Genomic DNA, 44203 nt, shown 5'->3' on the forward strand with positions numbered 1-44203 from the left:
CTTGATTTTGATATCTTTATAGCAGAGCATTTGTTTTCCTCCTTGAATTTTGTGTCTAACTTAATTATAAGGGAAACAGATGCTTTTTTGTTATATAAAGAAAAAGGGTGTTCTTACCAATTTCTTAGTAACAACACCAAATATTATAGACCCCAAATTTTGTCTTAGCCTATTCTAATGCCTTCAAGAAGCGGTTTTTCGGTGTGAAATGAAATGAAGATTGGTAAGGGACGACCACTTTCTTTCATTATAGAAAGCAACGCTTCAAATAATCAGAAAAAAACAGATTCTGATGGGGAATTCCCCGAAAATACAAGCGATGAATAAACAAAAAAGTGTTTATTCAATCACCCTTAGGAGGATTTATTTGAAATTTAAAGAATTAAACTTATCACCCGAACTACTTGCGTCAATTGAAAGAGCTGGTTTTGAAGAAGCAACACCCATCCAAAGCGAGACGATTCCTTTAGCTTTAGAAGGAAAAGACGTGATTGGTCAAGCACAAACAGGAACCGGTAAAACAGCCGCATTTGGTTTACCAATGTTAGAAAAAATCGATCCGAATCGTCATGAGTTACAAGGTTTAGTCATTGCGCCAACTCGTGAATTAGCGATTCAAACCCAAGAAGAACTTTACCGTTTAGGTCGCGACAAAAAAATTCGCGTTCAAGCCGTTTACGGTGGTGCCGATATCGGTCGCCAAATCCGTCAATTAAAAGATCGTCCCCAAATCGTGGTAGGTACACCTGGTCGAATGTTAGACCATATCAACCGCAACACCTTGAAATTAGGAACCGTTGAAACGTTAGTCTTAGACGAAGCCGATGAAATGTTAAATATGGGCTTTTTAGAAGATATTGAAGCCATCATTTCAAAAGTACCTGAGCAACGCCAAACATTACTATTTTCAGCAACGATGCCACCAGCGATTAAAAACATTGGCGTGAAGTTCATGAAAGCGCCAGAACACGTTAAAATTAAAGCCAAAGAAATGACCGCTGACTTAATTGAACAATACTACATTCGTTCAAAAGACTTCGAAAAATTCGATATGATGACTCGTTTATTAGATGTCCAAACACCAGAATTAACGATTGTTTTTGGTCGTACAAAACGTCGTGTAGATGAATTAGCTCGTGGTTTAGAAGCACGTGGTTATAAAGCAGAAGGAATTCACGGTGATTTAACCCAACAAAAACGAATGAGTGTTTTACGTAACTTTAAATCAGGTAATCTTGATATTTTAGTAGCAACCGATGTGGCGGCTCGTGGTTTAGATATTTCTGGTGTGACACACGTTTATAACTATGATATTCCACAAGATCCAGAAAGTTATGTTCACCGAATTGGTCGAACAGGCCGTGCGGGTAAAGAAGGAATTTCAGTTACTTTTGTGACACCAAATGAAATGAGTTATTTACACGTTATTGAAAACTTAACGAAAAAACGCATGACACCATTACGTCCACCTTCAGAAAAAGAAGCGTTTAAAGGGCAATTAGCGGCTGCAATGGAGCAAATTGAAGAAAAATTAGACGAAAATGGTTTAGATCGTTACTTACAAAATGCGGAACAATTGTTAGAAAATTACAATGCACAAGACTTAGTCGCATTATTATTAAAAACCTTAGCAAAAGACCCATCTGATATGGTTCCAGTGAATATCACACCAGAGCGCCCATTACCACAAGGGAAGAAAAACTTCGGTAAAGGTGGCGGCGGTGGTAACCGTCGTGGTGGTAGCGGGAATTACCGTGGCCGTCGTGATGGTGGCCGTGAAGGAAACCGTAGTCGTGATGACCGTCGCTCACGTGGCGAAGGCGGCGACCGCAACCGTGATGATCGCCGTTCTTCAAGCGAAGGTAATCGTCGTCGTGAAGACAACCGTAGCAATTCACGTCGTAACAACGATAAAAAACGTAGCTTCGTAATTCGCAATAACCAAGACTAAGCAATCAACGATTTTAATTGAATGTAAAATAAAGGAAAACACCCAAATCAAAATGCGTTTTGATCTGGGTGTTTTTTTAAGTTATCCTAAATCTCGGTGCTTTTTTTTTATGAATTTGGTAAAATGTGAGGTAAGCGAAAATTCTAGGAGTAAAGGGTGAAAGAAAATGATTCACGGAATTGGTATTGACGCGGTAGAACTTTCGCGGATGGAAAAAATTATTAAAGAAAAACCAAAATTGATTACGCGAATTTTAACACCAGCAGAATTGAAACGATTTGAACAATTACCGTTTAAACGTCAAGTTGAATTTTTAGGTGGGCGTTTTGCCTGTAAAGAAGCTTTTTCTAAAGCTTGGGGAACAGGGATTGGAGCGGTTACTTTTCAAGATATTGAGATATTAACGAATGAACGAGGCGCACCAATCGTGACAAAATCACCATTTGAAGCAGGTGCGGTTTTTGTTAGTATCACGCATACGCAAGAGATGGCTTTTGCTCAAATTATTTTAGAAGAAAGAAAGGGATGAGAGAATGGTTGTTTCCTACCATCGCCCAACGAAAGTTATTGTTGATTTAGCTGCAATTAAAGAAAACGTTTCAATAGAAGTAAAAAAACAAGCTGGCAAGCGCGATGTTTTTGCCGTTGTAAAAGCCAATGGATATGGCCACGGTGCTGTTCCAGCAGCAAAAGCCGCTTTAGTTGGTGGTGCCAGTGGCTTTTGTGTGGCCACCTTAGATGAAGGAATTGCCTTAAGAGAAAGTGGGATTACAGCGCCGATTATAGTTTTAGGAATTGTAGAAGTCGCTTGGTTACCATTAATTTTAGAGTATCATTTAGCTGTACCGGTGGCGACGCTGTCTTGGTTAGAAGAGGCAGCTCTGTACATGGCTACACAAGCTTTAACGGGTCAACTATTGCTTCATTTGACTGTTGATACCGGCATGGGACGAATTGGATTTCGTGACGAAGCAGAGATTTTAGTTGCAATTGAAAAAATTAAAGAAAATGTGAATTGGGTCTTTGAAGGGATTTTTACCCATTTTGCGACAGCAGATGAAGCCGACCAAACGTATTGGCATAAACAAAATCAGCGTTTTAAAAAAGTGGTGGCTTCTTTACCCGAAAAACCTCGTTACATACATGCAAGTAATAGTGCGACGGCGTTGTGGCAAGAAGATTGTGGCAACTTGGTCCGTTTGGGCATTGCAATGTACGGTCAAAACCCATCTGGCGGACAATTGGAAGCACCGTATTTACTCCGACCAGCGATGAGTCTAGAATCGGCACTTGTTCAAGTCAAAGCAGTCCCAGCTGGTGAAGGCATTGGCTATGGCAAGACTTATGAAACGCCGGCAACCGAGTGGGTTGGGACCGTCCCAATTGGGTATGCGGATGGCTTTGTACGTAAAATGCAAGGATTTAAGGTGCTAGTGGAAGGGCAGCCTTGCGAAATTATCGGTCGCATTTGTATGGACCAGCTAATGATTCGTTTGCCACAAGCTTACCCGGTAGGTACGAAAGTCACTTTTTTTGGCCAAAACCAAGACAAAGAAATTACCGTGCAAGAAGTTGCCGATTATTTAGGTACCATTCATTATGAAGTGATTTGTTTATTGTCTGACCGTATTCCGCGTGAATATTTAAATACAGAAGGAATTTTATCATGAGGCGTGGCGAAGTTTTTTTTGCTGATTTATCTCCGGTTAGAGGTTCCGAGCAGGGGGGCGTTCGCCCAGTTTTAATTGTCCAAAACAATCGCGGCAATCGCTATAGCCAAACCATCATTGTCGCGGCCATTACGTCAAAGAAGATGACACAATTGCTACCGACACAACTTTTTTTAGGCAAAGAAGAAAGTGGTTTGCAACGCGATTCGATTATTTTAGTCGAGCAACTTCGTACGATTGATAAAAGTCGCCTGCAAGAAAAAGTTTGTTACTTAACGCAAACAAAGATGCAAGAAGTCGATCAAGCTTTAAAAGTTAGCTTGGGACTCTTGGTCAAAGGAGGGAAATAGTGGGGAAACTAGTTCTATCAATAACGGTTTTACTTTTTGTCTTTTTTGTTATGCGAGGGGTACGTCAGTGGAAGCAACAATTTAAAAGAGAAAATGTAGGTTATTGTTTACTTGTCAAGCAATACGAAGAAAATGGCCAATACTATGGTATTTTTCAACAAGGAGACAAAGAGTGGTGCATAAGTTATCCAGTTGAGACATTTCTAGCTTTAACCCCTCTGACACGCGGAGAGCTCATTTTAGAAGCGGGTCAATTTTATGCCTTTGTCGTTTAAAAATAAAGAAAAAACTACCTGGAAGCAAGATAACATCTGGTTTCAAGTAGTTTTTTTGTTATTCACTTTTAGTCAGCCGGTAAAACTAAATAACGTTGCTCGCCATAAGGCCGTACTTCAACGGTTTGCTTATAAAAGTCAGAGAGAATTTCGGGTTGTAAAACTTGTGTCCGTTTGCCTTGTTGCACAAATTCGCCATCCCTTAATAGCGCCACATGTGTGATAAAAGGTAAGATTTCTTCGGTATGATGGGTGACGAGTAAAATGGTTGGTGCATCTGGTGTGTGCGTGAGTTGTTCGATTTTCTTCAGTAACTCTTCACGAGCAAATAAATCGAGTCCTGTACAAGGCTCATCTAAAATTAGTAATTCAGGATTTGCCATTAAAGCGCGCGCAATTAAGACGATTTGGCGTTCGCCTTGGGAAAGTTGTGGGTATTTTTTTCCAATTAGACTACTGGAATCGAGCGTCGTTAAAAGGTCTCTAGCCACTTGTAAGTCTGCCTCTTCATACGTTTGATATAAACCAATACTGGCGAATTTTCCTGACAAAACAATTTTTTCAGCGACTTCATTTTTTAAGCGAACTTGTAAAGCTAAACTAACCCAGCCAATGCGTTTGTTGATTTCAGGAATGGAAGTTTGCCCAAAAGTTTCACCAAAAACTTGGACTTGGCCACTGGAAGCCCATAAATTTCCGGTAATCAATTGTAAAAGTAACGATTTTCCTGCGCCATTTAAGCCCAACAGTGCCCAGTGTTGGCCTTTTTTGACAGACCATTGAATTTCCTTTAGTAAATAATTTTCTTTCCGAATAAAATTTACTTGTTCTAAATTTAAAACATCCATCTGAACACCCCATCTATTTTTTATTTAAGTTTAACGAAAAAATGCGAAAGTAGCAAAAGATATGATGAAGATAGAATTAAGAAAAACATAACCTTTTTTAGACGAAAATCAACTTTTGTCTAAAAAAAACAGCAGAAATGAAACAAAGTAATGGAAAAGTCATGAAAATCATGGTAAATTAACCAACGAAATCGAAGGAAAGGGGACGAAAAGTGATGAGAAAAATTAAAAACATTTTTTCTTTGTATCGCTTAGACTGGCGACGGATTTTTAGTAATCCGATTTCAATCTTTTTAGTTGTGGCACTGATGATTTTACCTTCGCTTTATGCATGGTTTAACATCAAGGCGTTATGGGATCCATACGGGAATACGAAAGAGTTGCCAATTGCTTTTTATAGTGCCGATAGTGGGACAACTTTAGGGGACAAACAATTGAATATCGGAGAAGAAGTTGAAAAAAAACTTGAAGAAAACGATCAACTTGGTTGGAAATTTGTAACTTCTAAAGAAGCAGTAACAAAAGGGGTTAAATCTGGGAAGTATTATGCAGGGATTTATTTACCAAGCGAATTTTCTGAAGACCTATTGAGTTTTATTAATGGTGAAATTCAAAAACCAACCATTGAGTATTATTTTAATGCCAAAATTAATGCCATTGCACCTAAAATTACGGATAAAGGTGCTACCGCTTTGCAAGAACAAATCACGAAAGACTTTATTGAAACGGCTAGCTCAACCTTATTTGATGTTTTTCAAGAAGTCGGTTATACGGTAGAAGATAATTTAGTTTCAATTAATAAAATAAAGCATTTGATTTTATCAACCAATAATCATTTAGATCAAATTGATACGTATGCCAACGAAATTTTGGCGTTAAAGGCGCAATTACCTGAGTTGAAAACGAAATTAGAGAAAGCCAATGAATTGACTGATTATTTACCAGAAGTCGATCACTTAGCCGAAAAATTGATTGCTTTAAACACTAAATTTCCTGAGGTAAAACAACAAGCGAGTGTCATTTTAACATTGCAAGAAAAAATTCCAGAAATTCAAAAAGCTGGTGAACAAGTGGCGATGGTGGACGAAGATTTTGCTCAAATTGTGGCAACAATGACTCAAGGAATTGACGAAGCCCAAGCTGCTTTAACGATTATTCAACAAGTGCAAGATTTACTTCCAAACGTGCGACAACTTGGCAATGATGCAAGTAATTTTACCGAAAAAACACAAGAAGCAGCCAAAGAATTGCAAACCGCTTTGCCAACGATTCAAAAAATAATTCACTTTAATTTAGAAGCTTTAGGCGGCGTATCTGCCCGTGTGAATAGCATTGCGACCGATTTACGCTTGTACTTATCGAATCCGGATACGTCATTGACAGAAGAAGAAAAAGCGGCTATTACGGCTATTTTGACGAAAGCTTCGACGACTTTAACCCAACAAATTCAATTAGTCGATGGATTAATCAATTGGTTAAACCAAGTAAATATGAATCAAAGTTTTGATGGTGTGATTGCTTCTTTAAATCAAACCAAAGACGCATTATCAGGTTTGAAAAAAGCGAATGATGCGTTACTAGCAGTAATCAATCAAATCTCAAAAGAAGAATTATTAGCCTATATTACGCGTGTTGAACAAATGAGTGCGACCGTGAATGATTTGGTTACAAACCTCTTAAATCAAGACATTACTGGCCAAATTGATCAAGTAATCACGAATGATTTACTACCAGCACTTGATAATGTGAAGACATTACTTGATAAAAGTAGCCAAATTGATTTTGAAAGCTTGTTAACTGCGACCAGTGGAACCATTACAAGTGCGATTACTTTACTTGAAAAATACCAAGCTGAAATGCCAGCAATTGGTCAAGAAATCCATGATGCCAATACGCTATTAAACGGCCATATGACCGAAATCGTCAACGGGATTAACCGTGGGGCGGAATTGTATCAAAATGAACTACCTGTTTTAGAAACAAAACTGCAAACGGCTGCTACCTTTGCTCAAAATGATTGGCCAAAGGTACGAGAAGAAATAACGACCACTTTAGCGACCGTGAATGACAAAGTTCCAACGGTGGAATCAGCCATAAATATGGCAGCTACACTCGTTCAAGAAGATTGGCCAACCTTAAAACAAGGGATTGAAAAAGCCGCTGAGGCCATTAAAAAAGGAGAAGAAGTCGTTGATTTAAGTGATATTATCAAACTGTTAAAATCAGATGTTGCAGCAGAAAGTGATTTTATTACCAATCCAGTTGAACTTAAAACCCATGAGATGTATCCAATGGACAATAATGGTTCCGCGAGTACCCCTTTTTATACGGCACTTTGTTTATGGGTAGGGGGCTTATTGCTATCAAGTGTTGCGGCAACTGAATTTTATTTAAGTCAAGAAGACAAAGCGAAATACACGAAAAGAGAAACCTTTGTGGCGCGGATGTTGACTTTCTTAACGATTGCCATCCCGCAAGCGTTAATTGTTACTTTTGGTAATTATTTCGCATTAGGTGTAGATGTTCAAAATCCCGTGTTAAGTGTCGTTTTTGCCTTACTCGTTGCTTTAAGTTTTATGATGATTATTTATGTCTTGGCTGGATTATTTGGCAATATCGGTAAAGGGATTGCGATCATTTTACTAGTCTTGTCGATTTCTGGTGGGGGCGGAAATTATCCAATTCAAGTTTCTGGCAAATTTTTCCAAATGATTCATCCACTACTACCATTTACTTATGCGGTCAATTTATTGCGTGAGTCTGCCGGCGGGGTCTATTGGCCAAATGCAATCGGATATATCGCCGTCCTTGTTGCTTTATTCTTTGCTTTTGCGCTAATTGGGATTTGGGCGTATCCGCATGTGGAAGGTTTGAACAAAAAAATAAGTGCGTTAACGAAAGAAAGCCACTTTTTCCATTAAGTTTTTTCTGTTTTTTTAAAGACCATGCCTAGATAAATGGCATGGTCTTTTCATTTATTTGATTTTATTGATTAAAATAAAAAATAGTAAAATCAACAAGAAAATGAAAACGAGTGGGACAAAGCTTAAGATGGCAGTGGCGACGCGTTGTCCGATTTTCCTTTCTGCTTCGTTGATTGGCTTGTCACGATCACGAAGAAAATTTTGCGGTGGACGTGCCCAAAATAAGCCATTTGTCTGTTTTAAAATAAATGCTAAACCAATTAAAACAAAACTAAAAAAAAGTAAAATAACGATGATACCAGTTTTTAAGTCAATCATAAGCCTACTCTCCTTTTATTTTCTATAAAGGAAACTAATCTTTTTCCATATTGATACGGAAAAAGATACCATTTCAAAATGAAAGCGTTTTAATGTATATTAAGTATACCAAATATAATACAGGAGGAAAAGATTATGAAAAAAGCGTTAATTATCTGTGCTGGAGGAATGTCTTCATCAGTTATTGCTAAAAAAACAACGGAATTTTTCCAAAAAAAAGGAGTGGAAATTGAGCTTGATGCGACATCCGCTACGCAAGGTGCTGCTGAAATCGCCAAAGATCAATATGACTTGTATTTAGTTAGCCCACAAACAAAAATGTATTTTGCTAACTTGGAAAAAGCGGCAATCAAGCAAAATAAACCGATTGTGAATATTCCACCACAAGCTTATGTTCCAATTCCAATGGGGATTGAGAAAATGGCTAAAGTGGTAAATGAATGACATTTATGATCGTTATCAAAAACCGCTATTTATTGTGGAAAATGGGCTAGGAGTCATCGATGAACCAGATGAAAATGGCTATGTCGCAGATGATTATCGTATTCAATATTTAGCAGAACATATTCAAGCGATGAAAGATGCCGTGGAATTAGATGGTGTTGATTTATTAGGGTACACTACTTGGGGTTGTATTGATTTAGTTTCTGCTACTACCGGGGAAATGTCCAAACGTTACGGTTTTATTTACGTAGATTTAGATAATGAAGGTCAAGGAACGTTGAAACGTACGAAGAAAAAATCTTTTGATTGGTACAAAAAAGTCATTGCCACCAATGGCGAAGATTTAACGAATTGATTTTAGAGAAAACGAAAAAGACCACCACGAATAAAAACGTGGTGGTCTTTCTTTTAAGATGATGGAACTTTATTTTTTACGACTCGTGGGGTCAAGCTTGCGTTCAATCGTTCCTAAAAACCAATCGGCAAAAATCGACATGACAGCCGTTGGTAAGGCACCAGCTAAAATAATAGCCGCACCATCTGTGGCGTTTGTCCCTCGAACGATAATGTCCCCTAAGCCTCCAGCACCGACAAACGTACCAATCGCCGTAATTCCAATCGCTAAAACGAGAGCGTTACGAACACCAGCCATAATAACTGAAATGGAAAGCGGCAGTTCAACAAGATAAAGGCGTTGCCAAGGGGTCATCCCCATGCCTTTTCCAACATCTAAGACACCATCATCAACTTGTCGCATACCTGTATAAGTATTTTTGATAATGGGTAAAAGCGAGTATAAAAAGACCGTCACGATGACCACATTTACGCCTAAACCGAGGCCAAGCATTAAAACAGAAACCATCGCTAAAGCCGGAATCGTCTGAATGATATTGGCTAAACGCATCACCCAATCGGCTAAATTTAATCGTCTTGAAATAAAAATCCCAATTGGAATACCAACAATAGAAGCAAAGAGGACGCCATAAAAAGAGATTAAGAAGTGACGAATAAACTGAGTAAAGACGTAACCGCCATTTTCATTGTAGTAGTGAAACAATTGTTGAATTAAATTTAAGTCACTCATTTGGTTGTTCCTCCTTCAAAATAATCATGGACTTCTAAAAACTGTTTGGCAACAATCGATGGTTCTAGCAGTTCGTTGTCGGCTTTTGCGTTTAATTGTTGCATGGTCGTTGTATCGATTGTTTTTTCCAAACGAGCAAATATCTCTGTTAATTCGGGCACTTGCTCAAGAATCGCATTGGTTGCAACAGGCGAAGCGTCGTAAGGAGGGAAGAAGTGACGATCATCTTCTAGCATTACTAATTGGTTGCTCGTGATCCGACCATCTGTTGAATAACCTAAAACGACATCCATGTGTCCTGTAGCCACGGCATCATAAACCAAACCAATTTGCATCGGTAAAATAGAGGCAAAACTAAAACCATACGCTTTGGTGAAACCTGGATAACCATCCCCTTCACGTGTCATCCAAGCACGATCGGCACCGATAACGAGTTGATCGGCAACATCTGCTAAATCACTGACTGTTTTTAAATTAAATTTTTTTGCAGTATCTTCACGGACTAAAAAAACATAGGAGTTTTCAAAGCCGTAAGAAGGGAACCAAGTCTGGTCAAAGCGACTAGCAAATTCTCTTTTTACGGTGTCAAACGCTGCTTTAGGGTCCGTAATCGGATCGAGTTGTAGTGTTGATGCAACGTCAGTTCCTGTGTAACGTGCCGCTGAAATTTGGGCATCCCCATTTAACATTGCTTGATGGTTAATGTTGGTGGTACCTAAATTATTAATAATGGTCGTTTCTTTGTCTGTATAATGTTCAATCATTTCAGCTACAATACTACCTAATATTTGTGCTTCCGTCGTAATGCCACCAGTAATTGCGATGGTATTGGCATTTCGGCTTGTTTTTAGGCCAGGTAGGGAACAAGCGCTTAAAAAGAAGAGCGTCCCTAAAACAATTAAACTCGTTTTTATTTTACGCATTATTTGCCCTCCTTTTGGAGCGTTTGAGGGGTTAGCTTACTTTCTAGTCGACCTAAAAGATAATCAGCCCCCAAAGCAAGCAAAGTGATTGGAATCGTTCCGGCAAAAATTAATGCGGGTTGGTAGTTATCTAATCCGCTAAAAATCAAAACACCTAACCCGCCTGCACCAATATAAGAAGCGAGACTGGCCCAAGCAATGACATAAACTGCCGCCAAACGTAAACCAGCCATAATGGTAGGGAAAGCAAGCGGTAATTCTACTTGGAAGATGGATTGTCTATTCGTCATTCCCATTCCTTTTGCCGCATCTAAGTAATTTTTATCCACATTTTTTAAACCGATATAAGTATTACGTAAGATCGGTAACAATGAATAAATAAATAATGCCACAATCGCAGGCAAACGTCCCACGCCTAAAAAAGGAATCATTAAAGTTAATAAGGCTAGAGAAGGAATGGTTTGTAGGGCACTTGTTATCCCCAAAACAATATTAGCGATTTTAGGTGTGCGCGTTAAGACGATCCCAAGAGGAATGGCAATCAAAGCGCCAAGAAATAACGCAATGAGTGAAATATAAAGGTGCTCGAGGGTCGTTGTTAAAATTTGCCCACCATATTCTTGTAAAAATTGCATTGGCTAGACCTCCTTAATTTCATCAGGATTAAAGGCTTCAACGGCATCGGTCAACGTTTCTTCCTCACCAAAAACCACATCGTAAACAATATCAACCAAAGAAGCTCGCGTAATGATGCCGACAACTTTTTTATTGATATCAACGACAGGAACGTATTTCAACCCACGTTTTAAAATTCGTTGTAAAGTATTTCGTAAGAAGGCACTTTCTTGTACATAAAAGACGTCGGTTTGTAAAATATCCCCGACACTGCTTGTTAAACCGCGATTTTTATTAATCGCTTCAATATCAACGAAGCCTTTTAAGATATTTTGATTGTCGGTAACGAGGAGTGTATCGACCCGTTTTTCTCGCATCAAACGCAATGCTTCTTGTAAAGATTTTTCGGTTGTAATGGTAATCGCCGTGTTTAACATGACTTCATTGACACGTGTCGTATCAGGTTTGGCTTGTAACAAGCGATCTTCGCCAAGTAATTCTTCGACAAATTGATTGGCTGGATGTTTTAAAATATTTTCTGGTGTATCAAATTGTACGACTTTTCCTTCACTCATAATGGCAATTCTACTCGCTAGTTTTAATGCTTCATCCATGTCGTGTGTCACAAAGACAATCGTTTTGCCTAAACGCTCTTGTAAATCTTTCACTAAATCTTGTAAAGAGTCACGCGTAATAGGGTCAAGAGCGCCAAAAGGTTCATCCATTAAAATAATATCTTGATCCGCTGCTAAAGCACGCACAACGCCAATTCGTTGTTGTTGCCCACCGGAAAGCTCGCTTGGGTAGCGATCAAGCATTTCACGTGGTAACTCGACCAAATCAATCATTTTTTCGGCTGTTTGATTCCGTTTTTCTTGGTCAATCTTTAATAATTTTTGGACAAGCGTGATATTTTCACGAATCGTCATGTGCGGCATAAGCCCGATACTTTGAATGACGTAGCCAATTTTTCGTCGTAATTCGACGGCGTTCATTTTTTGAATATCTTGGCCGTCAATTAAAATTTTACCTTTTGTTGGTTCAGTCATACGATTAATCATCCGCATCGAAGTTGTTTTTCCACTTCCACTAGTTCCGATGAAGCAGATAAATTCCCCTTTTTCAAAAGACAAATGGATATCGTCGACTGCGACTTTTCCGCCTTTGTAAATTTTTGAAACGTGTTGAAATTCAATCATCATTTCCACCTCTGTTTTGTTTTTTTTATCTAAAAAATGAACATGCCTTTTTAACAAGTGTGCCAAAAAAATGACTATTTGACAAATGATTTGAGTGAGAAAAGGGCTTAAAATCAACAAAAAAGGCTTAAAATACCCTCTTTTAAGTAAGAAGGAAAAGCTAAGGGAAGCCTTTGCTTATAGGGGATTGCTCGTTTTTCTGAAAAAATAAAATTAAAATTTCATTAGAATTTCAAAGAGTTCGTGAAATTGGCTGTTTTTCACAAAAGAATCGACCAAGCGGCAATGGTTTCACAATGGCTAAAAAAATGATAGAATAGTTGTCGAACTGATAAAGAGGAAGAGTGAAAAGACATGTTAACAACCGAAGATTTTGATTTTGATTTACCTGAAGAATTGATTGCTCAAACACCACTAAGTGACCGGACAAGTTCTCGTTTACTCGTCTTGGATTCAAAAACAGGCGAGATAGAAGATAAACACTTTTATGAAATTATTGATGAGTTGAACCCAGGCGATGCGTTAGTAATGAATGATACACGGGTGTTACCCGCTCGTTTATATGGTGAAAAACCTTCAACCGGTGGGCATTTAGAAGTCTTACTTCTAACGAACATTGAAGGAGATACTTGGGAAACGTTGATTAAACCTGCTAAACGTGCGAAAGTTGGTACAGAAATTCATTTTGGTGATGGGCGTCTAAAAGCGATTGTTGAAGAAGAACTTGATCATGGCGGTCGGATTATCCGCTTTGAATACGAAGGGATCTTTTTAGAAAACTTAGAATCACTAGGAGAAATGCCCTTACCACCATATATTAAAGAGCGTTTAGAAGACCCAGAACGTTATCAAACGGTTTATGCCAAAGAAAATGGCTCAGCTGCTGCCCCAACAGCCGGTTTACATTTTACTCAGGCTTTGCTTGATAAAATTGCAGCAAAAGGAATTCGCTTGGCTTATGTGACTTTACACGTGGGATTAGGCACGTTTCGCCCAGTGAGTGTTGAGAATATTGCAGAACACGAAATGCATAGTGAGTTTTACCGTCTAACCCCAGAAAATGCACAAATTATCCAAGAAGTAAAAGCAAATGGTGGGAAAATTGTGGCCGTTGGAACAACTTCGATTCGAACGCTTGAGACAATTGGTACCAAATTTAACGGAAAAGTTCAAGCAGATAGTGGTTGGACAAGTATTTTTATTACTCCAGGTTATGATTTTAAAGTAGTTGACGCTTTTTCGACTAATTTCCATTTGCCAAAATCAACGTTAGTCATGTTAGTTAGCGCGTTTGCTGGCAGAAAAAAGACTTTAACTGCTTATCACCATGCGATTGAAGCGCGCTACCGATTCTTTAGTTTTGGTGACGCAATGTTTGTCAAATAGTAAAAAAAAGCAACTGTTCAAATTTCGAACAGCTGCTTTTTTCAATCGGAAGGTATTTGTTGGTTTTATTACGAGTGATGCAAAGTACAGTATCACGGTTTAACAAAAATCTTGTTGCATTTGAAGATTCGAAACTAAAATTCTTTTGCAAATCATGTTGCTTTAAAACAGGTAATGTAAAATTAACTCTTATTACACGTGGCCTCTTTTGATACTTTGCACAGTGTATACTAGGTGAAGCTTGTTACTGGAACAACTTTTTGTTACTTTTTTTCTAATGAAACTAGAAAAACCAACCAACAAATATTTGTCCTTCCTTACACTCTTATAATAACATGTAATGATAGCGTTTACAAAAGATATGCTTAGAAAAAGTAGCCAAAAGTTTGACTACTTAATGAATTCTTAATTATTTTGCGCAAGATCTGCATAAAAAGCTGCTTTAGTGGCTGAGATATAAGGCATCAACCATAAATAGCCGATTCCTAAAGTTAGTAAAGCAACAAAATGCCAACCAATAAAACTTAAGTCAAGTAAGAAAAGTCGCCCTTTATTGCCATCCATTAAGCGACGACTTTTTGTAATACTATCTAAGTATCGTGGTGGCACACCTGTTTGGCGATATTCATCGTAATAAATGAAATACGCTTGCGAATAAGAATAACTTTTAATGATTCCTGGAATAACGAATAATAAAGACCAGAAGAAAGTAAAAATAGAAGATAAGAGATAAATGACTAAAATTCCAATACCATAGGGGGCTTGAAAACCTCTTAAAGCATCTTTTAAAGGGGTAATACTAGTTTTACTTCCTCTAAGTAAGTCTAAAAAGGTCCAAGAAATGCCGACAGCAAAGAAAGTCCCAATAATTCCCCCGAATAAACCTGAGCCACCTTGGCTACCTAAGTTTAAATCGATATTTTGGGTGACCTCACCATTTTGGATAACATTTTGTACGGTGTTGGTATTCCATAAGAAAAAGGCTGGAATCGCAATAACTAAAAAAATGACCAAAATAGCTAAAATTTGAATCGCAGCTGGAATTAAGTTCATTAAGACGGCATCCTTCCAGCGACCAGCCAAGACCTCTTTGGCTTCTTGTTTCAATTGTGCATTTGTTTTCAATTTTTTTCACTCCTTTCAAAATTATTTCCAGTATAACAGAAGTCTTTCGGTTAATAAAAACATATACAATTAGATTTTATTAATATTTTTTAAACGGTAAGGAAACATTGGTATTTTGGTTGCAAAATAAGCAAATAAGTCTTAAGATGAAGGGTGGACCCTTAAAAAGAATAAAAATTAGTAAATGAAAGTAGGGAAATGAATGACGGAACCAGCCATTCGTTATCGATTAATCAAAAAAGAAAAACATACCGGCGCGCGCTTAGGTGAAATTATCACGCCACATGGCACATTCCCAACACCAATGTTTATGCCTGTAGGAACGCTTGCGACCGTAAAAACGATGTCACCAGAAGAACTCAAAGAAATGGGATCAGGCATTATTTTAAGTAATACGTATCATCTTTGGTTACGACCAGGAGAAGATTTAATAGAAGAAGCTGGTGGACTCCATAAGTTTATGAACTGGGACCAGCCGATTTTAACAGATTCAGGTGGTTTCCAAGTCTTCTCATTAGCAGACATGCGTAACATTGTGGAGAAGAAGGCGTTCATTTTAGAAACCATTTAAACGGCTCACCACTGTTCTTATCGCCAGAAAAAGCGATTCAAATTCAAAACAAACTTGGCTCAGATATTATGATGAGTTTTGACGAATGCCCACCATTTGATGAAAGCTATGATTATGTGAAAAAATCGGTAGAACGTACCTCACGTTGGGCCGAGCGAGGCTTAAAAGCCCATGCGAATCCAGATCGCCAAGGTTTATTTGGTATTATTCAAGGAGCGGGCTTTGAAGATTTGCGCCGCCAAAGTGCCCATGACCTACTCAGTATGGACTTTCCAGGGTATTCAATTGGTGGTTTGTCGGTGGGTGAAAGTAAAGCTGAAATGAATCGTGTCTTGGAATTTACGACCCCACTTATTCCTGAGCACAAACCACGTTACTTAATGGGTGTCGGTGCAGCGGACTCTTTAATTGATGGCGTGATTCGTGGCGTGGATATGTTTGACTGTGTCTTACCCACGCGAATTGCTCGTAATGGAACTTGTATGACCTCAAAAGGCCGTTTAGTTGTCAAAAACGCGCAATACGCTCGTGATTTTCGTCCAATTGATGAAAACTGTGATTGCTACACTTGTAAAAACTACAGCCGAGCTTACGTGCGTCACTTAATTAAAGCGGACGAGACGTTTGGCCTACGCTTAACTTCTTACCATAATTTACACTTCTTATTGAATTTGATGAAACAAGTTCGTCAAGCAATTATGGATGATAACTTATTAGAGTTTCGTCAACATTTCTTTGAAGAGTATGGCTTTAACAAAGAAAATGCGAAAAACTTCTAAGATTCAGCAAAAAGACTAGTGAAATTCAAAATTTTTTGTTACAGTATTTACAGTAAAGAAGAATAATAATACGAGGTGAAAAAATGCAAGCTTTAATCATGGTCGTTCCAATCGCAGCAATGCTTTTCTTTATGCAACGCTCGCAAAAAAAACAACAACAAGAACGTCAAAAATTGATGGATAGCATTACGACAGGGAGCCGTGTCGTAACAATTGGTGGTTTACACGGAATTGTTTCAGAAGTCAATGACGATAAAAAAACGGTTGTCTTAGACTGCGAAGGAATTTACTTAGAATTTGATCGCACATCTATTCGTACCGTCAAACCGGGCATGACAGTAGAAAACGATGATTCTGTGACAGAAGTAATCGTTGAAGAAGAACAAACAAAAGAATAATCAAAAAAACCAACTAGAAAATAAACTAGTTGGTTTTTTGATTTCTACAGACATTATTTATTCTTGGGCAAGATCTTTTAGTGTTTCTAAATCTGATTCTGTAAAAAGGTTAAAGCGGTGTTTTCTTAGGTCTACAACAATTAAAATAAAGATGAGCGCTTCTTTTTTCAACGCTCGCGTCAAAAAATTCATAAGCAACATGAGGAGAAAGTGCTTGCATTTTTTGAATAAGTGCTTCACGAGAAAGATAAAAGGTTACTTCTTCAAATATATTTTTCTCTTGAATTGTTCGAGTTAATTTTTTTATCTCATCTAGCATAAAAAATGCTCCTCTCTTAATTAATGTCTACCGATTAAATAAAAAACATTGAAACAGCGGTGTTTGATCTCAATATTTTATATAACAAGTGCAAGACTTTTAACGGTAGAACGCGGAAAACCGTGCATTTTTATCAATATTGGCGGGTTCCAATGTATAATTCATAAATTCACCCGCAACTTACTAATTCAAAAAGAATATGGCTTCAGTAATGAAGAAACCGTTATGCAAATTCAAGAAAATACTTATTTGCAATCCTTCATTTAACGAAATCACCCGATTTGTTAATCGATATTTTTCACTCATTATTTTTTCAAATAAATTGTTTCAAATTCTTTTTTTGAACAATAATTTTATAAAAATAAAGCGATAGTTCGTGTTTTCACTTTTATTTTTTTGTTCATTTTTTCAATAAAAACAAAATAAATTGATGAAAAAAAGGAAAATGGTTGTTTTTTCGAAATAATTAATTCTTTTGAAATGTTGTTAAATCAGTGTTTTTGATGGTTTTCGAATAAAAAATGAAAAGTTGTGAATGAAATCACAGAAAAGTGTTTACAAACGAAAAAAAATAGTGTATCATTCTATGTGTGAAGTAGTTAACAAATAAAATTATCCAATTTTTAGGAGGATCATCATGAGTAAAACAGTAGAAAAAGAAGTAGCGACAATTGATGTTTCAGTAATGATTGACGATTTAGCAGCAAAAGGGAACGTTGCATTAAAAGCGATGGAAGACTTTACGCAAGAACAAGTAGACCACATTGTACATGAAATGGCGATGGCTGCTTTAAACGAACACATGCCTCTAGCAAAAATGGCAGTTGAAGAAACTGGCCGTGGAATTTATGAAGATAAAGCAATTAAAAATATGTATGCTTCTGAATATATTTGGAACAGCATCAAACACGATAAAACAGTTGGCGTAATTAACGAAGACAAACAAAAAGGTTTAATCGAAATTGCTGAACCTGTAGGCGTTGTTTGTGGGGTAACACCAACAACAAACCCAACTTCAACGACAATTTTTAAAGCGATGATCGCTTTGAAAACACGTAACCCAATTATTTTCGCTTTCCACCCAAGCGCACAAAAATGTTCTGCAGAAGCCGCACGCATTGTTCGTGATGCAGCCGTTGCAGCTGGTGCTCCTGAAAACTGTGTACAATGGATTGAGCATCCATCAATTGAAGCAACACAAGGGTTAATGAACCACCCAGGAATTGCGATTGTTTTAGCAACTGGTGGCGCAGCAATGGTAAAATCAGCTTACTCAACTGGTAAACCAGCTTTAGGCGTAGGTCCTGGTAACGTACCTGCTTATATCGAAAAAACAGCGAAAATTAAACGTGCAGTCAATGACTTAATCGTTTCAAAAACATTTGATAACGGCATGATTTGTGCTTCTGAACAAGCAGTTATCGTGGATAAAGAAATTTACGCAGCTGTAAAAGCAGAATTCCAAGCACACCAAGTTTACTTTGTGAAACCAGCAGAATTACAAAAATTAGAAGATGCAGTAATGAACGAAGGTAAATATGCGGTTAATCCGGCTATCGTTGGAATGCCTGCAACAAAAATTGCGGAACTTGCTGGTATTAAAGTACCGGAAGGCACAAAAATGTTAGTCGCTGAATTAGAAGGCGTTGGGGCAGAATACCCACTATCTCGTGAAAAATTATCCCCTGTTTTAGCAATGATGAAAGCCAATAACACAGAACATGGTTTAGAGTTATGTGAAGCAATGTTAAACTTAGGCGGTTTAGGCCATACAGCAGTGATTCACTCTGAAGACGAAGATTTACAAATTCGTTTTGGTTTACGTATGAAAGCTTGTCGTGTTTTAGTGAATACACCATCTGCTGAAGGTGGAATTGGAAACATCTACAACGAAATGATTCCTTCATTAACATTAGGTTGTGGCTCTTACGGTAAAAACTCTGTGTCACGTAACGTATCAGCGATTAACTTAATCAACGTGAAAACTTTAGCGAAACGGAGAAATAACATGCAATGGTTCAAATTACCTTCTAAAATTTACTTTGAAAAGAACTCTTTATTGTACTTAGAAAAAATGGAAAACTTAGAACGTGTGATGATCGTTTGTGACCCAGGTATGGTTCAATTCGGTTATGTGGATCGTGTGCGCGAAGTTTTAGCTCGTCGTAAAAACTTAGTTCAAATTGAAGTGTTCTCTGACGTTGAACCAAACCCGTCAACGAATACGGTTTATAAAGGAACAGAAGTAATGGCGAACTTCAAACCAGATACAGTGATTGCAATCGGTGGTGGTTCAGCAATGGACGCGGCGAAAGGCATGTGGATGTTCTATGAGCACCCAGATACTTCATTCTTTGGCGCAAAACAAAAATTCTTAGATATTCGCAAACGTACGTACAAAATTGATAAACCAGAAAAAACACAATTTGTATGTATCCCAACAACATCAGGTACAGGAGCAGAGGTAACACCATTTGCAGTTATTACCGATAGTGAGACACATGTGAAATACCCATTAGCAGATTATGCTTTAACACCAGACGTGGCAATCATTGACCCACAATTTGTCTTATCTGTACCAGCATCTGTTACAGCTGACACAGGGATGGACGTATTAACTCATGCGATTGAATCTTATGTTTCTGTAATGGCATCAGACTACACTCGTGGTTTAAGTTTACAAGCAATTAAATTAGTCTTTGATTACTTAGAAACATCAACAAACCGTCCAGATATGGAATCTCGTGAGAAAATGCATAACGCATCAACCATGGCAGGTATGGCCTTTGCGAATGCTTTCTTAGGAATTTGTCACTCAATTGCTCACAAAATCGGTGGCGAGTACAATATTGCTCATGGCCGTACAAACGCGATTTTATTACCACATATTATCCGTTATAACGCTAAAGACCCACAAAAACATGCTATGTTCCCTAAATATGACTACTTCCGTGCAGACCAAGATTACGCAGACATCGCGAAATTCTTAGGACTTAAAGGAAATACAACCGCTGAATTAGTCGAAGCTTTAGCAACTGCTGTAACAGAATTAGGTGAAAAAGTTGGTATCGAAATGAACTTGAAAGCACAAGGTGTTACACAAGAAGTGCTAGATTCAACGGTTGATCGTATGGCAGAACTTGCTTACGAAGACCAATGTACAACAGCAAATCCAAAAGAACCACTAATTTCTGAATTAAAACAAATCATTGTGGATGCATACAACGCTTAAGCAATGAATCAAAAAAAGGCATACTTTGGGTATGCCTTTTTTGTATGCGAAATTTCACTTCCTCTCTTGACTCACTTCCATAGTCAGGTAAACTAAAGATAAGAAGAACAGGTCAAAGAAAAAGGTGGAAAAAAGATGACAATTATGCAGACGCTCCAAACACTCGTAGATACGCAAAATCATTTAATGCAACTGCAAGGCCGCTTGGCGAATCATGCAGCGATTATGAAAGATGAAACAATGCAAGCTTTTGTTTTTGATTTGCGTGATTATCTTGATAGTTTACGGGTTGTAACCGATTTTGTGGCACCAACCGCCGCAGAATTTGAACAGTTAGAAGTAAATGAGCTTTCCCATGTTTTAGCCGATCAAAATAAATTGCTTCGAACACTCATTGAAGAGTTAAATGAACTAGAAGAAACCCAACAAACGCAAACTTTTTTTGCTTTAAGTGAAGGGGAGGTCCGCCGCTTAGTTGGTAGTTTGACGGGGGTATTGGAATTGAATGGTTTGAATTTACAAGACAACTTAACGTTCCAACGTCGGTTTAAAGAATTAGGTGAAAAATTACCAGAAGCAACGAATGGACCTACCGCACCTGAAAAAAGTGGCTTGTTCAAACGTTTATTTGGGAAAAAATAAAAAACAAAGAACGGTGGTAGTACGCACTGTTCTTTGCTTTTTTGTTATTAGCGTAAACTATACTTTGTCCAATCAATGTTGCGAGCGTCACACCAATCTTTGTTACGTCCGGATAGTAACAAAGGGGTCTTTTTTAAGTCCAGTGTTTCTTTGGCACCAACAAGGGTGTAAAGCACGTGCAGTTCTTGTTGCCATTGTTTGATGAGAGCAATGGTGTCTTCTAATTCATTAACCATCAAGTGATTTAAGATGACACCAGAAACACCAACCGCATCTGCACCTAAGCAAAGCGCTTTAAAAATATCAAACGCATTTCGAATGCCGCCTGACGCAATTAAGCCAAAATTCATGGGGATTTCGTTGGCTTCTAGTAAGGATTCAATTGTGGTCAGTCCAAAGTCGTTTAAATAAGCAAATTCGCGTTTTTTTCGACGTGCATTTTCGATTTGAGTGAAACTTGTTCCACCGCTACCGGCAACGTCAATGGTTTGTACGCCAACATTTAGTAGTTGTTGAATCGTTTGACGGGTCATACCAAAGCCAACTTCCTTTACGATGACAGGGACGGCTAAATGTGTAACGATTTCTTCAATGAGTGTTAGCCATTGCGTGAAGTCACGGTCACCTTCAGGCATAACGAGTTCTTGAGGTGCGTTTAAATGGATTTGTAACGCATCGGCTTGAAATAAATCAACCCCACGCTTTGCCTCTTCTAAAGTGGTTCCTGCACCAATGTTAGCTAGTAATAGGCCGTTAGGTAATTCTTTTCGAGCAATTTTAAAACTGTCAGCAACTGACGGGTCTCTTAAAGCAGCCGAAATCGAACCAGTAGCCATCATTAAGTTTGTTTCCCGAGCCAAGATCGCTAACGACTGATTAATGTGGCCGGTTTTTTCACTTCCACCAGTCATCGCATTGATGAAAAAAGGGGTCGCTAATGTCTGGCCAAATAAAGTTGTTTGAATGGACGTCTCTTGGCAACGAGAACCGGGCAAGGATTGATGGATAATGCGTACGTCATCAAAACTATTTTCTTTTGGTTTATGGAAGGCTTTCGCCAATGAAACGTGTTCGTCTTTGCGATCCATTGTTATTTTTGTCCTCCTTGATAATGATAAACATGTAAGGGAAGCGGCGTAATTTCTGCCTTTTCCCATAAAGTCATCAGTGGTAAAATACCCGTTTTCTTATCCGCAATCACAATCCCGCAATCGCCACCACCAGCTCCAGAAGATTTTGCGGCACCACCACATTGTTCGGCAAGGTTACACAATTCTTTTAAGGCAGGCGTTTCAATGGTTACATCGGTGAATGTTGAAAGTCCGACGAGCAATTGACGATTTTTAGTAATCATTTGTTTAATTAAAGGAATATTTTTTGCTTTAAAAGCTTGAATCATCTCTTCGACACATTGTTTACTCTCAACTAGAAATTGGGCGTACATTTTTTGTTTTTCTTCTTTTGATTGGTGAACTTGATCGACTAAATCAGAAGTTGAAGCAGGCGAGCCCGTCCAACCAATGAGCAAGCGTAAATTTTTAGGCGCTTCAAGTGGTTGAATCGATAGACATGGCCAGTCGCTGGCAATTAGTTCGTTTAAAGTCCATTTTTTTTGTTTTTCTTTGACCCAGCGGCTATCAAAAGTTGAAAAGGCAATCCAACCGCCAAAACAACTCGCCGCAATATCACCGCAAGAACCGTTGCCTTGGACGGCTAAATGGGCTAATGCTGCGATTTTAAATTGGGTCATCTTGTCCATTTGTAAGTCATAAAAAGTATTTAAAGCTTTTACCGTTGCAACGGTTACCGCGCCACTGGAGCCTAAACCATATTTGCGTCCAGTCGAATTATCGAGTTCACTCGTCACTTTTAAATGATAAAAAGCGAGTAATTGGCCTTGATTCTGAGCATATTTTTCAGTTAGGCGAATGGCTTCTAAAATATAATGAAACGGATTTTCACGATGATCTAAGACAAGCTCACCATTTTTTCGTGTCCAACGAATCGGGAGCTCGCTATATTGTTGCGATTGGATACTCCCATTTTTTGTCGCAGGTTCAATCGTTACGGTAATGAATTGATCGACTGCGACAATAATTGCCGGATGCCCAGGTTCAACAACGGCATACTCTCCGGCGATAAATAATTTACCTGGCGCACTCACTTCAATCATAGGTTCACATCCGTTTCTAAAATTTCAATGCCACGACCAGCAGAAGCACAAGTTAGTTGTTCGGCTGGAAATTCTTTTTGTAAAGCAGCTAATATTGTTGAGACATCTTGTTTTTTACAAAGAACTTTGACGTTTGGACCAGCATCCATGGTGAAATAACAAGGCGTTCCAGCTTGACGAATCTGGCGCACAAGGTTCATGGCTTTTAAACTATCTGGTGACCAATAAGTAAAAGGAGGGTTCGCCCCTAGAGTCGTGGCGTGCATTTTTAACCCATTGGCTTCAGTTACTTCGCCAAGAGTTTGGAAATCTTGGTTTGCAATCGCTTGTTTGGCCATCTTTAAATCTTGTGGCGTGGTTTCTAACCAACCAGGATAATAACACGAGCTTGCGACGGTGCGCTCCATCCCATCGCGACTAGAAACATCCTTTTGCTGGTCGTTAATCAGGATGAAAATCATTGCTAAGTCTTTTTCCCAGTCGTTTGAAGGGATTTTTGAAGCGTAAGACGTGGCATCGCTATCGCCTTTTTCCCATTCAACAAACCCACCAAAAATACTACGACAAGCCGAACCGGAACCGCGTCTTGCAAGACGTGATAAGTCTTTGTCGCTTAGATTAAGGTTTAAGGCAGCATTACAAGCCCCAGCTAAAGCCGCTAAGCCACTGGCTGAAGAAGCGAGTCCGGCAGCCGTGGGTACGAAGTTTTGACTGTTGACGGTCGCGTAAAAAGAAACATCCGCCATCGTGCGTACAAGCGTTAAAAAAGTACTGATTTTCTGAGTGGCTTTTTGATCTTGTAGTTGGCCGTTTAAAATTAACGTATCTTTCGTTTGTTCGCTTGAAAAAATGACTTCAGTTTCCGTATAAAAAGCATCTAAAGTCAAAGAAAGGCTGTTGTTCATTGGTAAAATCAGCTCTTGATTGGCTTTTCCCCAATACTTAATTAAAGCAATATTCGTGTAAGCACGTGCTTTTCCTTTATACATGTCCTTAAACTCCTAATCTTTGCATCCAAGTGCTTACGACACCGGCTTGCTGTAATTTATTTTGAATCGCTAATGCTTGTGTTTCATTTTGACATAAAACAAGAAAACAGCCCCCACGACCACCACCAGTTAATTTTGCGCCCAGTGCTCCTGCATTTAAAGAGAGTTGAATGAATTGATCTAAGCGAGCGTTACTTACGCCTAAATTTTTTAAATCTTTTTGGGCAGCCGTCATTAAGCGCCCAAGTTCTTTTGGTTGGTTTTTGATAATGGCTTCTTTGGCTTGTAAGACCAATTGGCCTAGATGGGTGATTTTTTCCATTGTTTCTTGTGGTTGTTCGGTTAACCGTTGGGCAACATCGGCGACGGCAATGCGTGTTTGCCCTTTGACTCCCGTATCTGCTACGAGTAAAAAGGCATCGATATTTAGTGGGAACGTCTCAAAAGGTTCCCCTTTTCTAAAAAGTAAGGGCTGACTCCCACTCGTTGTCGCGGCATCAATCCCGCTTGGACTCCCATGCGCAATTTTTTCTGAAAAGTTGACATAGTGCAATAGTTTTTCTTGGCTCAAATCGTGTTTTACCCAATTAAAAAAAGCCCGCGTAATCGCAACGGCAACGGCTGCGCTTGAGCCCATTCCTCTTTCAGAAGGAATGGTGCTTTCAATCACTAGTTCAAAATTGGGCGTGTGTAAATCGGTTTGTAAATGTGCGGTTAGTTGTTGTAAATTATTTAATTGCTTCGGTGCGTCTTCCAGTAAACCGCTATAGTGACTGGAAAGGATTTTATTTTTATTTGCTGGCTTAAGAAAAGCGCGAATCCCAGTTCCGTTAAAAGGAAAAGCAATAGCTGGTTGGCCATAAACCACGGCATGTTCACCCATTAAAATAATTTTGCCAGTTGCTTGACCGACACTTTGACTTTCCATAACGCTAGCCTCTTTCTTGAAAATTTCCAAAAATATACATTCTTTTCTATCTTACTAGAAAAAGTCTGTCACGTTAAGTCTTCCTCGTATTTTTTTAATAGATTGCTAACAAAACTTAACATGATTGTTAAAAAAAGCGGTTGTAATCGTTTGTTTGTGAAAAAATCACGAAAAACGTCTCTTGACGCGTCCTTCTTTTGTAAGGTAAGCTATTCAAGTTGATTCAAAAGACACGTTAGATAAAAGAATAATTGGAGGAATTTGAATGATTGTTTTAGCAGGTACGATTGGTGCAGGAAAATCAAGTTTGACAAAAATGTTAGCCGCGCATTTGGATAGTCAGGCATTTTTTGAACCGGTCGAAGAAAATGAAGTCTTGCCGCTTTTTTATCAAGATCCTAAAAAATATGCCTTTTTACTGCAAATATATTTTTTAAATCGGCGTTTTGCTAGTATCAAACAGGCCTTAAAAGCAGAAAATAATGTGTTAGATCGTTCGATTTATGAAGATTCGTTGTTGTTTCATTTAAATGCTGATTTAGGTCGAGCGACGGCTACAGAAGTTCAGGTTTACGACGAATTGTTACAAAATATGTTGGAAGAGTTACCCCATACTTCACAAAAGAAAAGTCCAGATTTGCTTGTGCATATTCGTGTTTCTTTTGCGACGATGCTTGAACGGATTGAAAAACGGGGGCGGGATTTTGAACAAATTTCTTTTGATCCAAAGCTCTATGCTTATTATCAAGAATTAAACCGCCGTTATGATGCCTGGTATGAAACTTATGATGCGAGTCCGAAAATTCAAATTGATGGCGATGTGTTTAATTTTGTAGAAGATGAACAAGCCGCACAAAAAGTGTTGCAAATCATTGAAGAAAAATTAAAAGAAATTAGAAGGGTTGCTTAGTTAAATTCGTGTGATGCCCAACTCTGAATGGTACAAACAATTCGTTTCGGTTCTTGTTTTCTTATTTTTTGCTTTCAAGTTATAATAAACATGAAGTGAAAGGATGCTGAAGCCAATGATGTTATTATCAATTATTGTCCCTTGTTATAATGAAGAAGAAACGATTCCTTTGTTTATTGAAGCCGTAGAAAAAGCGTTAAAAGATCAACCGATAAAATGGGAATATTTATTTATTGATGACGGATCAAAAGACCAAACTTTGACCGTCTTGAAAGAAGTTTGTCAAAAGAAGCCTGATCAGTGCCATTATGTAGCATTTTCACGCAACTTTGGTAAAGAAGCGGCTTTATATGCTGGGTTACAAGGAGCAAAAGGGGATTTGGTAACGGTGATGGATGCCGATTTACAAGACCCACCGGAATTGTTACCTGAAATGTTAGCTTTAATGGAAGCAAAAAAATTAGACTGCGTAGGTACTAGGCGTAAAAACCGCGTAGGAGAACCACTTATTCGGAGTTTTTTCGCGAGGTTGTTTTACCGCTTAATGAATCGTTTTAGCGAAACGCAAATGGTCGATGGGGCCCGCGACTTTCGGCTGATGTCACGAAAAATGGTCGATGCCGTCTTAGAAATTACGGAATACAATCGTTTTTCAAAAGGAATCTTTAGTTGGGTTGGCTTTGAAACGGAGTACTTGTCTTATGAAAACCGTGAGCGGATTGCTGGTCAAACATCATGGTCTTTTTGGAGTTTATTGAAGTATTCCTTTGATGGGATTGTTAATTTTTCAGAAGTGCCTCTAATGCTTGCTTCATTGATTGGCGCGGTGTCTTGTATTGGGGCAGGCATGGCACTAGTTTTCATTATTGTTCGCGCTTTGTTATTTGGCGACCCGACGAGTGGTTGGCCATCGATGGTTTCAATTTTTTTATTTGTAGGTGGGTTACAGCTTTTGTGTTTGGGAATTATTGGTAAGTATATCGGTAAAATTTTTTTAGAAACGAAGCACCGCCCTCATTACTTAGTGAAAGAAAGTAGCCAATGTGAACAATTAAGCGAAAAAGAAAAATTAGGAGCGGGAAAAAGCCCGGAATCAAGCAATTCTAAAGAAAGATTAAAGAATTCTAATTCACAAGGATAAAAAATCTCTAAATAGGAAAACCTTTACAAATGTTGTTAAATCAGTTTTTTCGCTAAAAACTATCAACTTTTTCGCATGTGCATAAAAAGTTGATAGTTTTTTGATTCACAATCTTGTTACACTAGGTTTGTAAATCAAAGGAGGAAACACAAAATGACAAAAACAGTAATTATTGGATCAAACCATGCCGGAATTGCCGCAGCCAATACACTATTAGATAAATTTGAAAACCAAGAAGTTGTAATTATTGAAAAAGCAGATAGTTTTAGCTACTTAAGTTGTGGAACAGCTTTATGGGTAGGACGCCAAATCGATTCATACGATGGTTTATTCTACACAAATCGGACAGACTTCGAAAACAAAGGGGCAAAAATCTTTACGGAAACAGCTGTAACTTCTGTTGACTATGCGAATAAAGTCGTTCATTGTACAGCAAACGATGGCAAAGAATGGACAGAAAGCTATGATAAATTAGTTTTAGCAACAGGCTCTTTCCCAATTGAACCAAAAGTTCCAGGACACGATTTGAAAAACATTCAATTTATGAAAAAATTCCATGAAGGTCAACAAATCGATGCCTTGCTTGATCAAGAAGGAATCAACACGGTAGCGGTTATCGGTGCAGGATACATCGGCGTTGAAATGGCTGAAGCTGCAAAACGTCGCGGTAAAAACGTATTATTATTTGATGCGGCTGACCGCTCATTACCAAACTACTACGATGCTTGGTTTACTGATGATATGGACAAAAACTTAGCAGACCATGGCATTGAATTACACTTAGGTGAATTAGTCGAAGAATACCGTGGAACGGATAAAGTTGAACAAGTTGTCACTGCAAAAGGTGCTTATGATGTTGACGTCGTCGTTAATGCCATTGGTTTTAGACCAAACAGTGAATTAGGCAATGGTCATTTAGAATTATTTGCTAACGGTGCTTACTTAGTTGATCGTCATCAAAGAACAAGTGACCCAGACGTTTACGCAGTGGGTGACTGTGCAACCGTTTATTCAAATGCGTTACAAGACACAGCTTATATCGCTTTAGCAAGTAATGCCGTTCGTACAGGGATTGTTGCAGGTGAAAACATTGGCGGATTAGATTTTGAGTCTCCAGGTGTCCAAGGTTCAAACGGTATTGCGATCTTTGGCTACAACATGGTATCAACTGGTTATTCTGCAACCGCGGCCCCACGTTTTGGCTTAGATGTGAAGTACGTGGACTTTGAAGATACACAAAAAATGGCCTTCATGAAAAACAACGATAAAGTAAAAGGTCGTATCGTTTATGATGCCAATACTCGTCGCATTGTTGGTGCGCAAATGGCTTCAACTTCTGCCGATATTGGTATGGCCATCCACATGTTCTCATTAGCAATTGCGAAACAAGTAACGATTGATGAGTTAGGGCTATTAGATTTATTCTTCTTGCCACACTACAACCAACCATACAACTACATTAATAAAGCTGCTTTAACAGCAGAATAAAATAGAAATTTTGAAGAAGAAGGACAGTGGTTCTTCTTCTTTTTTTAACTTTAATTCAATCTTGACACGTGAAAGAATTCGTCGTATGATGCAATTGAGAATCATTCTCAATTGAAATAAGTAAGCATCCACAGTCTATCTGTTTTTAGTCAGAATAAAAATATTAAGGGAGGGGTCTAATGGGGAAAAAGGAAATTGGGCATCATTTTTTAGCACGCTTAGGAAAAACAAAACTTCGGCCAGGTGGTACCATCGCAACGAATTGGTTACTTGAACAAGCCAACTTAACAGCGGAATCACAAGTCTTAGAAGTCGCTTGTAACATGGGAACAACGATGATTCATTTAGCCAAAACATATGGTTGCCAAGTGACAGGGCTTGATCAAAGTCAATTTGCCTTGGAACAAGCTCATAGAAATATTGCGAAAGAAAAGCTAGAAGAAAAACTGACGGTCATTCAAGGAAATGCCTTAAAATTACCTTTTGAAGATGCAAGTTTTGATGTCGTGATTAATGAAGCGATGTTAACAATGCTTGTCGGCAAAGCAAAAGATAAAGCAGTCCAAGAGTATTTACGAGTGTTAAAACCAAACGGAGTACTATTAACACAAGATGTCTGTTTAATGAATACAGCAAAAAAGGAGCCCTTATCGCAAGCTTTAAAAGAGGCGATTCACGTCAATGTAGAACCATTAACCGTTGTTGGCTGGGAAAAGTTATTTGCTGAAAAAGGCATGATTGTTACCCAAAAATACGGCAAAATGTCTTTAATGGATCCGATCGGTTTAATTCGTGATGAAGGATTATGGAAAGCGCTAAAAATCACTAGAAATGGTTTAAAGAAAGAAAATTATCAACAATTTAAAAAGATGTTTGTCTTTTTTAATCATAATAAAAATGAAATCGGCTATATTGCCAATTTTAGTCGAAAGAAAGGTTGAGAAAAAAATGGAACGTTATGAAGGAACAGGAAAGATTGGTCATATTTTTCAATCAGAAAATCAAGTAATCACAAATTTAGTCATGGAAAAAGGCAAAACAATTCCAACACATGATGCACCTTATACGGTTGTAGTAGTGCCAGTGAAAGGAAAAGTTGTTTTTTCAGGAGAAAATTTTAAAGAAGAAATTTATCCAGGAGCAATTGTCCGGATGCAACCCAATGAGCCACATAGTTTGTATGCATTAGAAGATAGTGAGTTAATGGTTATTAAGTCAACATTAGCGTAAATAAATGAAGTAAAGCGGGTTACCTAGAAAAGAGGGAACCCGTTTTGTTAAAAAAACAACAACAATAGCTTGACATGGCTAATAGTATTTGTTATGATGGTTAAGTTGAGAAATGAAAGAAGGAGCACCCGCTTCTCGCCTAAGGGACTGTATTCCTGGGCAGAATAGGATTTCAGACTAGTTTAGGCTGGAGTACGCGCGGGTTCTGATAAAGAACTCGTTTTTTTGTATTTTAAGCCCAATAACTTTCTTTCTCGCAAATAACTTGGAGGTGAATGACCATAGCAAAAGATATGATGGTAAACGACGGCATTCGTGCGCGTGAGTTACGTTTGATTGATCAAAATGGTGACCAACTTGGAGTAAAGACAAAAGCAGAAGCACTTGAATTAGCCGAAAAAGCCAATTTAGATGTCGTACTTGTTGCCCCTAACGCCAATCCACCAGTTGCAAGAATTATGGACTACGGAAAACATCGCTTTGAATTACAGAAAAAAGAACGCGATGCTCGTAAAAAACAAAAAGTGATTAACGTAAAAGAAGTTCGCTTAAGTCCAACAATTGATTTGAATGATTTCAATACGAAACTACGTAATGCACGTAAATTCCTTGAAAAAGGCGATAAAGTGAAAGCTTCTATCCGTTTTAAAGGACGCGCCATTACCCATAAAGAAATTGGTCAGAAAGTCTTGGATCGCTTAGCAGAAGAAACTGCCGATATTGCGACAGTGGAACAAAAAGCGAAAATGGACGGCCGTAGCATGTTCTTAGTGCTTGCGCCAAAAAACGACAAGTAAATAGCGGCTCACTAAAAACGTTTAGTGAATAAGTCAGATAACGAAAGATTTTGAGGAGGAAATTAGTTATGCCAAAACAAAAAACACACCGCGGATTAGCAAAACGCGTAAAACGTACTGGTTCAGGCGGATTAAAGAGATTCCGTGCGTTCACAAGCCACCGTTTCCACGGTAAAACAAAGAAACAACGTCGTCAATTACGTAAAGCAAGCATGGTATCTAAGGGCGATTTCAAACGTATTCGTCAACAATTAGCTCGCATGAAATAATTGCTTTGACCAAGCTTACTACAACAAAAAAATTCAAGAGAAGATTCATTTATATTTAGGAGGAATTAAACATGGCACGTGTTAAAGGTGGAACAGTAACTCGTAAACGTCGTAAAAAAGTGCTTAAATTAGCAAAAGGATATTACGGTTCAAAACATACTTTATTTAAAACAGCAAAAGAACAAGTAATGAATTCATACTACTACGCATACCGCGATCGTCGTCAGAAAAAACGCGACTTCCGCAAATTATGGATTGCACGTATCAACGCTGCAGCGCGTATGAATGGCTTAAGCTACTCAAAATTAATGCACGGTTTGAAATTAGCAGAAATCGATATCAACCGCAAAATGTTAGCTGACTTAGCAGTAAACGATGCTGCTGCATTTACAGCATTAGCTGACCAAGCAAAAACTGCCCTTGCAAAATAAGCTTATAAACATTGATTGATCAATGTCGACCTCACTATAATAGTATAGTGAGGTTTTTTTAGGTTATAAGTCCTTCTTGCAGCCAAAAATACGGTATACTCATTTCATCGCACTAAGCTAACCTCAATTGAGAGGCGGTGTTAGTGTATGTGCAAAAACGATTTCGTTGTTTATCGTCACCACTGTGATTTCCGCAAGAATCGCGGCTACAGTATATTATTTCAGGCGTTATTGAAGGTATAGAAAATATAGAGTTAGCCATTTCAAACAAATATACGATTGCGAATTTGGAGGGAAAGTTAAGTGATTAAAAAAGAAGATGCATTAAAAATTGCCGAAAAATATGGAAGAGATTATGGAACTTTCCAAGAAAATGCTTCTCGGAAAGAATTTCGAACAGTTTTAAAAATATATTGCCGAAGAAGCTAACCGTAAGCAACGAAAAATAGTGGGATTGGATAAGTAGTTACAGATAAAATAATAACGAAAAGCTGGTTCACGCTAGCACATTTTATATTCTAGCTAACTATAAAGGGATTTTTTACATTTTCAAACAAGACAATCTACTACAATTTTTTCATTGTACGAATTCAAAAAAAGTAACGATTCGATTTTTTAAAACAATCGTTATTTAATTCTGATGAAAAAGACACCGATAAATGTGAAAATATCGGTGGTGTCTTGCGGAAATACCGTTATTTCAATAAATAATATTCGTTCATGTCACAAAAAGCATCGTGTAAATAAATATCTTGTTTACGAGTACCTAAAAGAGTGAAGCCGCAACTTTTAGCAACCGCATTGCTAGCAATATTTTCAGTATCAGCCATAATGGTTAGTTTATTTAAGCCAAGCGTTTCAAAGGCGTATTGACAAAGTCTTTTCACTGCTTTTGAAGTGATGTGTTGTTTAGTATAAGCAGAGTGGATCCAGTAACCGATTTCGGCTTTTTGATTTTTCAAGTCAATCGTGTGTAAATCAATTGAACCAATAATTTTATCGTCCATCGCAATAAAAAAGAGTTTGTCGGTACCTTTGGCAGCACCATGAAGTTTCGTTTGGATAAATTTTCTTTGCACTTCGACCTCTCGGGCACTATCTAAAAAACTTAAAAATGGACGCAAGTGTTCTCGATCAGAATCAACTAATTGAAAAAGTTCTTCGGCCATTTGGATTTCTGGAACAATTAAATTTAATTGCTCTGTAATTGCTAGGTGAATGTATTTACTCATTAAGTGTTCCCCCTTTTTTATAGTCATTATTTTTAGTTCTATTATATGATATGGTAAAATATAGCAAAATCAAAAGAGGTGAACGTGGTGTATTTTCTTTTAATTTTTTCCTTTTTATTAGGCATAAGTTTTTGTTACGGCTCATTGAAGTTAAAAAAAGCAGCCCCACTCAATGCACTTTTCTTAGCTCTATTAGGCGGTGCAACAACGCTTGTTAGCGGGTGGGCGCTTTTTTATTTAGTCGTTTTTTATTTTAGTTAAGCCCTTTTTAGAGTGGTTTTGTAAAACAAATAATGCGATTCGCTTCAATAAAACCTGCTGCTAGATGAAATCGCAGGCTATCTTCATTATCAAGTTCGCAATCACTGGCAAATTCGCGACAATTTTTTTCTTTTGCCCAATTTTGGCAAGCTTGCAGTAAGTGGGTCGCTACCTGTTTTTTTCGATGATTTTCTTGTACGTAAATCCCCTCTAGGTAACCGACCGGTGAAGTAGTCGTTCCTTCTACATAATCATGACGTAACTGGCACTGCGCGAAACCAATCGGCGTGCTGTCTTGAAAAGCCAAGAAGTAGGCGGTTTCTGGTTGTGCCAAAAAGTCTTGTGTTTCTTTGATTAAGTCTAGTAGTGTGTGATGTGGCCATAATTCTTGTGCGAGTTGGGCAAGGATAGTAGCATCTTTTAGATTTGCTTGTTTAATCATCACTAGCCTCATTTTGAGCTTCAAACGTTTCGAGAAATTTTTGGTGGACTTCAGGGTGGCTACGACGTAATTGCAATAATCGATTTGAATCTTTGGCTAAAAAACAATGCTTACTAGTGCCCGTTGTTAAGAGATTACCCGTTTTTTGATGGCTAATTTGATATGAAAAATCAAGCCTAGTCCCAGTGTATTGCTCAATTTTGACAGAAATTTTAACCGCATCTTCGTAACGAATCATTTCCTTATACTCGCAACTTACCGCTAAAACGGGAATAATAATTCCGGCTTCTTCAATTTTATAATAAGGTAAATCCAAAAACGCTAGCCAATCAACGCGTGCTTCCTCAAACCAACGAATGTAATTGGAATGGTGGATAATCCCCATTTGGTCCGTTTCATAATAATGCGGTTGGCGTAAATAACCAGAATAAGTCATCATTTCACTCCTTTATTTTAAATAATTTTCAAAAAAATCGGTAACCAGTGTCATCGTATCGCCTTTTACTAAGTGTTTTTCTTCAGACGAAACAAAATGAATATTGGGTGGCGCAGTGGTACTCGTGACAAATTGTTTGACATCTTCGTAAGGTATCTTCTCGTCTTGTGTCCCGTGCCAAAAAAGTAATGGCCGATTGTGTAATTTTTCTGGTTGAGAAGATAAATCATACGCATCAATCCAACTGACTAACGTTTCGTAGTCTTCTGGTAAGAAAAATCCAGCAGCGCGCGCGTGAAATTGAATCCGTTCGCGGTATTGAATCAGTGCAGGTGAGCCCATAATGCAAGCAGCCGCTGTTATTTCAGGGTGTTTCGTCAGCAGGGCACAAGTTGTCATGCCACCCATTGAAACCCCACCTACGCCAATTTTACCATTCGTTACCCCTAAATTTTCAAAAAAATCAACAATAAAGGCAAACTCAAATAAATTACTTTGAATACTATTCCAAAAAGTTAGCGAAGGAATCGGCGAAAGCTCTGTTTTACGCTCACCGTGATTGGCAGCATCGGGCAAAATCACGCGAAATCCTTTATGCGCCAATTTTCGACCTTGCGTTAAGACGAGTTCCTTGGCTGTTTGCCATCCGTGATAATAAATCACTAAGGGCATTGGTTCATAAATTTTGGTATCATCAACGACTTCTAAAACGGGAATATTGCCGATTTTTCTTTTTCGTATCGCTAGTTTCATCTCGTCATCTCCTTAGGAATAGTATAACGAAAAAGGCGATTTTCTGTCACTTTTTTGGCTCTTTTATTGCAGCTGTACTTGCACCACCCCTAATTCAATCGCTTTTACGACGGAAGTAAGGGCGGAAGTCGTGCCTAATTTCTCATTAATTGTGTAAAGGTGATTGCGGACGGTTCGTTCACTAATCTTTAAATCTTGTGCAATGGCAATTTGTTTTTCACCTTGTGCCAAACGTTGCAATATTTCTTTTTCTCGCGGGCTAAGTGATGGCAGTGTTATATTTTCTTTTTTTAGCGGAAAAAATTTTTCATTATGGAAATGAATCTTTTCAAGTTGAGTAACTAACGTGTCAATGGCGCAACTTTTATCAAAAAAGCCATAAGCGCCAATTTCTTGTGTTTGGTGATGGTATTCAATTAAATCAAATCCTGAAAGAAAGACGAGTTTCGTGGGGAATAGTTGTAAAATTTCTTTGCCAAGATCAATCCCATTCGTAGTCCCCATATGGATATCCATTAAGATGATATCGGGTTGATAACAAGAAACCGTTTCGATTGCTAAAGATGGATCGATTAAGTGTTTGAACGCTCGGATACTCGGATAGGTGGTTAAAGTGAGTTCTAGACTCTTACCAATTAAATAATGATCATCAATTAGCAAAATCTTCATCGTTTTCTTCCTTTCGATCCATTAATGGAATCGTAATCTTAATATTTACTCCCGAAAATAAATCGGTTGGAGGGAGTAAGGTAAAAGTACCGTTTAGCCATTTAATATCGTTTTTGATTGATAGTAGTCCAATATGTGTTTGGTTTTGAAGTAAAATTTGTTCAAAGTTTTCGATAGCAGGAATTCCTAAACCGTTGTCTTGAATAAAAAGCGTTAAAATAGCATCATGAATGGTAAGTTTAGTAAGTGCCTGTGTTGCTTGGGCATGTTTTCCGATATTTTCGTTTAATTCTTTAATGATGCGATAAACCGGAGCAACGAGTCTAGAAGGAACGTCGTGGCGACTGTCCCAAGTAAAAGTAAAATTTGTTTCAGGGTATCGCCGGCTAAAATCTTGCATTAAAATAGTAATATTATCTGTTAAAGGAATATGGTACAACGTTGATGGGGCGATATGAAAAATTTCTTGACGGATTGAAGCAATCAATTGGCTAAACGAATCCTCTACTAAATTTTTAATTGCAGCATCACCTTTAAGCCGTGTTGTCAGTGTTTTTAACGCGATAATTGTTTGTAAAACATCGTCGTGTAAATAATCTGCTTGTTTCTTTTTCTGGGTTTCGAGGCTATTAAATAGTTTTGCTTGTAATTGTACATTTGTATCTAATGGTATTTCAAAGGTTGGCTTTTGCGCCAGATGAAGGAAGCGAACCATTTGGATAAATTTAAGATACTTTTCAATCAAAGAACGTATCATTGAGTGTGAAATTGTCTGGTCCGTTTGTTCAAAAAATAACCAAATGTTTTCACTTTGTATTTCAAGATGAAACCATTCATAAGCTAAACCATCATGAAAGAATGCACCTTGTTTTGCGAGCAAATCAGGTATTTTACTTAATGCAATATTTTTCAAGCTCGTCCCTTTTTGACTGAGAGAGAGGTAATCATTGCCACTTTTTAGCAGTACTAAAAAACGAGGGCTTTTGCTTTGTTCTTCTATTGAAAAAGTAAGCAGTTTTGCGACTTCTTGTAAAAATTGATTATAGGTCAATTGATTCAATAATTCTTTTTTTTCAAAGAGAAATTCTTTTTGAGCTTGTTGTTGCTTCTTTTTTTGCTGTTGCTCCCATTTTTGAATGAAAAAAAGACTCGAAGCGGTGCCAACTAAGATTTGAAAAAAGTGCAATAAAAAAGAATTTTGGAAAAACCGCATGCCCAGAGCAACGCTAAAGCTAATAAACAAAATGATAGCGGCTTCAATCCAACGAGTCGAAAAATTTAAGTAATATTCTTTGATTAATAAATAAGCTAGACTGCTTGTGAAAAAAACAATGAGTAATTCAATCAAAATCAAGCTTTGTCCACCAATGATTGAAAAAAATGAAAAAGTATTGCTTGATAAGAGAAACGAACAAAATAACAAACCAATGACTGAAAAATTTAATAGTCGTCGAGATTTTGAAGGAAATAACCAATTTTTTTCTTTTAAATAGAAAATAGCAAAAACAAAGGTACAGAGATATAGCGCTAAAAGGCTAAAATTAGGGTGAAAAGATAGAGCAAAAGCAACGAAAGTAAGGCATGTGATCAGAATAAGCAAAAGTTTGATTCGCTTTGGCCGATTATCTGCTAAAAAAGATTGGAGAAAAGAAAAAAGTAAGAGCGGGATAAAGGCAAAGCACAGAAAACGAAGGGTTAAAAAAACAGGGTTATTTATTTGATCAAGAAAAATGCTAAAAACAAGTGAAAGTATCAAATATAAGTAAGTAATGTTGGTCTCATTAATTGGTTGTCTAAAAAAAATAAAACTACCAAGAAATAATAAGAAAAAGCAAATCAAAAGTTGGAGTTGCTTTTCTTGTGATTCAAAAAAGAAGGACCCGTCTGAAAGCAACCATCCGCTCATTAAAGTCCAGGATGTAAATAAAAAAGCCTTGGGAATAAATGTATTCATCACGTTTTTTCCTTTACTATCTTAATAGGTTTATCATAGCAAGCAAACCAAGGGAAAGTCTAGTAAGAGTTGTTTTTTTCCGCTTTTACTCATGTATTCTTTTGTTTTTTTGACTTACAATAAAAATAAGAAGAAAAGACTGGAGGGAAAAGAAAGATGAACCGTCAAGAAAATCTGCTGGATTACTTAAAAGGGAAATGGACGATGCAATATCTGTATACCAATGCCTATTTAAAAAAAGAAAAGAAGCGTTATCCAATTGGTCTGGCATTATTAAATGGTTTTATTGCCATTTTAGCCGTAAAATTGCCAGTTTTTATTGTGGCAGAAGAATTTGATCTTCCGATGGGAACGTTTGGTGGAATGCGTTTGAGTGGAAGTGAAAATGTTTGGATTTATTGGGGGATGCTAGGGATATCACTAGGCATTCATATTCTTTTGTATATTTATCAAAACAAAGAACAGCTATTTTTTAAAGGTTGGATTAATTTTCCAACAATCATTGGACTGTTATGGTTGTTTTTCTTTCAGGAAAAATTGCGTTATTGGGCTGCCGGGTTCGCGCTGGTCACAGGGGTATTATATTACACTTTTTACTTTGAGATGCAAAAGAAGCAATAGAAAAAACTTGACTTTCCTGTGATTCTCTTGTAATTTAAACATACTATAAGAAAAGTCAGTGAAAGATCGAGTAGGTAATTTTTTGACTTATTAGAGAGAATGACCGTGGCTGAGAGTCATTTAAGGAAAAACTACCAAAAGACAATCTGGAGATGAGAGGAAGCAAAGCCTCTACGTGTACGAGCGTTAATCGTTTTGAGGAAAGTTTTTTTTATGATTGAATCGATAAACTTTCAAATTTAGGTGGTACCACGTGAATGTTCGCGTCCTTGTGTAAACAAGGGCGTTTTTTGTTTTTTATTTTGAAGGAGGATTTGTGATGAATTATCAAGGCCCAAAAGGCACCCACGATATTTTGCCAGGAGAAGTCGAAAAATGGCAATTTTTAGAAGAAACCGCACGTTTAATTTTTAATGACTACCAATACCAAGAAATTCGGACACCGATGTTTGAACACATTGAAGTAATCACGCGTAGTGTCGGGGATACAACAGATATTGTAACGAAAGAAATGTATGATTTTTATGACAAGGGCGAGCGTCACATTACGTTAAGACCCGAAGGCACGGCACCGGTTGTTCGTTCTTTTGTGGAACATAAGTTGTTTGGACCAGAATATGCCAAACCTTACAAAGTCTTTTATACAGGACCGATGTTTCGTTACGAACGTCCTCAAAAAGGTCGTCTAAGACAATTCCATCAAATTGGGGTCGAGGCTTTTGGCTCGGAAAACCCAGCAACCGATGTTGAAACGATGTTGATGGCCCTTGATTTCTTTAAACAGCTTGGTTTAAGTGAATTGCGTTTAGTTATCAATACACTGGGAGACCAAGAAACACGTCAAAATTATCGTCAAGCGTTAATTGATTATCTAATGCCACATAAAGAGACTTTAAGTGAAGATTCACAGCGTCGTCTACTCGAAAACCCTTTGCGCGTCTTAGACAGCAAAGACAAGCGTGACCAACAAATCGTTGCCAACGCGCCTTCAATTTTAGAGCATTTAAGTGCCGCTTCGAAAAAACATTTTGATGAAGTCGTTGCGATGCTTGATGCGCTCGAGGTTACTTATGAAATTGATAAGAACATGGTACGTGGCTTGGATTACTATACGCACACGATTTTTGAAATTATGAGTGATGCAAAAGGAATGGGAGCACAAAATACCATTTGTGCTGGTGGGCGTTACAACCAATTAGTGGCAGACTTAGGCGGACCAGAAACACCTGGTTTTGGCTTTGCACTAGGTATGGAACGTGTCTTACTGGTCTTAGAAGCAGAAGGTGTTACTTTACCAACCCAACATGCGCTTGATGCCTATGTTGTAAATTTAGGTGAGGCGACAAACATTGAAGCATTGAAAGTCGTTCAAAGCATTCGTCAAGCTGGTTTTTCAGCGGATCGCGATGTTTTAAATCGTAAAGCTAAAGCGCAATTTAAAACGGCCGATAAATTAGGAGCCAAACTCGTTTTAACGATTGGCGAAAGTGAATTAGAGTCAGGTGTTATCAATGTAAAAGCAATGGCAAATAGAAAAGAAATTCAAGTCCCATTAACGGACATTTATCAAGACTTTCTAGCAATATACGATGAATTAATGAAAGAAGAGGAAATCTAAATGGCAAAAAGAACAGTGTATAACGGTCGAGTGACCAAAGAGTATTTAGGGCAAAAAGTAACTTTAAAAGGTTGGGTCCAAAAACGCCGAGATTTAGGGGGCGTCATCTTTATTGATTTACGTGACCGCGAAGGTTTAGTGCAAGTTGTCTTTAACCCAGAGTTATCAAAAGAAGCTTGGGAAGTGGCGGATACTTGTCGTAGTGAGTATGTAATTGAAGTTTATGGTGAAGTCATTGAGCGTGCACCAGAGGCCATCAATCCGAAAATGAAAACCGGTGAAGTCGAAGTGATGGTTGAGGAAATAACCATTTTAAGTAAAGCGAAAACACCTGCATTTCCAATTGAAGATGAAGCAAACGTTGGCGATGAGGCAAGAATGAAACACCGTTATTTAGATTTACGTCGCCCGAAAATGACGCAAAACTTAATGATGCGTACCAGAGTAACTCAAGCTATCCGTCAATATTTAGATGGGGAAGAATTTTTAGATATCGAGACACCTTATTTGGCGAAATCTACGCCAGAAGGTGCGCGTGACTACTTAGTACCATCACGTGTTCATCAAGGTGAATTTTACGCATTGCCACAATCACCACAAATTTTCAAACAATTATTAATGAACGCTGGCTTTGACCGTTACTACCAAATCGTTCGTTGTTTCCGTGATGAAGATTTACGTGGCGACCGTCAACCAGAATTTACCCAAGTCGATATTGAAACAAGCTTCTTAACGGCAGAAGAAATTCAAACACTGACTGAAGAAATGTTAGTCAAAGTAATGAAAGACGTGAAAGGTTTAGAAATCAAAGCACCATTCCCACGCTTATCTTGGCAAGAAGCAATGGATCGCTTTGGTAGTGACAAACCAGATACGCGTTTTGAAATGGAATTAATCGATTTATCAGAAACCGTCAAAGACATTGATTTTAAAGTCTTCCAAATGGCTTTATCAAATGGTGGGGTTGTAAAAGCTTTAAACGCGAAAGGCGCAGCAGAAAAGTATTCACGTAAAGACATGGATAATTTGGGAACTTTCGTTAGTCAATATGGCGCAAAAGGCTTAGCTTGGTTGAAAGTTGAAGAAGATGGTCTAAAAGGCCCAATTGCGAAATTCTTAGTTGAAGCAACACCGGCAATTATGGCTGCAACCAATGCCGAAGTAGGCGACTTGCTGATGTTTGGAGCGGATAGTTTTGAAGTTGTTTCAGCAGCACTTGGCGCATTACGTTCTCGTTTAGGGAAAGAATTAGACTTAATTGATGAATCAAAATTCAATTTTTTATGGGTCGTTGATTGGCCACAATTTGAATACGATGCAGAAGCGGGGCGTTTTGTTAGTGCACACCACCCATTCACTTTACCAAAAGAAACCGATATTCCATTACTAGCAACCGATCCAAGCAGAGTTTATGCACAAGCGTATGATATTGTCTTAAATGGCTATGAAGTTGGTGGTGGTTCTTTACGGATTCATCATCGTGAATTGCAAGAACAAATCTTTGAAACGCTAGGGTTTTCTCATCGTGAAATGAATGAACAATTTGGATTCTTGCTTGAAGCGCTTGACTTTGGCTTCCCTCCACATGGCGGTATTGCCCTTGGCTTAGATCGTTTAGTCATGTTATTAGCTGGTGAAGACAATATTCGTGAAGTGATTGCCTTTCCAAAAAATGGCCGTGCAGTAGATCCAATGTCACAAGCACCAAGCCCAGTATCACCACTACAACTTTTTGAACTTGGAATTGATGTAACGGTTGAAGTAGAATAATAAAAAAATAAACAATTAGTTAAAAGTTCCGGCTTAATCGGCGACTTTTACTAATTGTTTATTTATTTTTAATAAAAAGTGCGTATAATGAAGAAAGATTGTTAAAATGTAAATAAAGTGAGGCTTCCCAATGGAAAGGCTAATGAGACATCTCCCGTATTCAAATTTTGCAACAAAATTTTCAACTTCGGTCGTGTATGCGATTATGGCATCGGCTGCCGTGAACCTTTTTTATGAACCAGGAAAAATCTATTCAAGTGGGGTAACAGGGATTGCCCAAATTATTCGAACACTTGGTATCGAGCTTTTTGGCCAATCGATCCCAGTTTCTGCAGCCCTTCTTATTTTAAATATTCCCTTATTTTTATTAGGTTGGTATAAAATTAGCCCGAAATTTACTTTTTTTACGGGGATTACAGTTATTTTAACTTCGCTCTTTATGCAAATTATGCCCACTCAAGTCTTATCCACTGATCCAACCATTAATGCCATTTTTGGTGGTGCGATTATGGGGGCAGCCAATGGTTATGTTTTAAAAAATAATTTATCTTCTGGTGGCCTAGATTTCATCACAATCGCGATTCGAAAGAGAACGGGAAAGACGATCGGTTCGCTTTCAATCTTTTTCAATTCCATTATTATGGCTGCAGCTGGCTTACTTTTTGGTTGGCAATATGCCTTATATAGCGCACTTGCTATTTTTGTGAGCGGGAAAGTAACCGATGCGGTGTTTACCAAACAAAAGAAAATGCAAGTTACTATTATTACTTCGCATCCAGAGGAAGTCGTTCATGGCATTCATGCCAGGTTGCGTCGTGGGATTACGATTATTAATGATGCAGAAGGCGCGTTTCGTTACGATCATCAAAAAGTTTTATTAACAGTCGTTACACGTTATGAATTGCCATTTTTAAAACAAGTTATGAAAGAAACCGATCCAAAGGCCTTCGTCAGTATTGCCGATAACGTACAAATTTTAGGCCGTTTTTATGAAGAGGACTTGTAAGATGAGAAATTTAAATGATAAATGAGGAAAAAAAGATGGAAAAAAAGAAGCAAAATAAGAGTCGCTATATTTCAGGTTTAAATGGTTTGCGAAGCATTGCGGTAATTGGAGTGATTTTTTATCACCTATTTCCCAATCAAATACGTGGTGGTTATCTAGGGGTTGCGGTTTTTTATGTGATTTCAGGGTATTTAATTACAGATCATTTGCGCCAAGAATGGCAAAGTACAAACAAAATTAATTTTAAAGAGTTTTACTTGCGTCGGTTAAAGCGATTGTATCCAGCCTTGCTTGCGGTATTAGTTGTTTCATCTGCTTATATTACTCTTTTTCAACGAAATCTGCTAACCAATTTACGTGGCATTGTATTTAGTAGCCTAACTTATACGAATAACTGGTGGCAAATTCGTCATGGCCTTTCTTATTTTGATCGGTTTAACAATGAATCGCCGTTTACTCATCTTTGGTCTTTAGGTGTTGAAGGTCAAAATTATCTACTTTGGCCAATCGTTTTTTTCTTACTAATGATGTTTGTTAAAAAGAAAAAGCACATCATTCAATTTTTATTTGCGGCAACCTTGATTTCCGCACTATTCATGGGCTTTTTATATACTCCTGGCAGTGACCCAAGCCGCGTTTATTACGGAACGGATACCCGACTGTTTTCTTTATGGCTAGGGAATTTGCTCGCTTTTATTTGGCCGAGTACACATTTGCGAAAAGATATCCCACTAAAAGCTAAACATCTCCTTAATTTATTTGGTGGCGTCGCACTTTTACTATTAGGGGTAGCTTTTCTTTACCTTGATGCCCGCTATCGTTTTGTTTACTATGGTGGCATGTATTTAATCAGTTTCGTAATCGTCGTTTTAGTTGCGGTGATTGCCCATCCAGGGGCGAGCTGGGATAAATGGTTAACGAATCCCGTCTTTACTTATTTAGGTCAAAGAAGTTATAGTTTGTATTTATGGCAATTTCCAGTAATGATTTTTTATGAAGCAAAAGTCAAAAATATTAACAAGAACTTGTGGCTACATACGTTAATTGAACTAATCTTAATTTTTGGCATTAGCGAATTATCTTATCGTTTGGCCGAACAAAAAGGGAAAAAAATCAATTGGCACGCTCTAAAAATGGCTGGAAAATCTTGGTTTACGAAACCAACCCTCACCCTTGCGACTTTAAAAAAAGCGGCTTCTTTATTTGTTATTATTTCGGCTTTGGTGGGCATTGTTTTTTCTAAAACAGAAAGTACAACGGCAGAACAACAAGCTTTCCAAGAACGGTTAGCAGAAAGCCAAAAACTAGCCGAGCAGTCAAAAAATCAAGGGAATACAAATGATGCTGAAAAAGATACAACGAAAGAAGAAAGCAAGAAGCCAGAATCGGTTACGCCAGTTCAATTAACCGAAAAACAAATATTAGCCGGTCAAACCCTTTCGATTACCGCAATTGGTGATTCGGTCATGCTTGGTGCGACCGCACACTTACAAGAAGTTTTTCCTAAAATGATTATTGATGCAAAAGTAGGCAGACAAATTTATGATGGTGCCGAAGTTGCGAAAGAATTAATCAAAGAGAATTTAATCGGTGAGACGGTCCTCATCGGGCTTGGGACGAATGGTGCCGGTTCTGAATCTGATTTTGATCAATTAATGGCAGAACTAGGTGATCGTCCAGTCTATTTAATGAATGTTCATGTTCCAAACAAGCGTTGGGAAGGCGACATCAATCAGTTATTAGAAAAAATAGCAAACAAATATAAAAATGTAACCTTAATCAATTGGTATGAAGTTAGCCAAGGACAAACAGCTTGGTTTGAAGAAGATCAAGTGCATCCTAATGAAACAGGTTTAATTGATTATACGAATTTAATTGCTCAAACAATTTTAGCAAAACCATAAAAATTCTAGGGGGATTTTCTCCTAGAATTTTTTGTGTGTGCCAGGCATGGCATTCATCTAGCTGGTGCAAGTCCAGTCGCGGGTAGTTACCGCCAAGCGTAGCGAACCACAAGCCGAAATCAGTGATG

The 44203-nt window shown here is 38.0% G+C and carries 43 protein-coding genes, 2 pseudogenes and 2 other annotated features; of the genes and pseudogenes, 27 read left to right on the forward strand and 18 right to left on the reverse strand.

The window, feature by feature from the left end; translation table 11 throughout:
- Nucleotides 1-367 precede the first annotated feature (367 nt).
- The 5 genes from cshA (at nucleotide 368) to JOD14_RS08380 (ending at nucleotide 4246) form a co-directional block, all read left to right on the forward strand.
- Nucleotides 368-1951, forward strand: a complete 1584-nt coding sequence (gene cshA / locus JOD14_RS08360) for a degradosome RNA helicase CshA (RefSeq protein ID WP_204654380.1) — start codon at nucleotides 368-370, stop codon at nucleotides 1949-1951.
- A gap of 166 nt (nucleotides 1952-2117) precedes the next feature.
- Nucleotides 2118-2480 (forward strand): holo-ACP synthase, encoded by a 363-nt coding sequence (acpS, locus tag JOD14_RS08365; RefSeq protein WP_204654381.1) that lies wholly within the window; start codon nucleotides 2118-2120, stop codon nucleotides 2478-2480.
- A 4-nt stretch (nucleotides 2481-2484) separates the two neighbouring features.
- Nucleotides 2485-3621: an alanine racemase gene (gene alr / locus JOD14_RS08370; protein ID WP_204654382.1), complete on the forward strand. Its 1137-nt coding sequence runs from the start codon at nucleotides 2485-2487 to the stop codon at nucleotides 3619-3621.
- A complete protein-coding gene (locus tag JOD14_RS08375; protein ID WP_338031683.1) occupies nucleotides 3615-3971 on the forward strand; it encodes a type II toxin-antitoxin system PemK/MazF family toxin in 357 nt (118 codons plus the stop codon). Before alr ends, JOD14_RS08375 begins: the two co-directional genes overlap by 7 nt.
- On the forward strand, nucleotides 3971-4246 hold the full coding sequence (locus JOD14_RS08380; RefSeq protein ID WP_204654384.1) for a hypothetical protein: 276 nt from the start codon (nucleotides 3971-3973) through the stop codon (nucleotides 4244-4246). Before JOD14_RS08375 ends, JOD14_RS08380 begins: the two co-directional genes overlap by 1 nt.
- A gap of 68 nt (nucleotides 4247-4314) precedes the next feature.
- Here the strand turns inward: JOD14_RS08380 and JOD14_RS08385 are convergent, their stop codons facing one another.
- Nucleotides 4315-5094, reverse strand: a complete 780-nt coding sequence (locus JOD14_RS08385; protein ID WP_204654385.1) for an ABC transporter ATP-binding protein — start codon at nucleotides 5092-5094, stop codon at nucleotides 4315-4317.
- Between the two features lie 215 nt (nucleotides 5095-5309).
- Here JOD14_RS08385 and JOD14_RS08390 point away from each other — a divergent pair, with 215 nt between their 5' ends.
- On the forward strand, nucleotides 5310-8015 hold the full coding sequence (locus tag JOD14_RS08390; RefSeq protein WP_204654386.1) for a YhgE/Pip domain-containing protein: 2706 nt from the start codon (nucleotides 5310-5312) through the stop codon (nucleotides 8013-8015).
- Between the two features lie 54 nt (nucleotides 8016-8069).
- On the opposite strand, the gene JOD14_RS08395 is transcribed toward JOD14_RS08390, so the two are convergent.
- Entirely contained in the window at nucleotides 8070-8336 is a 267-nt protein-coding gene (locus JOD14_RS08395; RefSeq protein ID WP_204654387.1) for a hypothetical protein, read from the reverse strand.
- Nucleotides 8337-8471: 135 nt separating this feature from the next.
- Between JOD14_RS08395 and JOD14_RS08400 the strand changes: the two genes are divergently transcribed.
- Nucleotides 8472-8780 (forward strand): PTS cellobiose transporter subunit IIB, encoded by a 309-nt coding sequence (locus JOD14_RS08400; protein WP_204654388.1) that lies wholly within the window; start codon nucleotides 8472-8474, stop codon nucleotides 8778-8780.
- Nucleotides 8773-9135: pseudogene (locus JOD14_RS08405) on the forward strand (family 1 glycosylhydrolase); the annotation flags it as partial. The gene JOD14_RS08400 and the pseudogene JOD14_RS08405, both read left to right, overlap by 8 nt.
- A gap of 69 nt (nucleotides 9136-9204) precedes the next feature.
- Here JOD14_RS08405 and JOD14_RS08410 read toward each other — a convergent pair.
- The 4 genes from JOD14_RS08410 to JOD14_RS08425 are packed head-to-tail and all read right to left on the reverse strand — an operon-like array spanning nucleotide 9205 to nucleotide 12601.
- The gene (locus JOD14_RS08410; protein WP_204654389.1) at nucleotides 9205-9864 is read right to left on the reverse strand and encodes an ABC transporter permease; all 660 of its coding nucleotides are present in this window, start codon (nucleotides 9862-9864) and stop codon (nucleotides 9205-9207) included.
- On the reverse strand, nucleotides 9861-10787 hold the full coding sequence (locus JOD14_RS08415; RefSeq protein ID WP_204654390.1) for an osmoprotectant ABC transporter substrate-binding protein: 927 nt from the start codon (nucleotides 10785-10787) through the stop codon (nucleotides 9861-9863). The genes JOD14_RS08410 and JOD14_RS08415 overlap by 4 nt, the downstream gene beginning before the upstream one ends.
- Nucleotides 10787-11422: an ABC transporter permease gene (locus JOD14_RS08420; RefSeq protein WP_204654391.1), complete on the reverse strand. Its 636-nt coding sequence runs from the start codon at nucleotides 11420-11422 to the stop codon at nucleotides 10787-10789. The genes JOD14_RS08415 and JOD14_RS08420 overlap by 1 nt, the downstream gene beginning before the upstream one ends.
- 3 nt (nucleotides 11423-11425) lie before the next feature.
- Nucleotides 11426-12601 carry a betaine/proline/choline family ABC transporter ATP-binding protein gene (locus JOD14_RS08425; RefSeq protein ID WP_204654392.1) on the reverse strand — a complete coding sequence of 392 codons (1176 nt, stop codon included), beginning with the start codon at nucleotides 12599-12601 and terminating at the stop codon, nucleotides 11426-11428.
- A 354-nt stretch (nucleotides 12602-12955) separates the two neighbouring features.
- On the opposite strand from JOD14_RS08425, the gene queA reads away from it, so the two are divergent.
- Nucleotides 12956-13987 carry a tRNA preQ1(34) S-adenosylmethionine ribosyltransferase-isomerase QueA gene (gene queA / locus JOD14_RS08430; protein WP_204654393.1) on the forward strand — a complete coding sequence of 344 codons (1032 nt, stop codon included), beginning with the start codon at nucleotides 12956-12958 and terminating at the stop codon, nucleotides 13985-13987.
- A 405-nt stretch (nucleotides 13988-14392) separates the two neighbouring features.
- On the opposite strand, the gene JOD14_RS08435 is transcribed toward queA, so the two are convergent.
- Nucleotides 14393-15112 carry a DUF975 family protein gene (locus JOD14_RS08435; protein ID WP_204654394.1) on the reverse strand — a complete coding sequence of 240 codons (720 nt, stop codon included), beginning with the start codon at nucleotides 15110-15112 and terminating at the stop codon, nucleotides 14393-14395.
- A 202-nt stretch (nucleotides 15113-15314) separates the two neighbouring features.
- Here JOD14_RS08435 and tgt point away from each other — a divergent pair.
- Together tgt and yajC are read left to right on the forward strand one after the other, a co-directional pair.
- Nucleotides 15315-16462 (forward strand): annotated as a pseudogene (gene tgt / locus JOD14_RS08440) (tRNA guanosine(34) transglycosylase Tgt).
- An 83-nt stretch (nucleotides 16463-16545) separates the two neighbouring features.
- The gene (gene yajC / locus JOD14_RS08445; protein WP_204654395.1) at nucleotides 16546-16860 is read left to right on the forward strand and encodes a preprotein translocase subunit YajC; all 315 of its coding nucleotides are present in this window, start codon (nucleotides 16546-16548) and stop codon (nucleotides 16858-16860) included.
- A gap of 109 nt (nucleotides 16861-16969) precedes the next feature.
- Here yajC and JOD14_RS08450 read toward each other — a convergent pair whose 3' ends face one another.
- Complete coding sequence (locus tag JOD14_RS08450; RefSeq protein ID WP_204654396.1) at nucleotides 16970-17179, reverse strand: hypothetical protein; 210 nt, start codon at nucleotides 17177-17179, stop codon at nucleotides 16970-16972.
- 637 nt (nucleotides 17180-17816) lie between these two features.
- Between JOD14_RS08450 and adhE the strand changes: the two genes are divergently transcribed.
- Both adhE and JOD14_RS08460 read left to right on the forward strand, forming a co-directional pair.
- A complete protein-coding gene (gene adhE / locus JOD14_RS08455; protein WP_192423662.1) occupies nucleotides 17817-20411 on the forward strand; it encodes a bifunctional acetaldehyde-CoA/alcohol dehydrogenase in 2595 nt (864 codons plus the stop codon).
- A 135-nt stretch (nucleotides 20412-20546) separates the two neighbouring features.
- Nucleotides 20547-21053, forward strand: a complete 507-nt coding sequence (locus tag JOD14_RS08460; RefSeq protein WP_192423661.1) for a hypothetical protein — start codon at nucleotides 20547-20549, stop codon at nucleotides 21051-21053.
- 47 nt (nucleotides 21054-21100) lie between these two features.
- Here JOD14_RS08460 and fni read toward each other — a convergent pair whose 3' ends face one another.
- From fni to mvk, 4 genes are read right to left on the reverse strand one after another with little or no spacing between them, the layout of a single operon-like run.
- Complete coding sequence (fni, locus tag JOD14_RS08465; RefSeq protein WP_204654397.1) at nucleotides 21101-22141, reverse strand: type 2 isopentenyl-diphosphate Delta-isomerase; 1041 nt, start codon at nucleotides 22139-22141, stop codon at nucleotides 21101-21103.
- A gap of 2 nt (nucleotides 22142-22143) precedes the next feature.
- A complete protein-coding gene (locus tag JOD14_RS08470) occupies nucleotides 22144-23226 on the reverse strand; it encodes a phosphomevalonate kinase (RefSeq protein ID WP_192423659.1) in 1083 nt (360 codons plus the stop codon).
- The gene (gene mvaD / locus JOD14_RS08475; RefSeq protein ID WP_192423658.1) at nucleotides 23223-24215 is read right to left on the reverse strand and encodes a diphosphomevalonate decarboxylase; all 993 of its coding nucleotides are present in this window, start codon (nucleotides 24213-24215) and stop codon (nucleotides 23223-23225) included. Before mvaD ends, JOD14_RS08470 begins: the two co-directional genes overlap by 4 nt.
- 4 nt (nucleotides 24216-24219) lie before the next feature.
- Complete coding sequence (gene mvk, locus JOD14_RS08480) at nucleotides 24220-25143, reverse strand: mevalonate kinase (RefSeq protein WP_192423657.1); 924 nt, start codon at nucleotides 25141-25143, stop codon at nucleotides 24220-24222.
- A gap of 265 nt (nucleotides 25144-25408) precedes the next feature.
- On the opposite strand from mvk, the gene JOD14_RS08485 reads away from it, so the two are divergent.
- The 9 genes from JOD14_RS08485 (at nucleotide 25409) to JOD14_RS13390 (ending at nucleotide 31838) form a co-directional block, all read left to right on the forward strand.
- Nucleotides 25409-26053 carry a deoxynucleoside kinase gene (locus tag JOD14_RS08485; protein ID WP_204654398.1) on the forward strand — a complete coding sequence of 215 codons (645 nt, stop codon included), beginning with the start codon at nucleotides 25409-25411 and terminating at the stop codon, nucleotides 26051-26053.
- Nucleotides 26054-26171: 118 nt separating this feature from the next.
- On the forward strand, nucleotides 26172-27194 hold the full coding sequence (locus JOD14_RS08490; RefSeq protein WP_204654412.1) for a glycosyltransferase family 2 protein: 1023 nt from the start codon (nucleotides 26172-26174) through the stop codon (nucleotides 27192-27194).
- A 153-nt stretch (nucleotides 27195-27347) separates the two neighbouring features.
- Nucleotides 27348-28682 carry a H2O-forming NADH oxidase gene (gene nox / locus JOD14_RS08495; RefSeq protein ID WP_192423653.1) on the forward strand — a complete coding sequence of 445 codons (1335 nt, stop codon included), beginning with the start codon at nucleotides 27348-27350 and terminating at the stop codon, nucleotides 28680-28682.
- Between the two features lie 179 nt (nucleotides 28683-28861).
- Nucleotides 28862-29623, forward strand: coding sequence for a class I SAM-dependent methyltransferase (locus JOD14_RS08500; RefSeq protein WP_204654399.1), 762 nt, complete (start codon nucleotides 28862-28864; stop codon nucleotides 29621-29623).
- A 7-nt stretch (nucleotides 29624-29630) separates the two neighbouring features.
- On the forward strand, nucleotides 29631-29912 hold the full coding sequence (locus tag JOD14_RS08505; RefSeq protein ID WP_192423649.1) for a cupin domain-containing protein: 282 nt from the start codon (nucleotides 29631-29633) through the stop codon (nucleotides 29910-29912).
- 110 nt (nucleotides 29913-30022) lie between these two features.
- Nucleotides 30023-30147, forward strand: a sequence feature (ribosomal protein L20 leader region).
- 40 nt (nucleotides 30148-30187) lie between these two features.
- Entirely contained in the window at nucleotides 30188-30709 is a 522-nt protein-coding gene (gene infC, locus JOD14_RS08510) for a translation initiation factor IF-3 (RefSeq protein ID WP_192423647.1), read from the forward strand.
- Between the two features lie 68 nt (nucleotides 30710-30777).
- Nucleotides 30778-30978 carry a 50S ribosomal protein L35 gene (rpmI, locus tag JOD14_RS08515; protein ID WP_192423645.1) on the forward strand — a complete coding sequence of 67 codons (201 nt, stop codon included), beginning with the start codon at nucleotides 30778-30780 and terminating at the stop codon, nucleotides 30976-30978.
- Between the two features lie 71 nt (nucleotides 30979-31049).
- On the forward strand, nucleotides 31050-31409 hold the full coding sequence (gene rplT / locus JOD14_RS08520; RefSeq protein ID WP_204654400.1) for a 50S ribosomal protein L20: 360 nt from the start codon (nucleotides 31050-31052) through the stop codon (nucleotides 31407-31409).
- Between the two features lie 303 nt (nucleotides 31410-31712).
- Nucleotides 31713-31838: a hypothetical protein gene (locus JOD14_RS13390; protein ID WP_275581297.1), complete on the forward strand. Its 126-nt coding sequence runs from the start codon at nucleotides 31713-31715 to the stop codon at nucleotides 31836-31838.
- A 266-nt stretch (nucleotides 31839-32104) separates the two neighbouring features.
- On the opposite strand, the gene JOD14_RS08525 is transcribed toward JOD14_RS13390, so the two are convergent.
- The 6 genes from JOD14_RS08525 to JOD14_RS08550 form a co-directional block, all read right to left on the reverse strand.
- On the reverse strand, nucleotides 32105-32641 hold the full coding sequence (locus tag JOD14_RS08525) for a GNAT family N-acetyltransferase (RefSeq protein ID WP_204654401.1): 537 nt from the start codon (nucleotides 32639-32641) through the stop codon (nucleotides 32105-32107).
- Between the two features lie 268 nt (nucleotides 32642-32909).
- A complete protein-coding gene (aac(6'), locus tag JOD14_RS08530) occupies nucleotides 32910-33344 on the reverse strand; it encodes an aminoglycoside 6'-N-acetyltransferase (RefSeq protein WP_204654402.1) in 435 nt (144 codons plus the stop codon).
- On the reverse strand, nucleotides 33337-33783 hold the full coding sequence (locus tag JOD14_RS08535; protein ID WP_204654403.1) for an acyl-CoA thioesterase: 447 nt from the start codon (nucleotides 33781-33783) through the stop codon (nucleotides 33337-33339). Before JOD14_RS08535 ends, aac(6') begins: the two co-directional genes overlap by 8 nt.
- Before the next feature lie 9 nt (nucleotides 33784-33792).
- Nucleotides 33793-34533 carry an alpha/beta fold hydrolase gene (locus JOD14_RS08540; RefSeq protein WP_204654404.1) on the reverse strand — a complete coding sequence of 247 codons (741 nt, stop codon included), beginning with the start codon at nucleotides 34531-34533 and terminating at the stop codon, nucleotides 33793-33795.
- 63 nt (nucleotides 34534-34596) lie between these two features.
- The gene (locus JOD14_RS08545; RefSeq protein ID WP_204654405.1) at nucleotides 34597-35202 is read right to left on the reverse strand and encodes a response regulator transcription factor; all 606 of its coding nucleotides are present in this window, start codon (nucleotides 35200-35202) and stop codon (nucleotides 34597-34599) included.
- A complete protein-coding gene (locus tag JOD14_RS08550) occupies nucleotides 35183-36556 on the reverse strand; it encodes a sensor histidine kinase (RefSeq protein WP_204654406.1) in 1374 nt (457 codons plus the stop codon). The genes JOD14_RS08545 and JOD14_RS08550 overlap by 20 nt, the downstream gene beginning before the upstream one ends.
- A gap of 756 nt (nucleotides 36557-37312) precedes the next feature.
- Here JOD14_RS08550 and JOD14_RS08555 point away from each other — a divergent pair.
- From JOD14_RS08555 to JOD14_RS08575, 5 genes are all read left to right on the forward strand, one after another.
- A complete protein-coding gene (locus tag JOD14_RS08555) occupies nucleotides 37313-37777 on the forward strand; it encodes a hypothetical protein (protein WP_204654407.1) in 465 nt (154 codons plus the stop codon).
- Nucleotides 37778-37826: 49 nt separating this feature from the next.
- Nucleotides 37827-38051: a binding site (T-box leader), on the forward strand.
- Nucleotides 38052-38096: 45 nt separating this feature from the next.
- The gene (gene hisS, locus JOD14_RS08560; RefSeq protein WP_204654408.1) at nucleotides 38097-39395 is read left to right on the forward strand and encodes a histidine--tRNA ligase; all 1299 of its coding nucleotides are present in this window, start codon (nucleotides 38097-38099) and stop codon (nucleotides 39393-39395) included.
- The gene (gene aspS / locus JOD14_RS08565; RefSeq protein WP_204654409.1) at nucleotides 39396-41165 is read left to right on the forward strand and encodes an aspartate--tRNA ligase; all 1770 of its coding nucleotides are present in this window, start codon (nucleotides 39396-39398) and stop codon (nucleotides 41163-41165) included.
- 130 nt (nucleotides 41166-41295) lie between these two features.
- Nucleotides 41296-42171: a YitT family protein gene (locus JOD14_RS08570; RefSeq protein ID WP_204654410.1), complete on the forward strand. Its 876-nt coding sequence runs from the start codon at nucleotides 41296-41298 to the stop codon at nucleotides 42169-42171.
- A gap of 35 nt (nucleotides 42172-42206) precedes the next feature.
- Complete coding sequence (locus JOD14_RS08575) at nucleotides 42207-44075, forward strand: acyltransferase family protein (RefSeq protein ID WP_204654411.1); 1869 nt, start codon at nucleotides 42207-42209, stop codon at nucleotides 44073-44075.
- Nucleotides 44076-44203: the final 128 nt, after the last annotated feature.

Source organism: Enterococcus lemanii (assembly GCF_016909125.1).
Taxonomy (GTDB): Bacteria; Bacillota; Bacilli; order Lactobacillales; family Enterococcaceae; genus Enterococcus_I; species Enterococcus_I lemanii.

What these genes read in the sequence shown, in the direction of transcription:
- acpS (WP_204654381.1), top strand. Translation starts at nt 2,118, where the DNA reads ATGATTCACGGAATTGGTATTGACGCGGTAGAACTTTCGCGGATGGAA.
- alr (WP_204654382.1), top strand. Translation starts at nt 2,485, where the DNA reads ATGGTTGTTTCCTACCATCGCCCAACGAAAGTTATTGTTGATTTAGCT.
- JOD14_RS08385 (WP_204654385.1), bottom strand. Translation starts at nt 5,094, where the DNA reads ATGGATGTTTTAAATTTAGAACAAGTAAATTTTATTCGGAAAGAAAAT.
- JOD14_RS08390 (WP_204654386.1), top strand. Translation starts at nt 5,310, where the DNA reads ATGAGAAAAATTAAAAACATTTTTTCTTTGTATCGCTTAGACTGGCGA.
- JOD14_RS08395 (WP_204654387.1), bottom strand. Translation starts at nt 8,336, where the DNA reads ATGATTGACTTAAAAACTGGTATCATCGTTATTTTACTTTTTTTTAGT.
- JOD14_RS08400 (WP_204654388.1), top strand. Translation starts at nt 8,472, where the DNA reads ATGAAAAAAGCGTTAATTATCTGTGCTGGAGGAATGTCTTCATCAGTT.
- JOD14_RS08410 (WP_204654389.1), bottom strand. Translation starts at nt 9,864, where the DNA reads ATGAGTGACTTAAATTTAATTCAACAATTGTTTCACTACTACAATGAA.
- JOD14_RS08415 (WP_204654390.1), bottom strand. Translation starts at nt 10,787, where the DNA reads ATGCGTAAAATAAAAACGAGTTTAATTGTTTTAGGGACGCTCTTCTTT.
- JOD14_RS08420 (WP_204654391.1), bottom strand. Translation starts at nt 11,422, where the DNA reads ATGCAATTTTTACAAGAATATGGTGGGCAAATTTTAACAACGACCCTC.
- JOD14_RS08425 (WP_204654392.1), bottom strand. Translation starts at nt 12,601, where the DNA reads ATGATTGAATTTCAACACGTTTCAAAAATTTACAAAGGCGGAAAAGTC.
- queA (WP_204654393.1), top strand. Translation starts at nt 12,956, where the DNA reads ATGTTAACAACCGAAGATTTTGATTTTGATTTACCTGAAGAATTGATT.
- yajC (WP_204654395.1), top strand. Translation starts at nt 16,546, where the DNA reads ATGCAAGCTTTAATCATGGTCGTTCCAATCGCAGCAATGCTTTTCTTT.
- JOD14_RS08450 (WP_204654396.1), bottom strand. Translation starts at nt 17,179, where the DNA reads ATGCTAGATGAGATAAAAAAATTAACTCGAACAATTCAAGAGAAAAAT.
- adhE (WP_192423662.1), top strand. Translation starts at nt 17,817, where the DNA reads ATGAGTAAAACAGTAGAAAAAGAAGTAGCGACAATTGATGTTTCAGTA.
- JOD14_RS08460 (WP_192423661.1), top strand. Translation starts at nt 20,547, where the DNA reads ATGACAATTATGCAGACGCTCCAAACACTCGTAGATACGCAAAATCAT.
- fni (WP_204654397.1), bottom strand. Translation starts at nt 22,141, where the DNA reads ATGGATCGCAAAGACGAACACGTTTCATTGGCGAAAGCCTTCCATAAA.
- JOD14_RS08470 (WP_192423659.1), bottom strand. Translation starts at nt 23,226, where the DNA reads ATGATTGAAGTGAGTGCGCCAGGTAAATTATTTATCGCCGGAGAGTAT.
- mvaD (WP_192423658.1), bottom strand. Translation starts at nt 24,215, where the DNA reads ATGTATAAAGGAAAAGCACGTGCTTACACGAATATTGCTTTAATTAAG.
- mvk (WP_192423657.1), bottom strand. Translation starts at nt 25,143, where the DNA reads ATGGAAAGTCAAAGTGTCGGTCAAGCAACTGGCAAAATTATTTTAATG.
- JOD14_RS08485 (WP_204654398.1), top strand. Translation starts at nt 25,409, where the DNA reads ATGATTGTTTTAGCAGGTACGATTGGTGCAGGAAAATCAAGTTTGACA.
- JOD14_RS08490 (WP_204654412.1), top strand. Translation starts at nt 26,172, where the DNA reads ATGTTATTATCAATTATTGTCCCTTGTTATAATGAAGAAGAAACGATT.
- nox (WP_192423653.1), top strand. Translation starts at nt 27,348, where the DNA reads ATGACAAAAACAGTAATTATTGGATCAAACCATGCCGGAATTGCCGCA.
- JOD14_RS08500 (WP_204654399.1), top strand. Translation starts at nt 28,862, where the DNA reads ATGGGGAAAAAGGAAATTGGGCATCATTTTTTAGCACGCTTAGGAAAA.
- JOD14_RS08505 (WP_192423649.1), top strand. Translation starts at nt 29,631, where the DNA reads ATGGAACGTTATGAAGGAACAGGAAAGATTGGTCATATTTTTCAATCA.
- infC (WP_192423647.1), top strand. Translation starts at nt 30,188, where the DNA reads ATGACCATAGCAAAAGATATGATGGTAAACGACGGCATTCGTGCGCGT.
- rpmI (WP_192423645.1), top strand. Translation starts at nt 30,778, where the DNA reads ATGCCAAAACAAAAAACACACCGCGGATTAGCAAAACGCGTAAAACGT.
- rplT (WP_204654400.1), top strand. Translation starts at nt 31,050, where the DNA reads ATGGCACGTGTTAAAGGTGGAACAGTAACTCGTAAACGTCGTAAAAAA.
- JOD14_RS08525 (WP_204654401.1), bottom strand. Translation starts at nt 32,641, where the DNA reads ATGAGTAAATACATTCACCTAGCAATTACAGAGCAATTAAATTTAATT.
- JOD14_RS08535 (WP_204654403.1), bottom strand. Translation starts at nt 33,783, where the DNA reads ATGATGACTTATTCTGGTTATTTACGCCAACCGCATTATTATGAAACG.
- JOD14_RS08540 (WP_204654404.1), bottom strand. Translation starts at nt 34,533, where the DNA reads ATGAAACTAGCGATACGAAAAAGAAAAATCGGCAATATTCCCGTTTTA.
- JOD14_RS08545 (WP_204654405.1), bottom strand. Translation starts at nt 35,202, where the DNA reads ATGAAGATTTTGCTAATTGATGATCATTATTTAATTGGTAAGAGTCTA.
- JOD14_RS08555 (WP_204654407.1), top strand. Translation starts at nt 37,313, where the DNA reads ATGAACCGTCAAGAAAATCTGCTGGATTACTTAAAAGGGAAATGGACG.
- hisS (WP_204654408.1), top strand. Translation starts at nt 38,097, where the DNA reads ATGAATTATCAAGGCCCAAAAGGCACCCACGATATTTTGCCAGGAGAA.
- aspS (WP_204654409.1), top strand. Translation starts at nt 39,396, where the DNA reads ATGGCAAAAAGAACAGTGTATAACGGTCGAGTGACCAAAGAGTATTTA.
- JOD14_RS08570 (WP_204654410.1), top strand. Translation starts at nt 41,296, where the DNA reads ATGGAAAGGCTAATGAGACATCTCCCGTATTCAAATTTTGCAACAAAA.
- JOD14_RS08575 (WP_204654411.1), top strand. Translation starts at nt 42,207, where the DNA reads ATGGAAAAAAAGAAGCAAAATAAGAGTCGCTATATTTCAGGTTTAAAT.